Below are 57,135 nucleotides of genomic sequence, written 5' to 3'. Positions count from 1 at the left end.
CTGAAGGCCGGCATTCCTGCCGACAAACTGCTGCCGGGCACCGGCGTCGTCGCCATCCAGGAAACGGTCGACCTCACCAAGCATGCCCTGTCGCTGGGCGTCACCAAGGTGGTGATGCTGCCACCCTTCTATTACAAGGGCGTTTCCGACGACGGCCTGTTTACCGTCTATTCGCAGATCCTGGAGACGATCGCCGACAGCAAGCTGCAGGTCATCCTCTATCACATTCCACAGGTTTCCGGCGTGCCGCTGTCGGTTCCGCTGATTGGCCGGCTGATCGAAGCCTTCCCCGACACGGTCGTCGGAATCAAGGAATCAGCAGGCGATTTCAACAACATGCAGGCAATCATCGCCGCCTACCCGGGCTTCTCGGTTCTCGCCGGTGCCGATCCGCTGCTGCTGCCGCTGCTGAAGGCCGGCGGCGCCGGCTGCATCACCGCCACGTCCAACCTAGTCGCGGATTCGCTGCGCACCGTCTATGACAAGGTGCACGACGAAAGCGGCGCTGAGGCGGTCGAGACCGCGCAGGCGCGCATCAACGCTTACCGCACGCTTTCCAACTCTTATGTGCAGATCCCGACGATCAAGGCGATGGTAGGCCTGAAGACCGGCAATCCGGCCTGGAAGCGCACGCGCGCCCCGCTGATGCCGATCAGCGACGCCGATTACGCATCGCTTGCCGAAGCCTACAAGACACTGCCCTAAAGGAGGACGACCATGGCCTTCACGGGTTTACAACCGGACGCCGTTCCGGCTCTTATGACCGGCAAAATCATCGCCAATCCCAGCGAGAGCGGGCGTTTCGACGCCTATCTCCCCTCCCCCTGCATCCAGAACCACGCCGCCAACCTGGCCTTCTTGCCGGATGGCACGCTGACCTGCGTCTGGTTCGGCGGCACGATGGAGGGCATGGGCGACATCTCGGTTTACATGTCGCGCCTGGCGCCCGGCGCAACGCAATGGTCGCAGCCGGAAAAAATGTCGGATGACCCGGCGAAATCCGAGCAGAACCCGTTGATTTTCAACGCGCCTGGCGGAGATGTCTGGCTGCTTTACACGTCGCAGACATCCGGCAACCAGGATGGCTCGGTTGTCAAATGTCGGATCTCCACGGATGGCGGCCGCACCTTTGGCGAGGTCCGCGTACTGTGCGATATTCCCGGCACTTTCGTGCGCCAACCGATCGTCGTGAATGACGCGGGCACCTGGCTGCTGCCGGTTTTTCGCTGCATCGGACTGCCGGGTGAACGCTGGACCGGTGACGCCGATACCGCGGGCGTACTGATCTCGCGCGACATCGGAAAGAGCTGGGCGATGGCGGAGGTGCCCGACAGCATCGGCGCGGTGCATATGAACATCGCGCCCCTGCCAGACGGTGAATTCGTCGCCTTCTATCGCAACCGTTTCGCCGAATCCGTACTGTCCAGCCGCTCGAGCGACGGCGAGAGCTGGAGCGCACCGGAGCCGATCGACCTACCGAACAACAACTCGTCCATTCAGGCGGTGAAGCTGGAAAGCGGTTCGGTAGCAATGGTTTACAACCACTGTAACGCCTCGATGTCTAACGCCCGGCGCCTGTCGCTCTACGACGAAATCGAGGGGGACGAGGCGCCCGCCCCCGTCACCAGTGAGCCGAGCCAGAGGCGCAAGGCGATCTGGGGCGTGCCGCGCGCGCCGCTCAGCCTCGCCTTTTCGACGGATGGCGGCCGCAGCTTTCCGCGCCGGATCGACCTCGATACCGGCGATGGCTACTGCCTGAGCAACAACTCGAAAGACGCCGTTAACCGGGAATTCTCCTACCCGTCGATCACCCAAGGGGCCGACGGCACGGTGCATATCGCCTACACCTACTATCGACGCGCAATCAAATATGTGCGGCTATCACAGGATGCGCTCGGCTGACGCCGGAATTGCGTTTCGCTTGTCAACTCGGCGTGCCAACGGATTCGTTTGGCGCGCCGACCTGGTAGTTTGTTGCTTTGAATTTACAAATTCGTTGCTCATGCTAGAGCGCGTCGCTTGAGGCGCGTCCGCAGGCGACACAATTCACCGTTTGCAAGTTAAATATGTAATATCAATTAGATAAATCGTCATAGGAGCCGGTGTAATGGCCGATTTTCCGCAGCATATTGCATTTTTCCAGCCAAACTTAATGTCCAAGCTTGCCAAGGCGACGTAGCTGGTATAACAAATTTACATCTTGGCGGCACCGAAAGATGCCGCGATACCGCAGGGGGAGGAGTAATCCGGTGGTCAGCTTGGATTCGCCTATCACAATCATCAGACCCGAAATCATCGAGTTCGGCGTCGGGACGGCGGAGCGCCTGGGGAAATGGGCGAGCGACAAGGGCTATGCCCGTATCCTGGTCATTTCCGACGCATTCAATGCCACGCGTGTCGACACGCTCGGCCTCAAGGGTGAAATCACGGTCTTCGCCGATGTGACGCCGGAGCCCGATACCGCCAATCTCGACAAGGTGCTTGCTGCCGCCAATGCGGCGGATGCGCAGCTGGTCGTCGGCTTCGGCGGCGGCAGCGCCATGGATCTTGCAAAGCTGGCAGCCGTGCTCGCCGGCTCATCGCAGACGCTGCGCGAAGTCGTCGGTCCGAACAAGGTTCACGGACCCCGCCGCGTCGCGCTGGCGCAAGTGCCGACCACGGCTGGAACCGGGAGCGAGGCGGGCATTCGCGCGCTGGTCACCGATCCGGATACGATGGCCAAGCTCGCCGTCGAAAGCATTCACATGCTGGCCGACATCGCCGTCATCGATCCGGCGCTGACCTTTACCGTTCCGGCCCGTACGACCGCGGCCACCGGCGTCGATGCCATGGCGCATTGCGTCGAGGCCTTCACCAACCGCAAGGCGCATCCGATGATCGACCTCTACGCGATAGAGGGAACGCGGCTGGTCGGCAAATATCTCGCCCGCGCCGTCAAGGATGGCGCCGACGCGGAAGCCCGCGCCGGGCTCGCGCTCGCCTCGCTTTACGGCGGCTTCTGTCTCGGGCCGGTCAACACGGCTGGTGGCCATGCGCTGGCCTATCCGCTCGGCACGCGCTGGCATATCGCCCATGGTGCCGCGAACGCGCTGATCTTCCCGCACGTGCTGGCCTTCAACACGCCATCGGTTCCCGAGAAGACACGCGCGGTGATGGACGCGCTTGGCCGCAAGACATCGGACGACGTACAGTCGGTCTTCGACGCCGCCTATAGCTTCTGCGCCGATCTCGGCATCGAGATGAAGCTTTCTGCGCTTGGTGTACCGGATAGCGATCTCGACGCCATGGCGGACGACGCCTTCGCCATTCGCCGTCTCCTCGACAACAACCCGCGCGATCTCGCGCGCGCCGACATACGTTCGATATACGAAGCCGCCTACTAGGTGCGTTTGATCCAATAAGGAATGTGACTGATGGACAGAAATGCAAAAGTCGCGGTGACGCTGGGTGACCCCGCTGGTGTCGGCCCCGAGGTGATCGTCAAGGCGCTGGCAACGTTGCCTGAGATCGAGCGCCGCGATTTCGTCATCGTCGGCAACACCGAAGCGCTTGAACGCGCCAATCGCTCGGCCGAGACGGGCCTGCACTTCGCGCCCGCCGGTTCCGCTGGTGAAGGCACGATCGCTGTCGACGAGGTAGACCTTGGCGCTGCCCTGCCGGAAATCGGCAAGGTCAGCCCGGTCGCCGGCGACGCTTCGGTTCGCTATATCACCCGTGCCGTGGAGCTTGCGATGTCCGGCGCGGCCGATGTCATCGTGACCGCGCCGATCAACAAGGAGGCAATGAACCTCGCCGGCCATCACTTCGACGGCCATACCGGGCTTCTGGCGCATCTGACCGGCTCGAAGAGCTCGTTCATGCTGCTCGCCTCCGAGCGTCTCAACACCATTCACGTCTCCACGCACATCTCGCTGAAGGGCGCGATCGAGCGGGCGCGCACAGAGCGTGTGCTGGCGACCATCGAAGCCGGGCACAAGCATTTCCTGCGGCTCGGCAAGAAGGCCCGCATTGCCGTTGCCGGTCTCAACCCGCATTGCGGTGAAAACGGCCTGTTCGGCACAGAGGACACGGAATTCCTGGCGCCCGCCGTCGAACTGGCGCAGGCCAAGGGTATCGACGTGGTCGGGCCGATCTCGGCCGACACCGTCTTCGCCCGCGCCTATAACGGCGCCTTCGATCTGGTGATCGCGCAGTATCATGACCAGGGGCATATCCCGATCAAGCTCGTAGCGTTCGAGACGGCCGTCAACGTCTCGCTCGGCCTGCCGATCGACCGCGTTTCGGTGGATCACGGCACGGCCTTCGACATCGCCGGCACCGGCAAGGCCAATCACGTCAACATGCTATCGGCCATCGCCTATGCCCGACTGATGGCCCGCTCGCCGCGCCGTCAGGCGGCCTGATCCGAACGGAGATTTCAAGCGTTCTGGCGCCATCGCGCCGGGCCCTGCCATTCTCTCGGGAGGAGATGAGCAATGGACAAGACGGTTATCGTTCTCGGCGGCCAGTTGGCGCCGGAGGGATTTTCTTTGCTGGTCGAAGCCGGCGCTACGGTCGTGACGACCGAGCCCTATATCGACAGACAGGCCGTGATCGACATCATGAAGGCCCACCGGCCGGATGCGGTCATCATCCGCCTGCTCGCCGACAAGCTGGGGCCTGAGGAAATGAAGGCCGGCGGGCGGCTCAAGCATATCGCCAAGCATGGCGTCGGGACCAACGATATCGACGTCGCAGCCGCCACCGAGCTCGGCATTCCGGTATCGATGACAACAGGCAGCAACGGCCACTCGGTCGCCGAACACGCACTCGCGATGATCATGACGCTCGCAAAGGATCTGCCGCGACAGGACGCGTTGATCCGTGACGGCATCTGGGACAAGAACCAGTACCAGGGCCGCGAGCTGCGCGGCCAGACGCTCGGCATTACCGGCTTCGGCTTTATCGGCCAGACGCTCGCGAAAATGGCCGGCGCCATCGGCATGGAGGTTATCGCCTTCGATCCGCATACGCCCGAAAGCGCCTTTGTCTCGGGTATCCGCCGCGAGACCGATCTGGATACGCTGCTTGCCTCGTCGGATATCGTCAGCCTGCACTGTCCGCTGACGCCTGAGACGAACAAGCTGATCGATGCACGCCGGATCGGGTTGATGAAACGCGGTTCTCTGCTGATCAATACGGCGCGCGGCGAAGTCGTCGATGAAGCAGCCCTTATCCGCGCGCTGCAGGACGGCCATCTCGCCGGCGCTGGCCTCGATAGCTTTGAGCAGGAACCGCCCGGCGTCGACAATCCGCTGTTTAAGCTGCCCAACACGCTTGTCTCGCCGCATGTGGCGGGCGTGACTGTTGATGCCAAGCGGGCGGTCTCGGTGATGGCGGCAAGAAATGTTCTGGATGCGCTGGATGGAAAGACGCTCGAGCCGCGCTTTCTCGCGCGCTGAGCACATCGCAGCTTCAACAACGACGGAGAGACTGGTGAACGACACCAACGATATCCGCTACGCGCCGGACGCGCTGCGCAGCTTTGCCAAGGACATGTACGCGGCCGCTGGCCTTCAGGACGACAAAGCCGATGCCGTGGCCCGCTATCTGGTCGAGGCGGATCTGATGGGGCATACGACCCATGGCCTTGCGCTCGCCGGCTGGTATCTGCAGAGCATCGCCGATGGCGTGATGACGCGCGCGGGCAGCCCCGACGTCATATCGGATCGTGGACCTGCGGTCGCCTGGGCCGGAAATCGCCTGCCCGGCGCATGGCTGACGTCGGAGGCCGTCAAGCTCGCCTGCGACCGAGCCGAGACCTACGGCACGGCGACGATCACCATTGCAAACAGCCACCATATCGGCTGTCTCGCCGCCTACCTGTCGATCGCAACCGACCGGGGCTACATGGTGAGCATCGCAAGCTCGAGCCCTTCCGGCGCACAGGTCGCCCCATTCGGCGGCCGCAAGGGCGTCTATACGCCAAACCCTGTGGCGCATGGCATCCCCACATCGGGCGATCCGATCCTGATCGATATCAGCGCCTCGATCACGACGGTCAACATGGCGCAGCGCCTGATTCGCGAAGGCCGTCAGTACGAACACGAATGGCTGATGGACGCAGACGGCAACCCCAGCCGCGACCCTAAGGTCATCGAAAACGGCGGGACGCTGCTACCGACCGGCGGGTTGGATCACGGCCAGAAGGGATACGGCATGGCGCTGCATGTCGAAGCCTTCACGCAGGCGCTTTCAGGCTATGGTCGCGCCGATGCGCCGAAGGGGACGAATGCTGCCGTCACGGTGCAAGTGTTCGATCCGGCCGCATTCGGCGGTCGCGAAGCCTTCCTGCGCCAGACCGGATGGCTCGTCGATGCCTGTCACGACAATCTGCCACGCCCCGGCGTCGAACGCGTCCGCCTGCCCGGTGAAAACGGGCTGGCGCGCAAGCGCAGCGCGCTTGCCGATGGCGTCCGCCTGTTCCCTGGGATTATCGATGGGCTACGCGGCCATGTCGAGCGGCTGGGCGTTGCAATGCCACCTGTGTTGCCTTGACGCTCACCGCCTGCGGGCGATGAGCCAGACGAGATAGGGCGCGCCGGCGAGCGCCGCGAACAGACCCAGCGGTAGCTCGTAGGGGAAGGTCGCCGTGCGGGCGCCGAGGTCGGCAATGATCATCAACAGCGCCCCGATCGCCGACGACGCCAGAAGCTGATGCGCCGGCTTTATAAAGCCCGCGCGGTGCGCAATATGCGGTCCCATCAGCCCGACGAAGCTCAAGGGCCCAACCAACAGCGACGCCGCGCCAGTCGCGAGCCCGGCCACGAAGATCATCGCGGTGCGCGCCGAGCGTACCGGCACGCCGAGCGCAACCGGCACCGCGCTGCCGAGCGGCAGGATCGTCAGCCAGCGCGTGAAGAAAAGTACGATGCCGGTGCAGGCGATTGCCAGAACTGCAAGGACGATCGACGATGCCGGCGTTGCCGTATTGGACGAACCGCCGAGCCAGGACAGGATCTGCCATGAGCGCTGATCGCCGATCGCAAGCAGCGCCGACAGAATAGCCGACGTCAGCGAACTGACGGCGATGCCAGCGAGCAGCAGCCGTTCGGGCGAGAGCTGACGCCGGCTGGCAAAGGCGATGACGATGATCATCACGATCATGGAGCCGATACCCGCGCCGGCGAAAAGCTCGGCGACGCCGGCCGCCGGCACGATGGTGATCGCCGCCGCGAAGCCGACACCGGCGCCGCCGCTGACGCCCAGGACCTCCGGGCTTGCCATCGGATTACCGGTCAACCGTTGCAAGATTGTACCCGCGATTGCGAGCAGGCTGCCCGCAGCGGCCGAGGCCAGCAGCCTTGGCCAGCGCATGGGCAAAAGATCAGTGAAGTCCTGCGCCGAAAGCAGTGTGAACCCTGCGGGCGTCCGCGCCAGGAAAAGAACCAGCAGAGCGACCGCCGGCAGGAAGGCGAGAAGCAGGATAAGCCACGTGCGCGGCGCCCTCGCCTCGGCCACATGCGCGCGCTCCTCGTGCAACTCGACCGGCTTCACCTTTGGGAGCAGCCACAGCAGCAGCGGGCCACCGATCAGGGCCGTCATCGCGCCGGTCGGAAACGTCTCGCTGGTGGTGGAGCCGAGGAATTGTACCAGGCCATCGCACAGCCAGAGCAACAAGCCACCCGCGATGGGCGATGCGAGAATGATGGCATGCGGTTTTCGGACGCCCAGGCCACGCACCAGGGCGGGCCCGGCAAGGCCGACGAAGCTGACCAGACCTACGCTCGCCGCGACACCGGCCGCCAGGCCAACCGCGATCACTGCGACCGCCACGCGTATGCCGACGAGCCCGACGCCGAGCGACTTCGCGCCGCTATCGCCGAGGCCGAACAGCGCCAGCGGCCGCAGCAGCAGGATGCTGGCGGCAAGGCCCACGAGCAATTCGAGCGCCAGCGTCGAGGCGACCGACCAGTCCTGCTGGCCGAGCGCGCCGCCATTCCAGGTCACCAGCGACATGAGGTATTCGCCCTGCGAAAGCGTCATCGCGGCCGACAATGCGCCGCAGGTGATGCCGACGAGCAGCCCGGAGACGACCATGGTGACCGGATCGAAGCTGCGGCGCCAGCCGAGCAGAAAAACCAGCGCCGTTGCGCCGGCGGCACCAGCAAGCGCCACCAGCGCGCGGTAACCATCGAGGATCGCGGGATAAAAAAGCGTCGTCGCGACGATGGCGAGCTGGGCGCCGGCGGAGACGCCCAATGTCGAGGGATCGGCGATCGGGTTTCGGAGCAGCCGCTGCAGCAAGGCGCCTGCAAGACCGAGTGCGGCGCCGGCCAATATGGCGACGGCGGCTCTTGGAAAGACACCGTAAGCCAGGATGATCTGTTCGGTGGTCATCCCGTCAGGTGCGAGCGGCAGCGATGGCCAGGCGGCAAGCGGCAGGAAGGCGAGCGCCTGCTGCAGGAAGAGCAGGACCGCAAGCGCTGTCGCGGCGGCGAAGAAGATCCAGGTTGTGCGCGATGTCAAAGCGTCTCTCCGCCTTTGACGAGCGCTTCGCTCAAGAGCCGCGCGAAGCGAAGGCCGGCTGTGATGCCGCCATAGGGGTTGGCGTTGCCGATGTTGACGACACGGCCTTCTTTCACCGGCTTGAGCGACTTCCAGATCATGCTGTTGCGCAGGCTGCTACGCGCCTCGACGGGGATATCGGAGACGATGACGATACGCGCCTCGGGATTGGCGGCGAGGTTTTCCATTGGCACCGGTGCTGCGAAGGTGAAGCGCGATCGGTCCGTCCAGGCATTCGGCAGGCCGAGCCGCTGCAGGATGTCTCCGAACATGCTGTCGGCGCCGAAGGCGCGAAAGTGACGGGAATCGCCGATATTGATGATGTAGGTCGGCCGCGCCGCGAACGGAGCGAGCTGCTGGCGAAGGCCTGCCAGCAATGCGTCCTGATCGGCCAGCACTTTGACCGCGGCATCCGCGCGATCGAGCAGATCACCCAGTTGCGAGACCGCGTTGAGCGCCTTGGCATAGGGCGGTTCGCCCTGGACGTAGAAAGGCAGCGAGTAGACGGGGGCGATCGCCTCCAGCGCCGGCTGATGCCTGACATAAAAGGGCGAGATCAGGATGAGTTCAGGCCTCAGCAGGTGAAGCAGCTCGAAGTTGGGCGAGCCGCGCAAACCGAGATCGACGACCGAGGCCGGCATGTCCGGCTCGACGGAATCGATGCGAAACTGAAGAAGCTCGGTCGCCGCGATCGGGGTCACGCCGAGCGCCATCAGGGTTTCGAGCATCGCCCAGTCGATCGCCGCGATGCGGCTTGGCGTTATCGCCGCCTTCGCATCCCATGCAACGGCAAGGGCAGCGAGCAGGCCAAGAGCCTGCCGCCGCCCAATCAGAGCTGATTTATTGGAATTGTCTGAAATCATACGCCCACTTTATCTGCCGCCTACCAGGCAAAACTCAACCTGGCCATGACCGTGCGACCATCACCATAGGTGCAGCCGAACGAGGAGCAGCTTGAGACATAATTCTTGTCCGCAATGTTCTTGAGATTGAGCGACGCGGTAACACCATCCTTCTTGTAGCGGATCGCCGCATCGAGAAGCGCCACGCCACCGAGATCGAATGTATTGGCGGTATCGCCATAGCGCTGTCCCACATATCTCACGCCACCGCCGATGCCGAAGCCATCAAGATCGCTCCCCTCCTTGAAGGTGTAGTCGAGCCATAGGCTTGCCGCGTTTGCCGGAACGTTGTCCAGGCGCTTGCCATTGTCCGTTCGCCCCAGAATTTCCGTGTCCATGTACGTGTAGGCTGCGTGCAGGTCCAGCCCGTCGGTGAGACTTGCCACACCTTCGAGTTCGACGCCTCGCGCATGCACCTCACCGATCTGCGCGATCGTCGTTCCGCCGCCGGGAAGAGCGACCGTGTTGGACACATTATTCTGGCGGAGATCGAAGACGGCGGCGGAGAAGAAGCCGTTCCAGCCCTCGGGCTGATACTTGACGCCGATCTCCACCTGCTTGCCTGTCGTCGGGTCCAGCAGCTGGCCTGTCGTCGGCACCGGAACCGGCTCGAAGGAGGTGGCGTAGCTGACATAGGGCGCGATGCCGTTATCGAAAACGTAGCCCAGCCCGGCGCGGCCGGTCAGCTTTTGATCATCCTTGTCGAGCGACCGCTCGACATTAGTTCTTCCATTCAACGAAGTGCCACTTGTGCTCGCCCAATCCTGCCGGAGGCCAAGCGTCGCGCGCCAGTTGTTGTAGGACATCTCGTCCTGGATATAGATGCCGAGCTGCTGCAGGTCGGAGACGACATGCGCGTCCGTCGTCTTGGACGTCAGCCTGATCGGACCACCATAGACGGGATTGAACGCATCAAGCGGCGTCGCGCTCCAGAACTGTGTGCTGGCATCGTTCGAGAAGTACCGGTAGTCGAGGCCGACAAGCAGTTTGTGATCGACATCGCCGGTGTCGAATTCGGCCAGGAAGTTGTTGTCGATGTTGAAGGTGTTGAGGTTTTCGTCCTGGAAGGTCGCATTGCGATTGATGGTCCGGCCATCGGCTGCAAGACCTGAGGTGGCCATGCCGAGCGCCTGGTAATTCCAGTCGAAATTGGAATAGCGAACATTCTGGCGGAAGGTCCAGACGTCGTTCAGGCGATGTTCGAACTCGTAGCCGAGGTTTGTCAGCGTCCGCGACGAATGGTCGAAGCTCTCATCGCCGACGAAGAAGTCGCGAGAGAGGCGGTTGCCGGTTGCGTTGAGTGTCAGCTGGGCCGGCAGGCTGGATGGGGTGCTCGGATTGTCGTGCTGGACGCTGGTGAGGATCGTCAGCTTGGTGTCGTCATCGGGCTGCCATGTCAGCGCCGGCGCGATGAAGTAACGATCGTTATCGAGGTTATCCGTCTGGGCACCAGCGGCGCGCACGAGCCCCGTGACGCGATAGGCGAAGTCCGAGCCGTCGCTGAGCGGACCGCCCACATCGAAGAACGAGCCGTAGGTGTCATAGCTTCCGGCCTGCAGGCCAACTTCGCCGAAGCGCTCGAACACCGGCCGCTTGCTGATCAGATTGATCATGCCGCCGGGATTGCCCTGGCCGTACATGACCGATGCCGGTCCCCTCAGGACCTCGATGCGCTCCAGCTGGTAGGGATCGACCGCAGGCGCGCCGGCGGTGCGCATCATCTTCAGGCCATTCAGATATTGCGACTGGCGACCATCGAAACCCCGGATTCGCGGCGAATCGAAACGTGGGTCGGAGCCGTAGGGCGTGCCGGAAACGCCAGGTGTGTATTCGACCGCCTGCCCGACCGTTTCGGCGCCCTGTGCGCGGATCTGATCGGTGGTGACGACCGAAATGGATTGCTGGGTCTCAAGTAGCGGCGTCCCCGTCTTGGTCGCCGTCGAGCTGGTTTTCGCGACGAAACCCTTTACGGGGCCCTTTGGATCTTCCGCGCCCTTGGCTTGCACGGTGATCGGTGCAAGCGCTGTTGCGCTGTCGCCATCCTCGGCGCGCAACTGGCCCGGAGCCGATACCGATACGCCTACCACTGCCGTTGCTGCCAGCGCTTCCATGAAACTAAGGTGTCTTGCCACTCTGTCGCCCAATCCAGTCACGATCCGAAAACTGGACTTGTTTAGTCACCTTATCCTATTTCATCCAATAAATGACAGGGGGTATTTTCATCATTCTTGATTATGATATTTTTAGACACTCATAGTTTGTAATTATTCTGAAGCGGGCGTCACATGACCAACACGGACTCACGAAGGCCTGCCCGCTACCCTTCCTTTGAACTGCGGCACCTCAAATATTTCGTGGCGCTTGTCGAGGAGCGCAATTTCGAGCGCGCGGCCGCAAGGCTCGGCATCGCGCAGCCGGGCCTGAGCCAGCAGATCATGAGCCTCGAGGAGATCCTCGGAACATCGCTGCTCGATCGCACGAGACGATCCGTCCATCTCACCCAGTCCGGTCAGGTGCTCTACGACGAAGCGACCAAGATCCTTGCGCAGGCGGATGTGGCGATGGTGGCGGTCAACAGGGTCAGTCGCGGCGAGACGGGGCGGGTCTCCATCGGATATGTGGCCTCGGCCGCCTATTCCGGCGCGGTTGTGCAATCGATCAAGGCCTACAAGCGCGATCATTTCGGCGTGGAGATCGAACTGACGGAGATGGAGCTGCGCAAGCAGCTCGCCCGCATCGTCGAAGGACTGCTTGATTTCGCCTTCATCCGCGGCCCTGCCCCTATCCCGGATGGCCTTGCGACCCACATCATCCGCCGCGAGCCCATCGTCCTGATGGTGCCGGATGGACATCCGCTGACGCTGGAGCGAGGCGCCGCCAATCTAGCCGTTCTCGCTGGCGAAACTTTCCTGACGCCGCAGCAACCGCGCGACGTCGGCTTCCACGGCACGACCTTTGCTGCCTGCAAGGAAGAGGGCTTCGAGCCGAACATCAATTCCACGTCCTGGGACTTCACAGGTATCGGCAGCATGGTAGCGATCGGCGCGGGCGTGGCGATCGTGCCGAAATCGCTCGAATGCGTCAGGCTGCCGGGTATCCGGTATGTCCCGCTGCCGCATGCCAACGTAACGTCCGATCTCGTCGTCGCCTACAGAAAGACCGAAGCATCTCCGGCTGTGCGGGCGTTCATCGCCCACAGCAAACGCAACCTCTGACCCCAAAGATAGAGACCTCGCGCGAAACGCTCGGTTGATTTGAGCTTGAGGCCGGTCGAGGCCCGTGCTTTCATCATCTCAGGCGGAAACCTGCGGGGGAATTGCGACGTGACAGCTGATGCGGGAACGCTGCACCGCCCTCCCATTGGTAGCTTGCTGCAGCGGGAGTGGTTCCTTGCGATCAGCGCGCTCACCAGCCTTGCTTTCCTGTTTCACGGTCCGGCGCTGTTCGCGCTGCTTTCCAATCCCCTTTGGCTGACGCTCATCTTCATCTGGCTCTTCTCTGTCGTTCTCGGCTCGGCACTGGCAGTCGTGCGGCATGCAGATCACCTTGCCGAGCGCCTGGGGGAGCCTTACGGAACGCTGATACTGACGCTCGCGATCACCACGATCGAGGTCGTGGCGATCACCGCCGTGATGCAGCACGGCGAAAACAACCCGACGCTGGTGCGCGATACGCTCTTTGCTGTCGTCATGATCATCCTGAACGGAATGGTAGGGCTATCGCTGCTCCTCGGCGCCTGGCGGCGGCATGAGCAGCGGCATAATCTGCAGGGCGCGAACGCCTATCTCGGCGTGATCGTGCCTTTGGCGACGCTCAGCATGATCATGCCGAACTTTACCCATCCCAGCGGCGGACCGGGCTATTCGACCGTTCAGCAGACGGTGCTGGCGTTCATCTCGGTCGGGCTCTACGGCGTGTTCCTGATGCTACAGACAGGACGCCACCGGGGCTTTTTCATCGACGATGCCGAGGAAGCGATGCCGCAGAGCCATCACGCCGATCATCAGGGGCCGCTCTGGTGGCCGATTGTGATGCTCGCTCTCTATATGTCGCTGGTCGTGTTCCTGGTCGAGCAACTGGCGCCGCCGATCGATTACTTCATCGAAACGCTGCGAGCGCCGGCGGCCCTCGGCGGCGTAATCATGGCCGTTCTGGTGGCGACGCCCGAGGCGATCAGCGCGGTGCGCGCATCGGTCGCCAACCACCTGCAGCGATCGGTGAACATCTTTCTCGGCTCGGTGCTTTCGACCATCGGCCTCACCGTCCCCGCCATGCTTGTCATCAGCCATCTCACGGGAAACCCCGTCATTCTCGGCCTCGATCACAGCAGCCCAATCATGCTGGTGCTGACGCTCGCCTTGAGCATCATCACCTTTTCCAGCGGCCGCACGCATCTGATGCAGGGAGCAGTGCACCTCGTTCTCTTCGTCGCCTATGTCCTCTTGATCTTCGAGACGTAGAGCCGATCAGCTTGCGCGATCACCCTTCGCGTCGAAGACGTGAACATGCTGTGCGGGGAAGCTGATATTGACATCCGGCCCTGCCGCCAGCGCCGCCCGATCGAGCGTGAAGATCTTGAACGGCAGACCATGCAGCGAGAGATGAAGGATAATGCCGAAGCCCGTCGGCTCGATCAGCTCGACGCTGGCCTTCATGCCTGTTTCTTCCGACGTCATGACGACATGCTCGGGGCGAATGCCGAGCGTCACCTTGTCGCCGTCAGCAAGCTTGAGCGGATTGGAGAGCGCGACAACGGTGCCATCCTTCAGCTGCGCGCCGCCGTTTTTGTAGGTCGCGTCGAGGAAATTCATGCCCGGCGAACCGATGAAGCCGGCGACGAAGAGATTGGCGGGGCGATCATAGAGCTCGAGCGGGCTGCCAACCTGCTGCACCACCCCGCCATACATGGCGACAATCCGGTCCGCCAGCGTCATTGCCTCGATCTGGTCGTGGGTCACGTAGATCGAGGTCGCCTTCAGGTCGCCATGCAGTTTCTTGATTTCGGCACGCATCTGCTCGCGCAAGCGGGCATCGAGGTTGGACAGCGGCTCGTCGAACAGGAACGCCTTCGGTTGGCGCACGATGGCGCGGCCCATGGCGACGCGCTGGCGCTGGCCGCCGGATAGCGCTTTCGGTCGGCGTTCGAGCAGCGGATCGAGCCCAAGCTTGGAGGCGGCTGCGCCGACGACGCTTGCGATCTTGTCCTTTGCCGTTTTCCGGAGCTTCAGGCTGTAGCTCATGTTTCCGGCGACGTTCATGTGCGGATAGAGCGCGTAGGACTGGAACACCATGGCGATGTCGCGGTCCTTCGGATGCAGCTCGTTGACCCGGTTTCCGGCGATCCGGATCTCGCCCGAGGTCACGTCCTCAAGACCGGCGATCATCCTAAGCAATGTGGACTTGCCGCAGCCTGACGGCCCGACGAGCACGACGAACTCGCCATCCTCGATCTTCAGCTCGACGTCCTGCAGGACGTGCACATGGCCAAAGGATTTCTTGACGTTCTGGATATCGATCGATGCCATGTGATTAACCCTTGACCGCGCCGGCCGTCAGGCCCTGGACGAGGTAACGCTGGATGAGAAGGAAGAAGAGACCGGCCGGGATGAGCGCGAGAACACCCGCCGCCATCATCTGTCCGAAATCGACCGAGAATTTACCCACGAAGGTCAGCAGCCCGACCGGGAAGGTCGCGGCGTCGTTGCCGTTGATCAGCATCAGCGCGAAGAGCAACTCGCTCCACGCCGCGGTGAAGACGAAGCCGAGCGTGGCGGCGATGCCCGGCAATGTCAGCGGCAGGATGATCTGGCGAAACGCGGTGAATTGCGTCGCGCCGTCGATCATCGCGGCCTCCTCGAGATCCTTCGGAATGCCGTCGAAGAAGGACTGCATCAGGAACGTCGCGAAGGGGACGTTGAAGGCGGTGTAGACGACGACGAGGCCGGTGAGGCTGTTCGTGAGATGCAACGGCGTCAGGATCTTGAAGATCGGCGCGACCAGCATGACCAGCGGGAACATCTGGGTGAGCAGCATCAGCGCCACGATCCAGTATTTCGCCCGGAAATTGAACCGCGAGAGCGCGTAGCCCGAAAGCGAGGCACAGATGGTGACGACGACGGCGGTCGAGGCCGACACGATCAGGCTGTTCTTGAAGAATGTCGGAAACGCGCTGTGCTGGAGAACGAAGCTATAGTGCTCCCAGGTCGTGCGCGACGGCCACATCCGCACACCCTCGGAATAGAGAAGGTCGTTCGGCGTGACGGAAACCTTGAGCAGCCAGAACAGCGGAAACAGCGCGAAAACGATGTAACACAGGATGGCCAGACGGTGCGCGATGGTGGGGATGTGGGGTCGTCTCATGGCTCAATCCTTATTCAGCAGTGTCTGCCGCAGCAGGATGATCAGCATGGAATAGGCTAGCAGCAGGACCAAAAGCACAAGCGCGATCGCCGAGGCGTATCCGAAATCGAGCCGCTTGAACGCTTGGGTGAAGATATAGCTGGCAACGATCTGCGTCCTGTCGGCCGGGCCGCCACCGGTCATGACGACGATGAGATCGGCGAAGTTCGACACCCATACCGTGCGCAGGAGAACGGTGATCGCGATCGTTGGGGCGAGAAACGGCAGCGTGATCGAGCGGAACCGTTGAAACCACGTGGCGCCGTCGATAGAGGCTGCCTCGTAAAGGTCGCGCGGGATTGCTTGGAGCGCTGCAAGCAGCGTGATGGCGAAGAAGGGAATGCCCCACCAGACATTGGCGATGATCGGTCCCCACATGGCATATTGCGGGTCGGACAGGATGTTGCGCGGCTCGCTCATCAGGCCGAGCGCGTAGAGCCAGTGCGGGATTGGCCCGATGACCGGGTTGAACAGCCAGGCCCAGTTGAGGCCGGCGAGAAACGACGGGACCGCCCAGGGCAGGAACACCAGCGCCTGGACGAGGCCCCTGCCCCAGAACGGCTTGTCGAGCAAAAGCGCGAGGATGAGCCCGAAGATGAACTGCAGCACGACCGAGGCACCAGTCCACCAGAGCGTGTTCTTCAGCGCGCCATAGAAGGCGGCGTCCTTGGAGAGGTCGCGAAAATGCTCCAGCCCGACAAAGCCGCCGGAAAAGGGGTTCAGAAGCTGGATATCGCGGAACGCGTAGGACACGCCGATCACCAGCGGCACCAGCATCACGGCGATGATGAGGACGAGCGATGGGGCGCTGTAGAGATAGGGTTCCGAGGCATCGGCGACGCGCTTCAGCCACGACCTGCGGTCACGGCGACTGTCGAGCGTATCGGCGGTCATGGTCATCTTGGGCGGCTTTCATGGTTACGTTCGGTTTGCCCGCTGTAGTGCCCGCGGCCCCCTCATCCGGCCTTACCAGGCCACCTTCTCCCCGTTGGGGAGAAGGGAACGGAGAGGTTGCGACGGAACCCCTTCTCCCCAACGGGGAGAAGGTGCCGGCAGGCGGATGAGGGGGCTCCACTCTCTAAGCCCCACTCTGAGCCCGCTTACTTCTTCGCGAGGTACTTCTGCTGAGCCTTGGTCAGATAGTCCGCCCACTGGTCAGCCAGTTCCTTCGGCGTGATATCGCCCAGAAGCGCCTGCTGCGTCGTCTTGATGGCGAGCGAATCCTTGAAGAAGGCGAATTCCTCGAGGTAGGTCGGCATCACGGTCGGGACGATGTTCTTGTCGGCCAGCTCGTCGAACCAGCCCTTGAACTGCTCGCTCGCGTAGAAGGGGTCCTTCTCGGCCGAGGTGTGAACCGGCAGCGCGCCGGTGCGCTTGTTCCACTCGATATTGCCTTCGGGCGATTCAAGCGTTTCGATCAGCTTCCAGGACAGATCCTTGTTCTGGCTGGTGGTGAACATCGACCAGCCGGCGAAGCCGATCGTCGTAAAGCCCTTGCCGCTCGGACCGACCGGCATCTTGGTGACGCCGAAGTCTTCCGGCTTCATGCGCTGGGCAACCGCGATCAGGGCATCCGGATCCTGGTCGAGCATCGCGCAGGTGCCGGAATAGAAGCCGGCGACCGTCTCGTTGAAGCCCCAGTTGACGCTGTCCTTCGGCGCCAGGCCCTTCTTGTAGAGATCGACGACCCATTCGAGACCCTTCGTCCAGCCTTCGCTGTTCATGGTCGAGGTGCCGTCGTCGTTGAAGAACTTGTTGGAGCCGGCCATCGTCGCGCCGAACATCACCCAGCCGTTCAGGCCGCCCGGTCCGCCGCGCAGGCAGTAGCCGGACTTGCCGGGAAGCTTGGAGACTTTTTCGGAGGCGGCGACGAATTCGTCCATTGTCTTCGGCGGCTCGGAAACGCCGGCTTCCTTGAAGAGGTTCTTGTTGTAGAAGAGCGCGCGCAGGTAGAAGCCGTACGGTAGCATGTAGGCGGTGTTCTTGACGTCGCGGCCGAGTTCCAGCGCGCGCGGCGTCAGGCCCTTGGTGTATTCCCACTTTTCGAGGTAGGGCTCCAGGCTTTCCAGCATGCCGTTATTGGCGTAGAGCGAGAGCCAGGTATCCGGCATTTCCATGACGTCAGGGGTGTCGCCCGCCGATACCATCGTCGCGAACTTCTGGAACGCTTCGTTCCAGGGCAGCGAGATGATGTCGACCTTGGTGCCGGGATTGGCGGCTTCGAATTTGCCGACAAGCGATTTCAGGGTTTCGGTGCGCTCGGGGCTGGTGATCACCTCGACGAGCTTCAGCGTCGTGTCGGCCATCGCCGTACCCGCCATCATCGTGGCCAGCAGCGTTGCGGTTATCAGTCTTTTCATGCTCAGTTCCCCCTTCCAGGTTTTTCCTCTGTTTCTGGACTTTTACGAAGCGACGGAAAGCGCCTCCTCGATGTCTCTCCACAACGCCTCGGTTCCTTCGAGACCGACATGGAGGCGTACGGACCGCGCATGTATCCCGAAGGTATGCGCGGAATTGGGCTGTGCCTTCTGCTGAAGGACGACCTCGCCTGGTACGATCAGGCTTTCATGCCCACCCCAGCTCACTCCCAGTTTGAAGAGCTTGAGATGATCGGCGAAGGCGCGGATATCGACGCCTTTGCGGAATATGAACGAGAACAGCCCCGATGTGCCGTTGAGGCCTGCCGGCAGGCGGTTGGCCAGGCCCGGATGGCAGACCGTCTCGACAACATCGAGATCCTGCAGGCGCTTGGCGATCGTCATGCCGGCGGCCTCGTGCGCTTTCATGCGGATGGGCAAGGTGCGCATGCCGCGGATCAACAGCCAGGCATCGAAGGGCGACAGCTTGCCGCCGAGATAGGGATAGGATTCCGCCTTGACGCGGGCGACCATTTCCTTTGAGCCAGCCACGACGCCGGCGACCACATCGCTGTGGCCGCCGAGATATTTCGAAGCCGAGTGGATGACGAGATCGACGCCGAGCGTGATCGGCCGCTGGAACACCGGGCTCGCCCAGCTGTTGTCGATCATCGAGATCACACCATGCTGCTTCGCCAGAGCGGCGAGAGCGCCGACATCATGGGCTTCCATGACCCAGCTCGTCGGGCTTTCCATGTAGAACAGCTTGGCGCCGGGCAGCGCCTTGGCGACGGCTTCCTCGTCACGACCGTCGACATAGGTCACCTCGACCTTCATGCGCTTCAGCACCGTGCCGAACAGGCGGAAGGCATCGGGATAGACATGCTTGACGGCGACGATGCGGTCGCCCGGCTCAACAAAGGCCAGCACCGCCGACGAGATCGCCGCCATGCCGCTGGCAAACCCCAGCGCGTCTTCCGCACCTTCGAGCTTGGCCAGCATCTCCTCGAACATCCGCACCGTGGGGTTGAGGCCACGGGTGTAGATCGGGCGCACCTTTTCGCCGCGATAGGAGGCGATCATGTCGTCGTAGTCGGAGAAGGTGAACAACGACGTCTGGAAGATCGGCGGCACCACGGCTTCGGCGAAGTTTCCTTCGTCGTGCGCGGTGATGAGGGATGCGAATTCGAACGGGTCTGAACCGTTGCTCATTGGGACATTTCCTTGATGTCTTCCTCGACGACCGCGAGGATTTTCAGTGTCTCTTCGCGCGCCGCCTCGGGATCGCGCGCGGCGATCGCGTTGAAGAGCGTGCGGTGAAAGGGAAAGGAACGGCGGGCGAAATCCTGCCGTTCGAACGGGTGCTGCCAGAACTGCCAGAAGGTCTCGCGCATCTGCTCGAGAAGCTGGCGAAACAGCGGATTGTGGCTGGCATCGTAGATGGCGAGGTGGAAGGCCAGATCTTCCGGACCCGAGGTGCCCTTTTCCAGATGGACGCGCTCCATCTCGTTGAGCTTCTCTTCAATGACGACAAGATCCTGAGCGGTGCGCTTCTTCGCGGCCACCATGCCTGCCTCGCACTCGATGCCACGGCGCACTTCCAGCGTTTGCAGCAATGCGTTGCGCAGGTCCGTCGCATGCAGCGACAGCGGCATATGAATGGTCGCCTTGGTAATCGGCTTCAGCAGATAGGTCCCGCTGCCCTTGCGCGTCTCGATCACGCCGAGCGCCTGGAAATGCCGGATCGCCTCGCGAATGGTCGAGCGCCCGACCCTGAGGTCCGCCATCAGCTCGCGCTCGGCGGGCAGCCGGTCGCCGGCCTGCAGGCGCGCATCTTCCACATAGTCCGCAAGCGCATCCGTTACCTGACGCGCGCGATCCATCGCCGGAAGCGGCCGGATGACCGGCCTATCGCTGATTGGTGCCCTCATGGTTCCCCAATATTTTTATAGGCAGCCGACCTTTAAATTGGTCTGACATCTTAGCATTTCACATAGATTAGTGACTCGTCAAGATGCCGTAATCGGCGAAGCGCAAATGTTCTGATATCGAGCCGACCGACGCCCGGCCGGACATTGAAATTGGCTGCGCGAACCACGATCTACATGGCATCAGGAGGCTTCCAATGACGTCAATCATCATCGTGCTCTGCGCCGCCTTGTGCGCGTTTTCGGCCGCGCGATATTTCGCAGCGAGAACGCGCCTCGTTGAGAAGAAGATCGATGAGGCCATTGCCCGCAAGCTGCGCGCCTCTCCCGTCTTGGCCGAGATGCAGCAAATCCGGGAAACAAACGCCGTCATGCGCAATCTGCTGATCGATATGGTGGAGAACGAAGCATCCGCCGCGCCGACCGATATCCAAACAGCTGATCAGGAACGCGCCTACAAGCTTCGCCATCAAAGACGGCGTGAGATTTTCGGCGAGGCGGTCTTCGTTCTTCAGCGCACCGAAGGTGCTCGCGCTGGAAATTCTCAGAAAACAGTAGGCTGAGCGACTTGGCCGCCGACTGATCCATTCCGTACAACGAATAGTGAATTCGGTGGGATTGCAATTGTTAGCGCACCACCTAAATTGTGTCGGAAAGTGGACACATTTGGAGAAGCGCACATGTCACGATCCTACGGCAATATCGAGGATTCAAACGTTCCCACACCATTGACCATCGACCTTGGCGAAGCCGTGCGCTCAGCACGGACAGTGGCTGGCTACAGCATCGAACAAGTGGCCTTGACCTGCGGGCTGACCGAGATGGAAATCGCCAAGGTCGAAGCCGGGCATGAAGGAGATCGGCGGCTTGTGACGCGCATCGCCAAGGCGCTCGGAATAACCGCGACCGCACTGTTTCCGTCCGTCGCCGCCTAACTCAGCATATCGAATATCGGGCGAGACGCTGCCCGGCGGTTAGCCAACCAGTGCGGCCATCGGCACATTCAGCGTTTGGTTGACCTGTCGGCAGGTCGTGTCATTTGCCTCTATAACGCAAAACGCCCCTCAATGATCTGCATTGAGGGGCGTTTTTGTCAGGTCTAAACCTTAGTAGTGGACGGACCGGCTATCGATCGGCGTCGTCTTCGGCGGTGCGAACTTCGTCAGGTTGATACCTTCGACGGCGACGCGATATTCCTCGATACTCGGCGTACGGCCGAGGATCGCAGAGAGGACGACCAGCGGAGTCGAAGCGAGCAGCGACTCACCCTTCTTTTCCGCCGTGTCTTCAACGACGCGGCCCTGGAACAGGCGGGTCGAGGTGGCGAGGACGGTGTCGCCCTTCTCGGCCTTCTCCTGGTTGCCCATGCACAGGTTGCAGCCCGGGCGCTCGAGATAGAGGATGTTCTCGTACTCGGTGCGGTTGGAGGTCTTCGGCTTCACGTCGTCGAATTCGAAGCCCGAATACTTCTGGAGGATTTCCCAGTCGCCTTCGGCCTTCAGCTCGTCGATGATGTTGTAGGTCGGTGCGGCGACGACGAGCGGCGCCTTGAACTCGACCTTGCCTTCGTTCTTCTCGATGTTCTTCAGCATCTGAGCGACGATCTTCATGTCACCCTTGTGCACCATGCAGGAGCCGACGAAGCCGAGGTCCACCTTCTTGGTGCCGCCATAGTAGGAGACCGGGCGGATCGTGTCGTGGGTGTAGCGGCGCGAGACGTCGGCATTGTTGACGTCGGGGTCGGCGATCATCGGCTCGTCGATCAGGTCGAGATCGACGACGACTTCGGCGAAATACTTCGCGTTAGCGTCAGGCGTCAGCGCCGGCTTCTCGCCCGAGCGGATTTCTGCGATGCGGCGATCGGCCTTGGCGATCAGGCCCTTCAGGGTCTGCGCTTCGTTGTCCATGCCCTTGTCGATCATGATCTGCATGCGTGACTTGGCGATTTCCAAGCTCTCGATCAGCGTCTCGTCTTCGGAGATGCAGATGGAGGCCTTGGCCTTCATCTCGGCCGTCCAGTCGGTGAAGGTGAAGGCCTGGTCGGCGAGCAGCGTGCCGATATGGACTTCGATGATGCGGCCCTGGAAGACGTTGTCGCCATGCTGCTTGAGCATCTGCGCCTGGGTGGCGTGGACGACGTCGCGGAAGTCCATGTAGGGCTGCATCGTGCCCTTGAAGGTGACCTTGACCGACTGCGGGATCGGCATGGTGGCTTCGCCGGTGGCAAGCGCCAGCGCCACGGTGCCCGAGTCGGCGCCGAAGGCGACGCCCTTCGACATGCGGGTGTGGCTGTCGCCGCCGATGATGATGTCCCAGTCGTCGACGGTGATGTCGTTCAGCACCTTGTGGATGACGTCGGTCATCGCATGGTAGCTGCCCTTCGGATCGCGGGCGGTGATGACGCCGAAGTTGTTCATGAAGGACATGAGCTTCGGAATGTTGGCCTGGGCCTTTTTGTCCCAGACGGATGCCGTGTGGCAACCGGACTGGTAGGCGCCGTCGACCAACGGCGAAATGACGGTGGCCGCCATCGCTTCAAGTTCCTGCGCGGTCATCAGACCGGTGGTGTCCTGCGAGCCGACGATGTTGACCTTGACGCGAACGTCCGAGCCAGCATGCAGCACCTTGCCCGGCGTCACGCCAACAGCATTGCGGTTGAAGATTTTTTCGACCGCGGTCAGGCCCTGGCCGTCAATCGCGATTTCCTTGTTCGGTGCGAAGACCGGGGTCGCTTCGACGCCGAGTGTCTGGGCGGCGAAAGTCTGGAGCTTCTTGCCGAAGACGATGGCGTAGGACGAGCCGGCCTTCATGAACTCCATCTTCTGCGGCGTGAAGGAAGACGCGACATCGACCAACTCGTTGCCGGCCTCGTCGCGCAGCTTCTTGTTCTTCGCGTCGATCTTCAACACGGTGCCGGTTTCGACCGAGAACTTCTGCTCCAGGATCGGGTTGCCGTCGTTGTTGAGGATCGGCTTGCCGCTGTCGTCGAGCTTCTTGACCCAGTTCTTCAGGTTGAGACCGATGCCGCCGGTGACGTCGACCGTCGTCGCGAAGATCGGCGAGATGCCGTTGGTGCCGGCAACGACGGGGGCGAAGTTGACGAAGGGAACGTAGGGGCTGGCCTGCTTGCCGGTCCAGAGCGCCACGTTGTTGACGCCGGACATGCGCGAGGAGCCGACGCCCATCGTGCCCTTTTCGGCGATCATCATGACGCGCTTGTCAGGGTGCTGCTGCTGCAGGGCGATGATCTCGGCCTGTGCCTCAGGCGTGATCATGCACTGGCCGTGCAGCTGGCGGTCGGAGCGCGAGTGCGCCTGGTTGCCGGGCGACAGAAGGTCGGTCGAGATGTCGCCTTCCGCGGCGATGAAGGTCACAACCTTGATCTCGTCCTCGACATCGGGAAGCTTGGTGAAGAACTCAGCCTTGGCGTAGCTCTCGAGAACGTCCTTGGCGACGGCATTGCCGGCCTTGTAGGCATCGCGCAGGCGGAACATGTCGGCGTCGTAGAGGAAAACCTGGGTCTTCAGCACGTCGCCGGCCTGACAGGCAATTTCGGCATCATTGCCGAGTGCTACGTCGAGCAGCACTTCCACCGACGGGCCACCCTTCATGTGCGACAGCAGCTCAAGGGCGAATTTCGGAGTGATCTCGGGGACGATGGTCTCGCCGAGGATGATCTTCTTGAGGAAGGCGGCCTTGACGCCGGCGGCACTCGTCGTGCCCGGCAGCGTGTTGTAGATGAAGAATTTCAAAGCATCGGCGCGGTATTCGCTGCCGGCATCCTCGATGAGGGCAATGATTTCGCCGGTCAGCGCGCCGTCATCGATCGGCTTGGGGGCGAGCCCTTGAGTTTCTCTGCTTTTGATTTCGGCCAGGTATTCCAAGTACAGGTTCATCGCAATCCCAACGTCATGGTGTGTGGGGCGCTGACGCGCAGCGCCACCGAACGGCAGTGTTCATCAACCGAGGTCTTTACAGCTTTCATGCGCGTCAACCAAGGCCATCCGTGCAGATACCGCAATTCAGCAAAAAAAATATTACTTTAGATGGGCCAACACCGATTTTCGGCGACAGACGCGCTCGCGTTCCAGGCTGTGTTCCGTCACCGCATCGCAAGCCAATACGCGTTTGACCAACATCAAGAACTATAACTTTTCATAGGGTTGGAGCCCAGTCGTTAACCATCTTTTCAACACTGTGAACGATTGTGGCAGGGTAACTTCAACCGGGTGAACATGATGTCCACTATTCCATCACAGCATGGCCAGCCGCCCCTTATGGCGGAAAATGCGCTGTTGCCGCCACGGCTTCGTTCCGCCGGCTTCCACATTGGCTTCCAATCCATTCATCCGTCGCCCCGCGCGCGACTGCCCGCCGTATCGGGCTAGTCGTTCAATTTCGTGCTTAAACTCCGGGGACGGCGGACCGCGCGATATCGTGGACGACGCTTCCCGCCTATTTTATTGGGAAAATCATATGCAGGAAGACAATCAGAACCCGCAGAGCATTGCTGCTCTGGCGGAGCAGCTTGCGGTTCTCGGAAACGCCAACCGCCTCGCGATCCTGACCAACCTCGCCGAGGGCGAGATCCAGGTCAACGTGCTTGCCAAGAAACTCGGCCTCGGCCAATCGGCGCTCTCGCAGCACCTTGCCATCCTGCGGGCCTGCGAATTCGTCTCGACGCGGCGCGCCTCGCAATCCGTGTTCTACTCGCTACAGCCGCGCTCGATCGCAGCGACGCTGGCAAATGTTAGGGATCTGCTGGTTGGCTCCCGCGATGGCGAGGCGGAACGAGCGATCGGGTAGCTCCCGCCAGAGCTGAGTCGACGGGCGCGGGCGGTGGAAAGCTTCGGCGCGGGCAAAGCGAACGACCGTCGTTTCGCGAGCTATCCGGACGCAAGCCGATTTGAGGCGTGGCCAAGGCTGGCCTGAACATCATGCCTGGAAAGCGCCGCGTGCGTCACGAAATCGTCACGCGGCTCTGCCATGCGTGCTGGCCGTATTGCAGTTTCATTACCCGGGTTCCCAATGACATCCTCCCTCATCTCCTCGCGTCTTTCTCCGACCGCCTCCCCGCGCCTGATCACTCTCGCCTCGACGGTCGTGAAAGCCGGCGAAACGGCCCGTCGGTCGTTGCAGCGCCGGCGCATCAGCGATGTAGTGTCGAAGGGGCCGCGCGATTACCAGACAGAGATCGACGTTGCTGTCGAGCGGATCATCGTGACCGATATGATCGCGGCCTTCCCCTCCTACTCCATCAAGGGCGAGGAAGATGTCGGCAATCGGGTGGTGGGCGCGGATGCGCCGATCATCTACATCGATCCGATCGACGGAACGACCAATTTCGCCTGGGGCATTCCGCATTTCGGCATGACCATCGCGATCGCCGAAGGCGGACGGATCGTTGCCGGCGTGGTCTACGACCCGATGCTCGACGAACTGTTCAGCGCCGAACTCGGCGGCGGCGCCTATCTCAACGGCGAGCGCATTTCCTGCGTTGATAACGCCGATATCGAAAACGTCGTGGTCGGCGCCGGACTGCCCGTTCCCGGTCAGGTCAAGGCCGTTGCAACGGACGTCTATTTCGAGGCCTTGAAGAGATTGATGGGCAATACCGCCGGCGTGAGGCGGCTGGGCTCGGCGGCGCTGTCAATCGCCTATGTTGCAAGCGGCCGTCTGGACGGTTTCTTTGAGGATGGCTTATCGAAGCATGATTATGGCGCGGCGGCACTCTTGGTGACAGAAGCCGGTGGCACGGTTTCCGCCTTCAAGGGAGGCCCCGTGACGGCAAATGGCGATATTCTCGCCGCCAACACCGCCCTGCACCCCTGGCTCGTAGAAGGCTTCGAAGGCTAACAGCCCTAGCCGAGAAGCAATGCTTCCAGGCCGACCGGGTCATCGGTGGTGATCTGGTCGACCTTCAGCGCCAGAAGGCGGCGCACGACAGGCAATGCGGCCGGAATTGCCGAATTGATCGTGTAGGCGTCGATGCTGCGCCCGGCGCGATGGAAGGCCGCAACGAGGTCGTATCCGGCATCGTCGGCAAACAGCACAAGTTGATGGTGCAGGTAGATCATCCGCGCGCGCGGCGAGGCCGTTACGGCATCTGCGACGAAACCGTCGAAGTCACGGCTTTGCTTCAGGCGCTCGATCGCACCGTGATGGCACGGATCGTAGCCGATCGGCATGTCCGGCACGGCTTGGGACAGGCGTTCGACAGCCTCTGGATCTCCCGCCGAGAGAATGACCGATTTTGCGACCGGCGAGATCGCGGCGGCGAAAGCGGCGATATCCTCGTCGCGGATATCCGGGGAATCTTCCTTGAGATCGAGCTGCAGCACAGCGCCACCGTCGCGGCCGACGCGCTTCAGCAGCTGTCCAAGATCATCGATCAGCATGACCTTGTGAGCCGTCGGCTCACCAAAGGGGTCGCGCAGATGCAGATCGCGCAAGTCGCTCTCCGTCGCATCGATCACACGCCCCTCGCCCGTTGTCGCCTTGTTCAGCGTCTCGTCGTGCAGCACGGCGAAGCCGGCGCCATTGAAACGCACGAGATCGATCTCGATGCTGGCGCCCAGCGCCATCGCCTCGGCAATGCGTTGTCCCGTAAATGAGATATCGCCGGCATAGCGGTGCCCGCGATGCCATTTCAGCCAGGTCTTGTGGCCAGCCTGATCGATCGCGATGCCGTTGCGATCAAGCATTGCCGAGGATTCGATCATGATGTCGTTCGCCTGAGGTTGCCGATTGGTAGACCAGCTGGTTGTCGCGGAAGGCCCGGAATGCGGATGCCGTCGGCTCGATGCCCACGCCCTTCACCCAGTTGCTATCCGGTGCCGTCATCGCCTTCAAGCGCGTGCCATCGGCAAGGTCGATATCCACGATCTTGTGCGTGCCAAAATCGATGCTGCGATGGACGATGGCGGTCGAGAGCGTCTTCGATGGCTGCAGCGACAACGCCTCGGGACGGAACGCCAGCACGACGTCACCATCTTCGATCGGCACGGCAACGGGAAAGGCCGGATGCTGGCTGACGCCGCCACGAATGCTGGTCTTCACGAAATTCATCGAGCCGATGAAGCCTGCCACGAATTCCGTCTGCGGCTCACGGTAGACGATATCGGGTGGCGCGATCTGCTCGGTGCTGCCGTCGCGCATGACGACGATACGGTCGGCGAGCGCCAATGCCTCATCCTGGCCGTGGGTAACGAAGAGCGTGGTGATGCCGACGCGCTGCTGGATGTCGCGCACCTCCTCGCGCAGCCGTTCGCGCAGATGCTGGTCGAGGCTGGCGAACGGTTCGTCGAGCAACAGGATCTTCGGCTCCAGCACCAGCGAACGCGCAAGTGCCACGCGCTGCTGCTGGCCACCCGACAATTGCGTCGTCATGCGTCGACCGTAGTCCGCAAGCCCGACCAGCACCAGGGCGTTTTCGACGCGCTCGCGGATCTCGGCCTTCGGCAGGCGGCGAAGCTTGAGGCCGAAGGCGATGTTGTTGAAGACGTCCATATGGGTCCAGAGCGCGTGGCTCTGGAAGACCATGCCCGTCGGGCGCTTTTCCGGCGGAAGCGTCGTCACGTCCTTGGCGTCGATCAGGATCGAGCCGCCGCTCGGCTGCTCGAAGCCGCCGATCATGCGAAGCAGCGTCGACTTGCCGGATCCCGATGGACCAAGCAGGCAGACGAGCTCGCCGTCTTCCACATCGAGCGAGAAATCACGGACCGCGAACGAAGTGCCGAACGTCTTTGAGACGTTCTTGATCGTCAAGCGTGCCATATCAAGCCTTTCCTCGGGCAAAGCCCGATCCTAACGTCACGCGCCGAAGCCGCGAGCAAACGCACCCGTTCCGACGACACGGCGGGCAAACATCAGCGCGATGAACGACGGCACCCAGAGCATCACCGAGAGAACGGCGCCATATTGCACCACAATCTGGTTGTTGATGAAGGTAATCATCAACACCGGCATGGTGCGGATTTCAGGCGCGCCGATCAGCCATGCGCCTTCGGTTTCATAGAATGTGCCGACGAAGGTCAGCAGCAATGCGGCGAAGATCGTTGGCGCTGCCTGCGGCAGCGTGATCGACCAGAACACCCGCAACGGCCCGGCGCCTGCATCGCGTGCAGCCTCTTCCATCCGACGATCGATGTTCTGGAAGGCAGCCACCGGAATCCAGATCATCAACATCAACGTCCCGACGAGCTGGATCAGGACCACGCCCCAGAAGGTGCTGATCAACCCGAGCTTCAGGAAGATGCCGGCGATTGCCACCAGCAGGCCGAACTTCGGGAAGGCGTGCGATGCCAGGAAGGACAGGAAGAGCACGTTCTTTCCGGGAAACGACATGCGCGCGAAGGCGTAAGCCGCCGGCAGGCAGATGATGGCGGAGAGAAGCGTTACCGTCGTCGTCAGCCGCAGGCTCAGGAAGAGCGCGTCCCACACATCCGCGCGCGACAGCGTCTGTGACCAGAAGCGAAAGCCGAACTGCTGCGGAATGACCGATGGATAGCGCCACACTTCGGTGAATGCCCATGTGCCGACCACGATCAGCGGCACCGCGATGAAGAGCGTGAGCAGCACGGCAAACAGGATGCCTGCCCAATCGACGTTGGAACCGTTGACCTTGCTCATGATATTCATCGTGACGCCTCCCGATTTTTGGCGATCGAGCGCACATAGAAGATGCCGAAGACGAGGCAGAAGCCGAAGGAGATGACGGCCTGCGTCAGCGCATTCAGGGGATCATTCACATCGGAGAAGGTGCGCTGCATGAACGGCCCCATCATTTCCGGCGATGCCGGGCCGAGCACATAGGGCAAAGTGAAGGACGAGAAGATGCCAAGGATGGCAAAGGATGCTGTGACCAACAGCGAGTTGCCCATGCGCGGCAGGATGATCGAGATGAAAACGCGCAGCGGCGACGCGCCGACATCACGGGCAGCCTCGACCGAGCTCTTTGGAATATTGCCAAGCCCCGCCGTCAGCATCAGCACCGTCAAAGGAAGATTGTCCCAAACCAGCCCGATAACAGGGCCCCATGGGGTCAGATAGGGTGACGGGATTTTCGGCAGTCCGACAGCATTCAACAGCAGATCGACGGTACCATTGGGCCCGATCGTGCGGATTAGTGCGTAGGACAGGATGATCGATGGCACGAACATCGGGAAAATCGCCATACCCTGCACGTAGGCGGGAAGACGTCCCTGCGAAAAGCGCAGATAGAGCGCGATCGGCAAGCCGATCACCAGCAGCAGGACGCCACAGACGACAGTCGTCCACAACGTCACCCAGAGATTGGCGAGGCTGTAGGAATCGCTGAAGAAAAATGCGTACGAGGCCAGCGATACCGACCTTGTGCCGTCCGCCTGAGGGACAAACACGGTGGTGATCACGGCGGAAAAGATCGGGTAGACGATCAGCCACCCGAGCAGAAACACCGGCAGAGCGACCAGAAGAAGCCCCACCGGATTTTGCGCCTTGCCCGGCGCGGTTGCCCGCGCCGGCAGCGACAATGTCATGCCCTTACGCATCAGGTGCGGCTGATGCCCGGAGCAACGTTGCGGTACCAACCGTCGTTGATGTTGCTTTCCCAATCGCCGGCCGGGAAGGTCGGGATCGTTGTCGGGATGACATCGGCGTATTTCTGACGAAGTTCGTCGGAGATGTGATCCCAGGCAACGGCCGGGAAACCACCGAGTTCGGTGATGATCGCTTCCTGGATTTCCTTCGTCAGCATGAAGGCCGCGAGCTTGAGAGCGGCATCCTTGTTGGCGCCGTTCGTAAACACCGTCATGCGCGAGAAGTCGCCGCAAAGCGCCAGATCGGTGAGCTGGACAAGGCCGGTCGTCTCGGGCAACACGCCCTGCGACAGGGCCTGAAGCACCTGGTCGGACCAAACAGGCGTCATGGTGACGACGCCCTGGGCAAGCAGCTGGATCGACTGCGTGTTGCCGGAGGTGTAGGCACCCTTTTCGTAAAGCGAAGGCGCGATATCGTTGAGGATTGCCCAAGCCGGCGTCAGAGCCTGATTTGCGAAGTCGGCCGTGAAGTTGTCGATGGTGAACTTCTTCGGGTCACGACCATTGGCTTCGTGGATTGCGCGGCGAACGAAGTTGCCGCCGGAACCACCCTTGTCGGGGCGATTGTAGATGAACTGGCCGGGATTGGCCTTGATCCAGGCCGTCAGCTGTTCCCAGGTCTTCGGCGCGTCCTTGGGGTCGAGCTTGGTCTTGTCGTAGGCGAGCAGCACCTGCGAACCGCGGTAAGGCAGCGAATACTGGCTGTCGACGCTGAGCGGATTGACGGTCGCGAAGCCATCGATGTTCTCGGCCGAGAACTTGACCCAGAGGCCGGCATCGATACCACCCGTCGGCAGACGCGGGTTGAACGCTTCGAAGATATCCGACTGCGGATCCGTCTTCGACTTGAGCGCCGCAAGCGCACGGTCTGCAATCGCACGCAAGCCGGCGTTGTCGCCTGCATCGGTGACCTTTACGGCAGCTCCAGGGTTGGCCTTCTTGAAGGCCGGAAGCACGGTGTTGTTCCAGAAATCGATGATGTTGGCGTCGGAGCCACTATAGAGGTTGATCGTGCCATCTGCAGCCATTGCAAAGCGTGGCAGGGCCAGCAGACCGGCTGCCGCCGATGATGTGACAAGAAACTCGCGTCTGTTCATGACCGTCTCCATTCGGTTTTGGGGCACTGCCCTTAGGACTGTGGTTTTGCTATCGCCGACGCGTAACAGTGACATGACAAGATAGGGCCGGAATTCATTTTTTGCACACCCGTGCAATTTAATTTGCCGAATACGCCGGGGGCGCCGCGAAAGATCGCGGATGCGGCCGAGCGCAACGTCTCAATTCTTGAAAACCAGGCAGATCTGGTTGGTCTTGCGGATCTGCTTGCAGACATCATTGGCCTCCCCCCTCGTCTGCCGCGCAATGCGGGTCACATAGCGCGGCCGGAAGCCGAAGCTGCGGTCGCGCTGGCGCAGGATCAGCGGCTGCTCCTGATCAAGCGGCGCCGGAAACTGCGCGACGGCCTCGAAGAAGAGGCGACGGGCGACATCGGGATTGGCGCTCGCCGCGATCTGCACGCCCCATGGCGCCCAGTTTCCTTCTGGCCGCCAGACCGGCTCGACCATCTTGCGGCGATCGGCAAGCGCTACACAGCTCTCGATGAACGGCTGATCCTCGGCCAAGGGGCCAGCCGCCTTGTCGGGTGCCGAGGATTTCCACTCCTCGACGCTATGGGCGGTAATCGCCATCACGTAACTGCGGGTTTCCGTCGGCAGGCCGCCACCATTGAGGAAGTTGGACAGCCCGTTTTCACCGGCATTATACGCTGCCGCCGCGAGACCGAGATTGCCGAAGCGATCCCTGAGCTCGTCGAGATATTCGGCCGACTTCTGCAAGGCTTCCAGAACATCATAACTGTCCTGCAGTCCGCGCAGCTTGGCGGTGCCCGGCATGAACTGCGCGATACCCTGCGCACCCTTGTAGCTCAGCGCATCCGGCCTGAACCGGCTCTCGCGCCAGATCAGCCGGGCGAAGAAATCCGGCGGCAGGTCGTGCTCGGTCGCGGTCCGTTCGATCGCGCCGCAGAGATCGCGGTTGAAACTGTCCTTGCGAATGCAAAGCGTCTCCGCCGAGCCCGTCATCGAGCGCGTGTAAAGGCAGGCTGCCTCCGGCTGGGCCTCGGTGGGCTCGGCAGCATTGGCGGAGCCAATCAGCGTCATGCAAAGAGAGAGGCGGAAAGCCCACGACACGAATAGACCGATGCTGCGCCGCCTGATCGCGATCATTTGCTCTCGGCGCCACGCTGGCGACGCCGCCATTGGATGATGTCACGCGTGCATACCATTTGGTTTGGAGCCCGTAGTCAAGGTGCCGCCAAAACAGCGGCCTCTCCGCGCAGTGCCGACGGGCATGGCATCGGAGCGCGCCAATGGCTCCAGTTGCAAGTACCCGGCAATTCGGCCAATTTGATCTTGCCGGACGGGACACCACTTTATCCTGGACACCAGAAAGACGCTGACCCGATCAGTGCCGGCGGCCGTGCCGGTACCTTGTCAAAACAGGATGAATGCGATGCAGCTGAAAGACCCCTCCCTTTTTCGCCAGGCCGCTCTTGTTGGCGGAAAATGGATCGACGCCGATCCCGCCAATGCGATCGAGGTGAATAATCCGGCCACCGGCGAGATCATTGGCCGCGTGCCCAAGCTCGGCGGCGCCGAGACGAAGACGGCGATCGAGGCCGCGCGCGTCGCGCAGAAGGGCTGGGCCGCCCGCACCGCCAAGGAGCGCGCCGGCATCCTGCGCAAGTGGTTCGATCTGATGATCGAGAACAAGGACGACCTCGGGCGCATCCTGACGCTCGAGCAAGGCAAGCCGCTTGCCGAAGCCACCGGCGAGATCGTCTATGGCGCAAGCTTCATCGAATGGTTCGCGGAGGAAGCGCGGCGCATCTATGGCGACTTGATCCCCGGCCACCAGCCGGACAAGCGCATCATGGTGATGAAGCAGCCGATCGGTGTGGTCGCGGCGATCACGCCCTGGAATTTCCCGAACGCGATGATCACCCGCAAGGCCGGCCCGGCGCTTGCGGCAGGCTGCGCCATGGTGCTGAAGCCGGCGTCGCAGACGCCGTTCTCAGCGATCGCAATTGCGGTGCTTGCCGAGCGCGCCGGCCTGCCGGCCGGGCTTTTCTCGGTGCTGACGGGCTCTGCCGCCGCGATCGGCGCGGAGATGACGTCGAACCCGACCGTGCGCAAACTCACCTTTACCGGATCGACAGAAATCGGCGCCGAGCTCTACAAGCAGAGCGCACCCACGATCAAGAAGCTCGGGCTCGAGCTCGGCGGCAATGCGCCGTTCATCGTCTTCGACGACGCCGATCTCGACGCGGCTGTCGAGGGAGCCCTGATCGCCAAATTCCGCAACAACGGTCAGACCTGTGTGTGCGCCAACAGGCTGTACGTGCAGGACGGCGTCTATGACGCCTTCTCGAAGAAGCTGGCGGAAGCCGTCGGCAAGTTGAAGACCGGCAATGGTTTCGACGAGGGCGTCATTCTCGGTCCCTTGATCGACAAGCCGGCGCTTGAGAAGGTTGAGGAGCATGTCGCCGACGCGCTGGCGAAGGGCGCCAACATCATCCAGGGCGGCAAGCCGCATGCGCTGGGCGGCACCTTCTATGAGGCGACTGTTCTCGCCAACGTCACCAAGGACATGGCGGTCGCGCGTGAGGAGACGTTCGGCCCGCTTGCTCCCCTCTTCCGCTTCAAGGACGAGGCTGATGTGATCGAACAGGCCAACGACACCGAATTCGGCCTCGCCTCCTATTTCTACGCCAAGGACCTCGCGCGCGTGTTCCGCGTGGCCGAGGCGCTGGAATACGGAATGGTCGGCGTGAATACGGGCCTGATCTCGACGGCGGAAGCGCCGTTCGGTGGTGTGAAGCTCTCAGGTCTCGGCCGCGAAGGCTCGCGATACGGTATCGAGGAGTTCACCGAGATCAAATATGTCTGCCTCGGCGGCATCAGCTGACGCAAGAGCACCAAAGGCGCGCAAGCCGAATGGTTTGCGCGCTGACGCTACCGTTGATCCGGAAAATTGAAAGCTGAAGAACGCGTGCGCCAGAATCGAAAAAGCCTGCCGCGGGAGGAGGTGCGACAGGCTTTTCGAAAATAACCGAATGACAGCTGGGAGGAGGAGTGCTGTCATTTCCACAGGCGCCCTTGGGAGGAGGATAAGGCCACCTGCAACTCGAAGCTCTGCGGGAGGAGGTGCATCGCTTCGATGATTTGTTTATACAGCAAGCGCGCTCAAATCATAGGCACAATTTTGCAGAACAGCTATGCGTTATGCGCTTGACGCGTAGCTTCTGTCGCAGATCTGCGACATGCCGCCCTTGCCGTGCAGATCGCCGGCCCCCTTGGAATTTCTACGGTTTCTGTTACCACGCGCCAAAAGCCATGAGGAAACGCCGATGAGCGCCGCATCTTATCGTGACTATGTTGTCGACCTGAAGGCACGTATCGACGATCTGCATACCGACCCCAGCGCCTATCAGACCTACGATCTGACGATGGAGCTGCTCGCCCAGAAAAACTTGATCAGCTACGCCATGAGCCGTAAGCAGGGTCAGGTGGACAGCCTCTTCTATCGCCGCGACACGGCAAGCGGACAGGGTACGCAGATGTCGCAGGAGACGGCGTACCGGGTGTTTTCCGGCTTCTTCGGACTGGGCCAGTTCCTGGCGTCGACGGGCCGGGCGAACGGGCTCGGCGAGGAAGCGTTCGCGGAGACGCTGACGGCGGGATGGGAATATCCCACCTGCGCGGTCCAGTTCGCCTATCGGAAGAAGGGCCAGCCGCGCGGCGCTTCGATGAAGATGCTCTTTGTCGGGCTGAATGGAGACGCTGATGCCGCGACCTTCGAGGCCAAGCTGACGGAACCCGAGCTCTTGATCGGCGCACGGCCGTTCTCGACCAAGCTCCTGTGGGAATGGAAGTAACGTCGCCTTAGGCGGTCGGCTACCGTCGGATGTCGGCAAGCAGCTCCTGGGCAACGTCGCGCAGGAGACCGGCGATAGTTTCCAGAAAAGCGCCCATCGCTGAACCTGTGCGCCAGCACATGCCGATCCGCCGGTTCGGCGAGATGCCTTCGAAACGCAGCAGCCTTATATCGCCCGACGCCGGATGCAGCGCGGCGAGCTCGGGCAGAAGCGTGATCCCGACATTGGCGCCGACCATCTGGCGCAGCGTCTCCAGGCTGGTGGCGCGAAACGAGGTGCGCTCGCTCGCACCCGACAAGCGGCACACATCGAGCGCCTGGTCGCGCAGGCAATGCCCCTCTTCGAGCAGCATAAGGTCATAGCGATTGAGATCTCCGAGCACCAGAGACTGCCGCCTTGCCAGCGGATGCGCGGCGGGAACGGCGAGCAGAAAGTCTTCCTCGAAGAGAAACTCGGCCTTCAGGTGATCGTCGTTGACGGGAAGAGCGAGGATCGCGGCATCGAGATTGCCGCTTCTGAGCCGCGCCAGCAGCGCATCGCTCTTTTCCTCGATTAGCAGCGTCTCCAGCCGCGGGAACTGCCTGTGGATGCGTGGTACCGCATGCGGCAAAAAATAGGGAGCGAGCGTTGGGAAAATGCCGAGCCGCAGGGTGCCGACCTCGGGATTGAGGCTGCGCAAGGCCGACGACCTGATCTCGGCGACCTCCCGCATGATACGCCGCGCCCGCTCGACGGTATCCTCGCCGAATGGTGTCAGCATGACCGTGCGCGGCGTGCGCTCGATCAGCGGAGCGCCAAGCGTCTCCTCCAGTTTCCGGATTTGCGTCGACAGCGTCGGCTGGCTCACCAGGCACGCCTCGGCGGCCCGGCCAAAATGCCGGTGGTCCGCCAAGGCAATCAGGTATTCCAGCTCGCGAAGCGTCATTCCAGAACCGTGTCGATCAGCCTCAGGCCGCCTTCACCGCATCCTCGTCCGGGCTGGACGTGCGGATCAGGTGATCGAAGGCCGCAAGCGATGCCTTCGCGCCCTCACCGAGCGCAATCACGATCTGCTTGTAAGGCACCGTCGTGCAATCGCCGGCGGCAAAGACGCCGGGCACCGACGTCTGGCCGTGATGATCGACAATGATTTCGCCGCGCGGCGACAGATCAATGGCGCCCTTCAGCCATTCGGTGTTCGGAAGCAGGCCGATCTGTACGAAGATCCCTTCCAGATCAAGTGTGTGGCGCTGACCGGCAACGCGATTTTCGTAGACGAGCCCGGTCACCTTCTGGCCGTCGCCCAGCACTTCCGTCGTCTTGGCGGAAAGCAGGATATCGACGTTGGGAAGGCTGCGCAGCTTGCGCTGCAGGACATCGTCGGCACGCAGCTTGTTGTCGAACTCGATCAGCGTCACGTGGCTGACGATGTTGGCAAGATCGATCGCCGCCTCGACGCCGGAATTGCCACCGCCGATGACGGCAACGCGCTTGCCCTTGAAGAGCGGGCCATCGCAATGCGGGCAATAGGCAACACCCTTGTTGCGATAGTGATCCTCGCCGGGAACACCCATCTGCCGCCAGCGGGCGCCGGTCGACAGGATCACGGTCTTCGAGCGCAGCGTCGCGCCATTGGCGAGTTCGACCGCGATCATGTCTTTCCCCGGAACGAGCTTTTCGGCACGCTGCAGGTTCATGATGTCAACGTCGTATTGCTTCACATGCGCTTCCAGCGAAGCCGCGAACTGCGGGCCCTCGGTGTGCTGTACGGAGATAAAGTTTTCGATCGCCATCGTATCAAGAACCTGACCGCCGAAGCGCTCGGCGGCAACGCCGGTGCGGATGCCCTTGCGCGCGGCGTAGATGGCCGCCGCAGCGCCAGCCGGACCGCCACCGATGACGAGGACGTCATAGGCTTCGCGGCTATTGAGTTTCTCAGCGGCACGCGCCGCGGAATTGGTGTCGAGCTTGGAGACGATCTCCTCGACTTCCATTCGGCCCTGACCGAACAGCTGGCCGTTGAGATAGACTGTCGGCACCGACATGACCTGGCGGCTTTGAACTTCGGCCGGGAACACGCCGCCATCGATCGCCACATGCTTCACGCGCGGGTTCAAGACGGCCATCAGGTTCAGGGCCTGCACGACGTCGGGGCAATTCTGGCAGGTCAGCGAGAAATAGGTTTCGAAGAGGAAATCGCCATCGAGATCCTTGATCTGATCGATGATAGCCTGTTCCGTGCGCGGCGGGTGGCCGCCGACCTGCAGCAGAGCCAGCACCAGCGAGGTAAACTCATGGCCCATCGGAATGCCGGCGAAACGCAGGTTGATGTCGTGGCCCGGGCTGGTCAGCGCGAACGAGGGTGCACGCTCGCCGTCATCGCGCGTTTCCACGACCGAGATCTTGTCGGAAAGTGCGACCAGTTCGGCGAGGAGCTCCGACATCTCTTTCGACTTGGCGCTGTCATTGACCGAAGCGGTGATCGCGATCGGGCGAACGACCCGCTCCAGATAGCCCTTCAACTGGGATTTCAGATTGTCGTCGAGCATGGGACACTCCGCTAAAAATGGATGGCCGCGCCGCGTTTAAGGCGCTGAATATGGTATTGGGTGCCGCCCTCCAGTCTGGACCGGAAGGCGGCTCGTCATTTGAAGGTCAGATCTTGCCGACGAGGTGCAGCGACGGAGCGAGCGTCTTTTCGCCCTCTTCCCACTTGGCCGGGCAAACTTCACCCGGATGCGCGCGCACATACTGCGCTGCCTTGATGCGGCGCAGCAGGTCGACGGCGTTGCGACCGATGCCTTCGGCGGTGACTTCCATCGCCTGGATGACGCCATCGGGATCGACGACGAAGGTGCCGCGGTCGGCAAGGCCTTCGGATTCGCGCATGACTTCGAAGTTACGGCTGATCGTGCCCGTCGGGTCGCCGATCATCGTGTACTGGATCTTGCCGATCGTCTCGGAGCTGTCGTGCCAGGCCTTGTGGGTGAAGTGCGTGTCGGTCGAGACGGAATAGACCTCGACATCAAGGCGCTGCAGCTCGGCGTAGTGATCGGCGACATCGCCGAGTTCCGTCGGGCAAACGAAGGTAAAGTCAGCCGGATAGAAGAAGAATACCGCCCACTTGCCCTTGGTGTCGGCATCGGTCACTTCAATGAATTTGCCCTGCTTGAAGGCCTGCGCCTTGAAGGGCTTAATGGATGTGTTGATAAGGGACATGAAGGCTCCTGTGAAATTGCTGCGAAGCGAAAACCCGCTTTCGCGCCGCAACATAAGCAGGGGCCGGCGATAAATGAAATAGATAAAGAAAATTATTTCGATAGATAATCTCTATCGCTTGGCTTCTACGTGACGTTTATCAAGCGGCCGCGAAATAGCCGCTTGATTTGGGACGCATTGGCTTCTGCGATCACACCGATCGGCCAAGCCCGCCGTCCACCTTGATATTCTGCCCGGTGATATACCCCGCACCTTCCGACGCCAGAAACGCGACAGTCGCCGCGATCTCCTCGCTCGTGCCATAGCGCTTCATCGGCACCGATTCGCGACGCTCCTCGGTTGCCGGCAAGCTGTCGATCCAGCCCGGCAGGACGTTGTTCATGCGGATATTGTCCGCCGCATAAGTGTCGGCGAAGATCTTGGTGAAGGAGGCGAGACCGGCGCGGAAGACCGCAGAGGTCGGGAACATCGCCGACGGCTCGAAGGCCCAGGCGGTGGAGATATTGACGATCGCGCCAGATTTCTGCGCCTGCATGATCGGCGTCACGATCCGGGTCGGGCGGATGACGTTCATCAGGTAGACGTCCATGCCCTTGTGCCAATCCTCGTCGGTGATATCGAGGATCGGCGCGCGCGGGCCGTGTCCGGCGCTGTTGACGAGCACATCGATGCGGCCCCAGGCCTGCATGGCGAGATCGACAAGGCGCTTGATGTCGTCATTCGACTGGTTCGAGCCAGTGACGCCGACGCCACCGAGTTCCTTGGCCAGCGCCTCACCCTTTCCCGAGGACGAGAGGATGGCGAGCTTGAAGCCATCGGCCGCTAGACGCTTGGCGGCATCTGCCCCCATGCCGCTACCGCCTGCCGTCACTAGTGCCACTTTTTCTACTGTCATGACATCCACCCTTTCGTCGTTTCTCTTGCGCATCGCGCATGTTTTCAGCTTTGATGCAGGATGATACCATCGGCAAGACGTCGCTTCGAGCCAATTCGATTGGCGTAAATCAGTAGAAAAACTATCGCATGAACGACCCGCTTTTCCGCCTTCCGCCGCTGAATGGCCTGCGCGCCTTCGAAGTCGCCGCCCGCCATCTCAACTTTCGCGCCGCAGCCGAGGAACTGGGCGTTACCCAGGCGGCCGTGGCCCAGCAGGTCCGTGGATTGGAGAAGGAACTGAACCTCGCCTTGTTCGAGCGCCTGCCACGCAAGCTTGCTTTGACAGAGGCCGGACGTGGCTACGCCGAGAGCATCCGGCGTGCTTTCGAACTGATCTCCGATGCGACGGCTACTTTGAGACCGGAGCCCTTGCGGTTGACGATCAGCGTCACGCCGACTTTCGCATCAAGATGGCTGATTCCGAGGCTACCGGACTTCCTGGCCGCGCACCCGGATCTCGATATGCGCATTCTCGCCAGCGAGCGCGTCGCGAACTTCCAATCGGATGACGTTGATATCGCCGTCCGGTTGGCGCGACCGCCCTTTCCGGCGTCGCTGGAAGCGAATCTGCTTTTCGAGCAGGAGCTTGTCCCGGTTTGCAGCCCGGCGCTGATGCCAGCAACCGGGGCGCTCGACCCCGCCGATCTCGCGCGTTTCGTGTTGCTTCACGATACCCACAATCAGTGGCCTGAATTCATCGCCACGATCGCGGGCGCAAGGCCCGTCGCCACCTCGAAGGGCGTTCGCTTCAACCAGACATCCCACGCCATCGAGGCCGCGCTTGCCGGCCAGGGCATTGCGCTGGCAAGCGCGGTCTTCGTCAACGAGGATATCGCCGCCGGCCGGTTGATGCCGGCGTTCACGGAAACGATGCGTGCGCAATCGGACTTTTACGTCGTCTCGCTCCGTAAACCGAGGCACGCCCAATCCGTCGCCAAGGTCAGGGCGTGGTTGCTTCACCCATGCTAGCCTGAAAGGCACCCGCCTCTCGTGACCCAGGCCGGCATGCCTGGGCCGGTTCAGTGATAGTCGGGGATACCAGGCATCGTCAGGAAGCCCTTCACCGTGCGGACACGTCGGATCCAGCGGCGGAGCGCCGGATACTCGTCGTGATCGATCCCGTAGTCGCGGCTGAGCGCGAAAGACGGGAACAGAGCAAGATCGGCAAGGGTCGCGTCCTCGCCCACGAACCATTCCTTCCCGTCGAAATGGCGGATCGTCATGTGATCATCCATGATGCGGAAGGCGGCGCGCGCCGATTGGCGAAGCGCATCTGTGTCTCCCGGCAGGTCGAACAGCGCCTGCAACCGCGCCTCGGCGGCGGCTGCCAGCGACGTCTCGCAGAAGCTGAGCCAATGGCTGAGCGCGCCGAAAGTGGCGGCGTCATCAGGCAGCCAGCGCTTTGGCGGATCGTAGGCCTTGGCGAGATAGAGCATGATCGCGGTCGTGCCGGAGAGGACGAAATCCCCATCGCGCATCACCGGTAGCGTGCCCTGCGGATTGAGCGCCAGCATCGGCGGCTTCTGGTGCTCACCGCCCGGAAACATGTCGATCGCGACCGTCGACCACTCCAGTCCCAACGCGGACAGCGTCAGGCGCGCGCGGTAGCTCTGTTCGTCCAGTTCGTAATTGTAGAGCGTGATTGCGGACATCAGGCGACCTCTGCCGTGCGCGATTGCTCGAGCGCATAGCGAAGGCGTTCGGCCCATTGCGCATAATGCTTCTGCTTGTCGCCGCCATAGATTGCGGGAGCCCCGAGGATGACGATATGCGCGGCAGTCTTCGTATCATGCATCTCTTGAAGACCGATCAGCAAGACATCGTCTCCCAGGGCGAGCCTGCCCGGTTCCGCCGCCAACGCCGTCATTCCCGCACGCACAAAAGCATCCCGGACGTCTTCAACGGAGCGATCGACGTAGAGACTGCGAACGGGCGTGACCTCCGGGGCGTCCATATTCGGCATCACGCTCGCTTCATCGGTCGTCGCCCAGACAATCCCGTATTTCTCCTGGGCGAGATAGGTCGGGACCTTGATCGTCTGCGGCACGTCCAGCGTCGGGTGCGCGGGAATATAGCGACATTGACCGGCGGTGTCGTATTGCCACCCGTGGTACAGGCAGGCGATGTGATCGCCTCGTACGAAGCCAAAGCTCATGCGCATGCCGCGATGCGGACAGCGATCCTCCCAGACGTGGGCCTTGCCGCTGCTGTCGCGCCAAACGACGATCTCGCTGCCTTGGGCAATCGCGCCCGCCGACGTGCCCGCCTCGATAGACGACGACAGCGCAACCGGCACCCATCCTTCACTCAATTTCATATTTCACTCCTGTTGGCGCCGCCGCGCTCGATATCGAGTATGAGGCAATCATAGGGGCCAAGACTGCAGGCCATTTCGAAGGCATCCACGAGATCCTCCTGGCCTTTCACCAAAAGCGTCGCGGAGGCTGCGTCGCAAGTATCGACACTAATCGCGAGATCCAGGCGACGGGCGCGGTGAAGCGCGAATTCGATGAAGCTCTCGCGAACGAGCCGCCCTCGAAATATGAAGCGTGCGCATTCGATCACCCCCGACATTCTTCGCCTATCGCCCGCAACAGCCGCACCCTATGTTTAAAAATTAGCCGAAATGCACAATAAAATATCATGCCCTAGTTTTGTGCATTCTAGCCATTATCGCGCACGAAATTCAAGTCGGCTCAACTCTGTTCCTTGTTATTGAACTTTGCCGCCATTGAAAAAGCACGCCGAGAAATCGCCGGTTGGCCGCGCGATGCGCACACCACCACAGGGCGGCAGATTGGCATGTTTGTTGCGTCGAGAGAGTTCGGGCCAAGACAATTGCAGACAACGAGCGCGATCATTCGCGCCAAACAAATGAGGGGACCAAATGATCGACCTGCGCACACTCTCCCGCCGCGGATTTCTGAACATGGCAGCCGCCGGCGCCGCCGCGACCATACTGCCATCAGGCTTCGCACGCCAGGCACTTGCCGCTTCGGCGTTTCCCGCGATCAATGAAGAGGACGCGGTCGTTGGCTTCGGCCATGTTGGTCCGATCTCCGATGAGGGCTGGACCTGGGCGCACCATCAGGGCCTGCTGGCCATCAAGGAAGCCTATCCCAAGCTGAAGAAGGTCCTGGAAGTCGAAAACGTCCCCTATTCCGCCGACGCGACGCGCACCTACCGCCAGTTCGTCTCGGAAGGCGCGAACATGATCTTCGACACCTCGTCCAGCGGCGACTTCCTGCATGAGGTCGTCAAACGCGCGCCGGAGGTGGCGTTCCTGGAGTGCAACGGCCACGTCTCCATGGACAATCTCGGCTGGTACTACCTTGCGCACTGGTATCCGACCTATGTGCTCGGTGTTGCCGCCGGTCATCTCTCGAAAACCGGAAAGCTCGGCTACATCGCCTCCTTCCCCGTCGCCTCCGTCTATGCCTCGACGAACGCGTTCGTCATGGGCGCCCGCACCGTAAACCCGAACGCGACGGTGCAGACGATCGTCATCAATTCCTGGTTCGATCCGCAAGCGGCCACGCAGGCTGGCACGGCGCTGATCGATAATGGATGCGATTTCCTGTTCGGCATCATGGATGAGGCCGGATACCTGCAGGTCGCGGAAAAGCGTGGCGTGTGGGCGGCGATGTGGAACACCGATATCCGTCGCTACGGCCCGAACTCCTACGTCTCATCGATCCTGATCGACTTCGCGAAATTCTATGTCGATCAGGTCGGCAAGCGTCTCGCAGGCACATGGGCACCGAGCGAACAGTTGTTTGCCATGGGCGCCGGCGTCGATCGCGACAAGTGGGGCGAGAAGGTCCCGGCCGAGGCGGCAGCAGCGGCAGACGCGGTACGCGACAAGATCATGGGCGGCTGGTCGCCGTTCACCGGCGAGCTGAAGGATGCGACCGGCAAGGTGCGCGTCGCCGCCGGCCAGAGGATGACCGAAGTCGAACTCTACAACTGGGATTGGTCCGTTGAAGGGGTCACCGGCCTGTCCGCCTGATCCAAGAACGCCCAAGAAAATGAGCCCGGCCGCCAAGTGCAGGCCGGGCCAATAACCATCCATCTCGGTGCCATTGATGACTGAACACGCCACCCGCCATACCCCGGCCGCAGGCACGCCGCCTCTTGTGCAGCTAAAGGGTATCGCCAAGTATTTTCCCGGCGTGATCGCCAACGAGAATGTCGACCTGGAAGTGATGCCTGGCGAAATCCACGCACTCCTTGGCGAAAACGGGGCCGGCAAATCGACGCTAATGAATATTCTGACTGGCATCTACCGGCCGGATGCGGGCGAGATCATCATCGACGGCTACGCCCAGGAATTCAGCACGCCGGCACAGGCGATTGCATCAGGCATCGGCATGGTGCACCAGCATTTCAAGCTTGTTCAGGCATTCACCGTCGCCGAGAACATTCATCTCGGCTGGGCCGAGACGCCACGCCGCGCATCCGCCCAGGTGCTCGAACAGCGTACCGCCGCGCTGGCGTCCAAATTCAACCTGCAGACCCGCCCCGGCGCGCGCGTGAGCGACCTATCCACCGGCGAACAGCAGCGTGTCGAGATCCTGCGTGTTCTGGCGCGGCAAGCCCGCGTCCTGATCCTCGACGAACCGACCGCCGTCTTGACGCCCGTCGAAGCGCGCGAACTCTTCAAGGCGCTGCGCGAGTTCGTGGCCGCCGGCAACGCCGTCATCTTCATCAGCCACAAGCTCGACGAAGTGTTGGGAATTTCCGATCGCATCTCGATCCTGCGCGGCGGCAGAAAGATCGCCACCGAGGTCGCGGCCGAGTGCAATCCGCGCATGCTGGCCAAGCTGATGGTCGGCCGCGACATCGTGCTAGCCGACATGCGTGCACGCTCCGGCGATGCGGCGCCGATCTCCGATCGACCGGTACTGGCGCTCGAAAACGTCTCGGCGCTTGACGACAACGGCAACAAAGCCCTGCACGACGTATCGATCAGCGTCCGCGCCGGCGAGATCGTCGGTATTGCGGGTGTTGCCGGCAACGGCCAACGCGAACTCAGCCAGGTGCTGACCGGTATGCGTCCGGTCGCTAGCGGCCGGATTCTGATCGAGGGACAGCCGGCCGACAGAAGCGATGCCGCGGCCTTTGCCGAGAACGGCATCGGGCACATTCCCGAGGACCGGTTGCACAGCGGCCTTGCGCCGGCGCTCAGCATCTCCATCAATGCCGTGATGCGCGAATATGCAAAGCCGCCGGTCTCTTCGCACGGAAGCTACAAACCCGCTGCCGCAACCGCTCTCGCCAAGGAGATCGCGGCCGCCGCCGACGTCGCCATTCCCGACTTCGCAATGCCCATCCGCAACCTGTCCGGCGGCAATCAACAGCGCCTCGTCGCCCGTCGCGAAATGCGCATCGCCAAAAAAACGCTGATCGCCGCCTACCCAAGCCGAGGCCTCGATGTCGGCGCGATCAACACCATGCTGCGCTACATCGTCGAACTCAGGGACGCCGGCGCCGGCATTATCCTGATTTCCGAAGAGCTCGAGGAACTGCTCAATCTCTCCGATCGAATTGCCGTTCTTTATGAAGGCAAGATCGTTGGTATCGTTGAAAACGACAAGGCTGATCTGGATGAGATCGGCCTGTTGATGGGCGGCCGCGCCCCGGTTGGCGAGGTCGCTTGATATGACAGCCTTTCGTCTCCAGCGCCTCCCCTCGGCCTCTCCCGGCATCGCCTTCGCGGCGCGCGCCACTGCCATCATCCTCGCGCTTGTCTTTGCCGGCATCATTCTCGCATTGACGGGTGCCAACCCGCTCGACCTCGCCGCTCAGGTCATCGATGCGAGCTTCGGTTCGAGCTTCGGCATGGAAGATCTCGGCGTCCTCGTCACGCCACTCATCCTCACGGGCCTTTCGGTGGCCGTCGCGCAGCAGATCGGTGCCTGGAATATCGGCGCGGAGGGGCAATTCTACGCAGGCGCCTTCGCGTCAGCGGCCGTCGGCCTCTTCGTTCCCGGACCGCCGACATTGATCCTTGTGCTCATGTTCATCGCCGGCATTTTCGGCGGTGCCATCTGGATACTCGTCCCGACGCTTGCGCGCGCCTATGCCAACGTCAATGAGCTGATCACCACGCTGCTTCTGAATTTTGTGGCCATCCTGCTCGTCTATTACGTCTCGACCAACGCCTGGCGCGACCGCATGGCGAATTCGGCGACGCCGCGGCTTTCCGCCGAAATCCCGGAACTATGGGGCTCGATCCATTGTGGCCTGCCGATCGCGATCCTCATCGCGCTTCTGGTCGCCGGTCTGCTTGCCTATTCCCGCTGGGGCTATGAGGTTCGCCTCGTGGGCTCCAATCCAGCGGCGGCGAAATATGCCGGCATGCCGGTCCGCAGGCATCTGATCACCGTCATGCTTCTATCGGGCGCCATTGCCGGGCTCGCCGGCATGCTCGAGATCGCCGGCACCGTTCACCGGCTGCAAGGCGGGATTTCCAACAATTACGGCTATCTCGGCATCATGGTCGCGGTTCTCGCGCGCAGTTCGGCCGTCGGCGTGATCTTTTCCGCCGCGCTGATGGCGTTCATCCTGAACTCCGGCATCATTCTGCAAACGCAGGGGCTCACCACCTCCACCGTGTTGGCGATCACCGGCCTTATCCTCTTTCTCACTGCTATCGGCGACGAACTCGCCCATTACCGCATCGCCCGCGACAAGGCCTGAAGGAGAACGACATGGATCTTTTGACCGGCCTTTTCACCACAGCTTTCCTGGCAGGCGGTGTACTGTCGCTCGCCGCTCTCGGCGAAGTGCTCGCCGAACGTGTCGGCGTCGTCAATCTCGGCGTCGAGGGTTTGATGGCGCTCGGCGCATTGACGGCGATCGCAACCGTTGCCTCGATCCCCTCCCCGGCAATTGGCTTCATCTGCGCGCTGGCGGTCGGCGCCCTGTTCGGAGCAGTCTTCGCCTTCGCAACGGTCATACTGCGCGCCAACCAGGTTCTCTGCGGCCTGGCGCTGACGCTGATGGGTACCGGCATCGCATCGACCGTCGGCCGCGCCTATTCCGGAATGCCGGCGCGCGCGACCTTTGCACCGATCGAAGTGCCGCTGTTGAGCAAGATACCGGTCCTCGGACCGGCCTTCTTCTCGCAGAACATTCTGGTCTACCTGATCTTCATCATCCTGCCGGTTGGGCTGAGCTATCTGATGTTCCGCACCCGCCACGGCCTGAACTTGCGCGCCGTCGGCGAAAACCCGGCGGCAGCCGACGCGGCCGGTATCCCCGTCAATCTCATCCGCTTCGCCTACGTGACGGCAGGCTCCGCGCTCGCAGCCGGCGCAGGCGCCTATCTCACGCTCACCTTCGTGCCGTCCTGGTCGGACGGCGTGGTCGCCGGGCGCGGCTGGATCGCCGTGGCGCTGGTGATCTTTGCGGGATACCGCCCCATTCCAGCGGTTCTATCCGGTCTGCTCTTCGGCTTCATCACAGCGCTCGGCTTCGTTGGCCAGGCGCGCGGCTGGCCGGTTGCACCTGCATTTCTGTCCATGCTGCCTTATCTCGGCACCATGGCCTTTATCATCGTGCCGGTTCTTGCCTGGCAGCGCATGCGCCGCATCATGGCGGCACCCGCCGCCATCGGCCTGCCTTATTATCGAGACGTCAGATGACTTTGGTCGGCGACTTGCCAGCGCAAGATTGCCGACAGGCCACCGAACTGCAAAGAATTCGATCCATGAGTAATGAAAGCGAGCGCGTCATGAGATGTTCCGACAAAGCGGCCCTCGATCAGTGGTATCCGCTTGGCACAGAAAAAGAGATCGCCTTCGGCCGCACGAACACCCGCCTATTGGGAACAGCGTTGACGATCGATCGCGCCGTGGATGGCGCGCTTGTGGTCATGGCCGATGACAGCGATCAACCGCTGCCGATCATCAACCGCTTCGGCCTGGTCTGGACCACGCTTGGGGAGCCAGCCGGCGGGCTTTTCGCACTTCCCGAAGCAGACGAAGAGGACCGCCGCGTCGTCAATTGCGGTTCGGTCATGGTGCGGTCGTCGGGGTTGCGGATCGTCGAGAATTTTCTCGACATGGCGCACTTTCCGTTCGTCCACACGGACATTCTGGGCGCTGAGCCGCATACAGAGGTGATGCACTACAACGCTGAAATCCGTCGCGATGTCGATGAGGTCTGGGCCACCAATTGCCAGTTCTTCCAGCCCCAGGCGGCGCTATCGGCGACCGACGGGATCATGACCGACTATATTTACCGAGTGATGACGCCGTTCACGACGCTTCTTTACAAGACCTGTCCGAATTCGGCCAATCGCTGGGATGTCATCTGCCTCTTCGTCCAGCCGCTCGATCCCAACCGCTGCATTGCGCATCCCGTGATGTTCCTGATCGACGACGTCTCGACGACAACGGAGCTCGTCCACTTCCAACAGCTGATTTTCCTGCAGGACCGCATCATTCTGGAAAACCAGCGCCCGCTGCTTCTGCCCATGGAACCGCGCGCGGAAATTCCGACCCGCGCCGACGCGAGCTCGATCGCCTATCGCCGCTGGCTGAAGGAAAAGGGCATCACCTACGGCACGACGGCCATGGCCGCCTAAGGGCGGGCGATTTTCGCTCGCATTGCGAGCGTCCCATCATTGCAGGGCAGCCACCGTAAAAACGCAAGGCTCCGGCGATGGACGCGCTGACTATTCGCTATAGATTTAAATTCGCGCATATGTGTGCGCGGGTACTGACGCATTGATTGAATTGGAATACAGCATTGGACTTGCGGAATAAAACGCTCTGCGCCTCCGGATTTCACGCTCCGGAGCGCGGAAAGATCGATATTTTGGACGAAGTGCTGATCGATATAGGCGCGGATGGTGCGATTGCCGCCATGCATCGCCCGAGCGATCCGAACTACCGGACCATTCGCGAGGCCCGCGAGGAAGGCGGCGAGTTGGTCACGTTGCCTGTAGGCTCTTATCTCCTTCCGGGTTTCGTCGATCTTCACGTCCATGCGCCGCAATATCCCCAGCTTGGCAGCGCGCTCGATGTGCCGCTCGAGGTATGGCTGCAGAAATATACCTTCCCACTGGAAGCCCGCTACGAAGATCTTGCCTTCGCAAAGCGCAGCTACGGCCTGCTTGTCGACGACCTGCTCGCAAACGGCACGACCACGGCGCTCTATTTCGCCACCGTGCACCAGGATGCGACGCGATCGCTTGCGGACATATGTCTGGAGAAGGGCCAGCGCGCGCTGATCGGCAAAGTGGCGATGGACAACGCCGACGAGTGCCCGGATTACTACCGTGATGCCTCGCCGGACGAAGCCATTGAAGGCACGCGCGCACTGATTGATTACATCACCAATCATCCTGATAACGTTGAAAAGAAAGTACTTCCTGTCATCACGCCACGCTTCGTGCCATCCTGCACCGACGCGACGCTTGAGGGGCTGGGTGCTCTGGCCAAGGAATGCGGTTGCCACGTGCAGACCCACTGTTCGGAGAGCGACTGGGCGCATGGCTATGTGTTGTCCCGCTACGGCGTGACCGATACCGAGGCGCTCGATCGCTTCGGCCTGCTCGGCCGCCGCACGGTTCTGGCACACGCCAACTTCCTGACGGATGGTGACATGGACAAGGTGCGGGAGCGCGAAGCTGCTGTCGCCCACTGCCCGCTCTCCAACGTCTATTTCGCCAACGCCGTCTTCCCGCTCAAGGCTGCCCTCGACAAGGGCATGCACATCGGTCTCGGCACGGATATCTCCGGCGGACCGAGCGCCTCGATGCTCGAGAACTGCCGCGGCGCGATCCTTATGTCGCGCGCCCTTGAGAGCGGTGTCGATCCCAAGCGCGATGCCGAAGCGCGTGCCAGCTACGGACCGGCACAGATCGATTTTCGCGATGCCTTCTATATCGCGACGGCAGGCGGAGGCGTGGCGCTCGATCTGCCGATCGGCCAGTTCAAGCCAGGCTATTTCTTCGATGCGATCGTCATCGACACCAAGGCGCCGAAGGGCTCGGTGCGCCTGTTCGACGAATTCGATAGCGGCGAGCAGATCCTGCAGAAGATCATCAACACCGCCTCGAAACCCAATATCGCGACCGCCTGGGTCGGCGGCACGAACCTGCGCCTGCCGTAAGAAAGGCGTCAGCCGCGCAACATCTCGATGATCGCCGAGAAATCGCGGCCGCCATTGCCCTGCTTTTCGAAGAGCGCGAACAATTGCGCGGCTTCGGCGCCGAGCGGCGTCGAGGCGCCTGTTGCGAGCGCCGCCTCCTGCGAGAGGCGGAGGTCCTTGAGCATCAAGGCGGCTGCGAAGCCCGGTTTGTATTCGTTGTTGGCCGGCGATGTCGGCACCGGGCCGGGAACCGGGCAGTAGGTGTTGATCGACCAGCATTGGCCGGATGACGTCGAGGCGACATCGAACAAGGCTTGGTTCGAGAGGCCAAGCTTCTCGCCCAGCGCGAACGCCTCGCAGACGCCGATCATCGATATGCCGAGGATCATGTTGTTGCAGATCTTCGCCGCCTGCCCCGCGCCGGCCTCTCCGCAATGCACGATCTTCCGGCCCATTGCCTCGAGTATGGGTTTGGCCCTGTCGAAGCTCTCCGGCGTTCCTCCCGCCATGAAGGTCAGCGTCCCGGCCGCTGCCCCGCTCGTTCCGCCGGAGACCGGTGCATCGAGCGACGGGCAATCGGCGGCCTTCGCCATCTCATGCGCCTTGCGCGCGCTGGCGACGTCGATCGTCGAGCAATCAATGACAAGCGTTCCCGAGGGAATGGCGCCAATAATATCCGTCCACGCTGTCAGGACATGCCTGCCTTGAGGAAGCATGGTCACGACAACGTCCGCACCGCTCACAGCTTGGGAGATGTCGCTCGCCGGCTGCACCCCCGTTGCCACGGCAGCCTCAAGCAACGCCGGCACCAGATCAAAGCCGCTGACCGCGTGGCCAGCCTTGACCAGATTTGCCGCCATCGGCCCGCCCATATTGCCGAGGCCGATAAACGCGATTTTTGTCATGTCTTGCTCCCATCGTCAGACATTCCCATTCGGGCCCATTGAGGAATAGCTATGTCATGATCGCGCGCAGTCGAGAGCGACAGAGGCGGCGGCGTGTTGACGCTCCCTCGCCCCGGCAGTATCCCAATAGGGCCCGCGACACGCCGATGGATCGAGGAGGATGAACCATGCAGTACACCCGCGAGAGTTTCGACTGGTCCGATCCGTTCCGGCTTGTCGAGCAGTTGACGGACGAGGAGCGCATGGTGCTCGACACCGCGCACTCCTACGCGCAGGAAAAGCTTGCGCCGCGCGTACTCGAAGCCTTCCGCCATGAGAAGACCGATCCAAGCATCTTTCGCGAAATGGGTGAACTCGGCCTCCTCGGCCCGACGATATCGCCCGAATATGGCGGCGCGGGCCTCGGATACGTAGCCTACGGCTTGATCGCCCGCGAGGTCGAGCGAGTCGACAGCGGCTATCGCTCCATGATGAGCGTCCAGTCCTCGCTGGTGATGGTGCCGATCGATGCCTTCGGGTCGGAAGCGCAAAAGCAGAAATATCTGCCGAAACTCGCCACTGGCGAATGGATCGGCTGCTTCGGCCTTACCGAGCCGAACCATGGCTCCGATCCGGGATCGATGGCGACGCGTGCAAAAAAGGTCGATGGCGGCTACAGTCTTTCCGGTGCCAAGACGTGGATATCGAATGCGCCGATCGCCGATGTCTTCGTGGTCTGGGCGAAGACCGAGGATGGCGTGATCCGGGGCTTCATCCTTGAAAAGGGATGGAATGGCCTGACGGCGCCCGCCATTCACGGCAAGATCGGCTTGCGCGCCTCGATCACAGGCGAAGTGGTGATGGATAGCGTCTTCGTGCCGGAAGAGAACCTGTTGCTTAACGTCTCCGGCCTCAAGGGCCCTTTCACCTGCCTCAACTCGGCCCGTTTCGGAATCGCATGGGGCGCGCTCGGCGCCGCCGAGGATTGCTATGCGCGGGCGCGGCAATACACGCTCGACCGAAAGCAGTTCGACCGGCCGCTCGCCGCCAATCAGTTGATCCAGAGGAAGCTCGCCGACATGGCGACCGAAATCACGCTCGGGCTGCAGGGCTGCCTGCGCCTCGGCCGCATGAAGGAAGACGGCCACCCGCCGGTCGAGCTCACCTCCATCCTCAAGCGCAATTCCTGCGGCAAGGCGCTCGATATCGCCCGAATGGCGCGCGACATGCTTGGCGGCAACGGCATATCCGATGAGTTCGGCGTCGCCCGCCATCTCGTCAACCTCGAAGTGGTCAACACCTATGAGGGAACGCACGACATTCACGCGCTGATCCTCGGCCGCGCCATAACGGGAATAGCGGCGTTCTCGAACTGACCGAATTTCTTCGCCGCCAAATTGCAACGGACCCGACAATGTGCCAGCTTTCACTCGTCGCGGGGATGGCCTGCGTTGCGATGGGGGATTGCGCATGCTTCTGTTTTTCGCATTTCTGATTGGTATCATCGCCGGGTTGCGCGCGCTAACAGCGCCGGCAGCCGTTGCCTGGGGAGCGGCGCTCGGCTGGTTCGATGTGACTCAGACGCCGTTCGCCTTCATGGGCTATCGCTGGACCCCGTGGATTTTCACGCTGCTGGCGCTGGTCGAACTGGTGACGGATCAATTGCCATCCACGCCTTCAAGAAAAGTGCCGATGCAGTTCGGTGCGCGACTGATCATGGGCGCGCTGTCAGGCGCCACGATCGGCGCCGCCAGCGGTTCGCTGATCGGCGGCCTCATCGCCGGCATTCTCGGCGCGGCTGCGGGCACACTCGGCGGCGCTGCGGCACGCGCTAAGCTGGCGAGCGTGTTTCATCGAGATCCGCCGGCCGCCATTCTCGAGGACGCGGTCGCCATTGTCGGCGCGATCCTGATCGTGGCGTCGGTCTGATGCGTAGTTTCGACGCCATCGTTGTCGGCGCCGGCCAATCTGGCCCCTTCCTCGCCGCCCGGATGGCGGAGAAGGGCATGAAGGTCGCGCTGATCGAGCGCAAATATCTCGGCGGCACATGCGTCAACGCCGGCTGCATGCCAACCAAGACCCTCGTCGCCAGCGCCCGCGCCGCCTATGTGGCCCGCAACGCCGTCAGCTACGGCGTGACAATCCCGGGCGCGATCGGGATCGACATGACGATCGTGCGCAAGCGAGCCGAGACAGTGACCATGGACGCCCGCAACGGCCTGATCAGCTGGTTCGCGGGCATGGACGGCGTGACCGTGATCTACGGCCATGCGCGCTTCGAAAGCGAACGGACGATCAGTGTCAACGGCGAGCTGCTCACCGCGCCACGCATCTACCTCAACGTCGGCGCGCGACCGGCCATTCCCGACATGCCGGGTATCGACGACATCGATTACTTGACAAGCACATCGATCATCGCGCTGGACACGCTGCCCCGGCATCTGGTGGTCATTGGCGGAAGCTATATCGGCCTTGAGTTCGCCCAGATGTATCGGCGTTTCGGTGCGGAGGTAACGGTCGTGGAACGTGGCCCCAAGCTCGCCTCACGGGAGGATGAGGATATTTCGGACGCGATCGCCGATATTCTGCGCGCCGAGGGAATTACGGTCCGCACCGGCGCGGACCGCATCGCGTTCAAGAACGGAGCGGATGGGATAGAGGTCACGGTCGCCGATGGCATCGCCGAGATCAAAGCGAGCCACGTCCTTATCGCAACCGGCCGCGTGCCCAATACCGACGATCTCGGCCTCGATCGTGCTGGTGTGGCCACCGACAAGCGTGGCTACATCACCGTTGACGACAAGCTCGCGACCAACGTCGAGGGCATATGGGCGCTTGGCGACTGCAACGGCCACGGCGCCTTTACCCATACGTCCTACAACGACTTCGAGATCGCGGCCGCCAACCTGCTCGACGGCGAGGATCGCAAGCTCAGCGACCGCATCCTCGCCTATGCGCTTTATATCGACCCGCCGCTCGGCCGCGTCGGCATGTCGGAAAGACAGGCGCGTGCATCGGGCCGCGAGATCATGATCTCCACCCGGCCGATGGCCAAAGTCGGCCGCGCCAAGGAGCGGGGCGAGACGAAGGGCTTCATGAAGGTGATCGCCGACGCGCAAACCAAGCAGATCCTCGGCGCCGCTATCCTCGGCATAGAGGGCGACGAGGCGATCCATGGCTTCATCGACGCGATGAACGCCGGGACAACCTATCCCGAGCTGAAATGGGCCGTGCCGATCCATCCGACAGTGTCCGAATTGATCCCAACATTGCTTGGCGACCTGAAGAGCGTGTAGCCTGCACGGCGACAGGCCAAAACGCTGAGGGATCAATCGTGTCCATAGAACATCTTATCGAACACTATGGGATTGTCGCGATCTTCCTGGGCACCGCATTCGAGGGAGAGACCGCGGCCTTCCTCGGCGGCATCATCTCCCATCGCGGGCTGCTCACCTACTGGTCGGCCTCGCTGATGGCGTCGGCGGGCTCCTTCGCCGGAGACCAGATGTGGTTCTTCGCCGGTCGCTATGCATCACGCTGGCATGTCGTTCGCCGGTTGATGGAAACGCCGACGCTGGCGCAGGTGACGTCGCTTCTTGAGCGCTATCCGACAGGCTTCATCCTTGCATTCCGCTTTCTCGTCGGCTTAAGGACGATCAGTCCGATCGTGATCGGCACGACGCGAATCTCGACCGGAAAGTTCGTGATGTTGAATGCGATCGCGGCGCTTGTATGGGGACAGCTGTTTACGGCGCTCGGCTATCTCTTCGGGCACGGCATCGAACAGATCCTCGGTCGTCTTCCGCTGCACCATCACCTCTTCGTCGGGCTCGGGGCCGCGGCCATCGTGGCGGGCGCGGCCCTTGTCTTCAGAAGAGCTTTCAGAAAAGTGTCGGCTAGCGCGAGCTAGCCGACAGGCACCTAGTCCATCACGATCTGGAGCTTCACGTCGCTCGGGCGCGCTTCGACCGCGCGGTCAAAAGCCTTGACCGATTCTTCGAAGCCGAAGGTCTCGGAAATCAGAGGCTTCAGGTCGACGCGACCGGAACCGAGCAGCGCAATCGACCGCTCATACTGATGCGCGTAGCGGAACACCGTTTCGATGCGGATTTCCTTGGTCGAGGCAGTCGAGACGTCGAAGCCGATCGGGTTGACCGGCAGGCCGACAGCAACGATGACGCCGCCGGGACGCGCCAGATCCATGATCGTTTCCCAGGCCTTCGGTGAACCGGAGCATTCGAAGATCACATCGGCACCCCATCCGTCCGTCAGCCGCGAGACTTCCTCGACAAGGTTTGTTTCGCGGATATTGACCGGGATCACGCCCTGATATTGAGCGGCGATATCGAGCTTTGGCTGCGCGAGATCGGCAACGATCGCGCGGGCACAACCGCCGGCGAGTGCGGCGATGGCGACCATGGTGCCGATAGGACCGGCGCCAAGCACGACGGCGGTATCACCTGGCGCGATCTTCGCCTTGGTGGCCGCCTGCATGCCGACGGCGAAGGGCTCAACCATGGCGCCTTCGGCAAAGCTTACATTATCAGGCAGCTTGAACGTGTAGTTGGCGGGATGAACGACTTCGGGCGTGAGCACGCCGTGAACTGGCGGTGTCGCCCAGAAGGAAACGGCGGGATCGACATTGTACATGCCGAGCCGGCTTGCCTTGGAATTCGGATCGGGAATGCCCGGCTCCATGCAGACACGATCGCCGACCTTCAGATGTGTGACGCCGGCGCCAACCTCGACGACGGTACCAGCCGCCTCGTGCCCGAGCACCATCGGCTCGTTGACGACGAAGGGGCCGATCTTGCCGTGCGTGTAATAGTGAACGTCGGAGCCGCAGACGCCGACCGTGTGTATCTTGATCTTGACCTCGCCCGGCCCGGTTTCCATAGGCAGATCGATTTCGCGGATAGCGAGCTCATGCTGGCGTTCCAGCACCAGTGCGCGGACTTTGGTCATTGCATGTTCCTTCCCTTGTCTCCCCGCGCGAGTCGAGCGCGGCGTCGGCGGACTATAATCGCCGAACACGGCGGATTTCAATTCTGTCGCCGAGGCTTTTGCTCATGGCGCGATGGAATGCCCGCGTCTGCTCGCAGGTTGTTCTAAAAACGCGGCCATTCCTAAAGTGCGCGAGTCAAATCGCAGCCACCTGTCGCTCAGGTTCGACAGCACAATCATTTCAAAACAGCACACGAAATGGCACGCCATTCCGGAACCGCCGCATGGAACAGAAACAATCTTCGTTTCATTATACGACCAACTTGGTAGAGTTTGGATCACAAACGAAGGAGGTTCCCCATGCACGCACAACGGATTACCCGGCTTCTCGCAGCCGCGGTTTTGGCAGGCAGTTTCGCCATCGGCACTGTCGCACCAGCTTTTGCCGATCAGACGCTTCTCAACGTATCCTACGATCCGACACGGGAACTCTATAAGGATTTCAACGCCGCCTTCGCACAGAAGTGGCAGAAGGACACCGGCGAGACGGTAACGGTCCAGGCTTCGCATGGCGGTTCCGGCGCCCAGGCGCGCTCGGTCATCGACGGTCTCGACGCCGATGTTGTGACGCTCGCTCTCGAAGGCGACATCGACGCGATCGCCCAGAAGACCGGCAAGATCCCGGCGGACTGGAAGAGCAAGCTTCCCAACAACTCGACGCCCTACACTTCCACCATCGTGTTCCTGGTCCGCAAGGGCAATCCCAAGGGCATCAAGGACTGGGCCGACCTCGTGAAGGACGACGTCCAGGTGATCACGCCGAACCCGAAGACCTCGGGCGGTGCGCGCTGGAACTTCCTGGCTGCCTGGGCTTGGGCCAAGCAGGCAAACGGCGGCGATGAGGCGAAGGCGCAGGCCTATGTGACGAGCCTGCTGCAGCACGTTCCCGTTCTCGACACCGGCGCACGTGGCGCGACCACCACCTTCGTCCAGCGCGGACTGGGTGACGTGCTTCTTGCCTGGGAAAACGAAGCCTATCTCTCGCTCGAAGAACTCGGCCCCGATCAGTTCGAGATCGTAACGCCGAGCTTCTCGATCCGCGCCGACCCGCCGGTCGCCGTGGTCGACGGCAATGTCGACAAGAAGGGCACGCGCAAGGTCGCCGAGGCCTATCTGAACTACCTCTATTCCGACGAGGGCCAGAAGATCGCGGCCAAGCACTATTACCGCCCGATCAAGCCCGAAGCAGCCGACCCTGCCGATATCGCCCGCTTCCCGAAGCTGACGCTTGCAACGATCGACGATTTCGGCGGCTGGAAGGAAGCGCAGCCGAAGTTCTTCGGAGATGGCGGCGTGTTTGACCAAATCTACAAGCCGGCACAATAATACATCGCATGAGAGCACATAGCCCCACGCGGTGGCGGTTCAGGCGGCCGAGTGTCATTCCAGGATTTGGAATGGCACTCGGCTTTACCTTGATCTGGCTCACCCTTCTTATCCTCATCCCCCTCTCGGGCCTCGCATGGCGTTCGAGCGAACTTGGCTGGGAGAAATTCTGGTCGATCGCGATTGATGCCCGCACGGTGAACGCGCTGCGGATCAGCTTCGGCACCGCCTTCGCGGCTGCCTGCGTCAACGTCGTCTTCGGCATCGTGCTTGCCTGGGTGCTGGTGCGCTACCGCTTTCCCGGCAAACGCATCATCGACGCCATGGTCGACCTGCCCTTCGCGCTGCCGACCGCCGTCGCCGGCATTGCGCTTGCGACGCTCTATGCGCCCAACGGTTGGCTTGGCCAGTTCCTGACGCCGCTCGGCATCAAGATCGCCTTCACGCCTGTTGGCATCGTCGTGGCGCTGGTCTTCGTCGGCCTGCCTTTTGTCGTGCGCACAGTGCAGCCAGTCATGGAGGAGATCGACAAGGAGGTCGAGGAGGCCGCCGCCACGCTCGGCGCAAACCGTCTGCAGACGATCACCCGCGTTCTTTTGCCTGGCCTGGCGCCTGCGGTTCTCACGGGTTTCGCGCTGGCCTTTGCACGAGGCGTCGGCGAGTACGGATCGGTCATCTTCATCGCCGGCAACCTGCCGTTCAAATCGGAGATCGCCCCGCTGCTGATCGTCATCAAGCTCGAAGAGTATAACTACGCGGCCGCCACCGGTATCGCCGCCGTCATGCTGGTGCTGTCCTTCGCCATGCTTCTCGTCATCAACCTTATCCAGAGCTGGAGCAGACGGAGGTATGGCAATGGCGCATGAGACGCACGCTTCGCCCGTCACGAAAGTCCGCTCCGTCGTCACCGAGCACCGATGGGCGCGGCGGACGCTGATCGTCGCCTCGCTGGTGTTCCTGACACTGATCCTGATCCTGCCGCTCACAGCCGTGTTCGTCGAAGCATTCCGAAAAGGGCCGACAGCCTTCTTCACGG

53 protein-coding genes (2 of these 53 running past the window's edge) are annotated in these 57,135 nt (G+C 61.9%); 28 read left to right on the top strand and 25 right to left on the bottom strand.

Features of this window, described 5'->3' with window-relative positions:
- From D460_RS0124665 to D460_RS0124640, 6 genes are all read left to right on the top strand, one after another.
- Positions 1 to 705: the 3' portion of a dihydrodipicolinate synthase family protein gene (locus D460_RS0124665; RefSeq protein WP_026283500.1), read on the top strand. It extends 201 nt beyond the left edge of the window; the window shows 705 of its 906 coding nt (coding positions 202-906); its start codon lies beyond the left edge, outside the window; it ends in the stop codon at positions 703 to 705.
- Between the two features lie 12 nt (positions 706 to 717).
- Positions 718 to 1,902 (top strand): exo-alpha-sialidase, encoded by a 1,185-nt coding sequence (locus D460_RS0124660; RefSeq protein ID WP_018901275.1) that lies wholly within the window; start codon positions 718 to 720, stop codon positions 1,900 to 1,902.
- 347 nt (positions 1,903 to 2,249) lie between these two features.
- Positions 2,250 to 3,383 carry an iron-containing alcohol dehydrogenase gene (locus D460_RS0124655; protein ID WP_018901274.1) on the top strand — a complete coding sequence of 378 codons (1,134 nt, stop codon included), beginning with the start codon at positions 2,250 to 2,252 and terminating at the stop codon, positions 3,381 to 3,383.
- A 30-nt stretch (positions 3,384 to 3,413) separates the two neighbouring features.
- On the top strand, positions 3,414 to 4,403 hold the full coding sequence (gene pdxA / locus D460_RS0124650) for a 4-hydroxythreonine-4-phosphate dehydrogenase PdxA (protein WP_018901273.1): 990 nt from the start codon (positions 3,414 to 3,416) through the stop codon (positions 4,401 to 4,403).
- A gap of 72 nt (positions 4,404 to 4,475) precedes the next feature.
- The gene (locus D460_RS0124645) at positions 4,476 to 5,441 is read left to right on the top strand and encodes a hydroxyacid dehydrogenase (RefSeq protein WP_018901272.1); all 966 of its coding nucleotides are present in this window, start codon (positions 4,476 to 4,478) and stop codon (positions 5,439 to 5,441) included.
- Between the two features lie 34 nt (positions 5,442 to 5,475).
- Entirely contained in the window at positions 5,476 to 6,537 is a 1,062-nt protein-coding gene (locus D460_RS0124640) for an Ldh family oxidoreductase (RefSeq protein ID WP_018901271.1), read from the top strand.
- 3 nt (positions 6,538 to 6,540) lie between these two features.
- Here D460_RS0124640 and fhuB read toward each other — a convergent pair whose 3' ends face one another.
- The 3 genes from fhuB to D460_RS0124625 are packed head-to-tail and all read right to left on the bottom strand — an operon-like array spanning position 6,541 to position 11,560.
- Positions 6,541 to 8,508, bottom strand: a complete 1,968-nt coding sequence (gene fhuB, locus D460_RS0124635; RefSeq protein WP_018901270.1) for a Fe(3+)-hydroxamate ABC transporter permease FhuB — start codon at positions 8,506 to 8,508, stop codon at positions 6,541 to 6,543.
- Entirely contained in the window at positions 8,505 to 9,410 is a 906-nt protein-coding gene (locus D460_RS0124630) for an iron-siderophore ABC transporter substrate-binding protein (RefSeq protein ID WP_018901269.1), read from the bottom strand. The genes fhuB and D460_RS0124630 overlap by 4 nt, the downstream gene beginning before the upstream one ends.
- Before the next feature lie 20 nt (positions 9,411 to 9,430).
- Complete coding sequence (locus D460_RS0124625) at positions 9,431 to 11,560, bottom strand: TonB-dependent siderophore receptor (RefSeq protein WP_018901268.1); 2,130 nt, start codon at positions 11,558 to 11,560, stop codon at positions 9,431 to 9,433.
- A 174-nt stretch (positions 11,561 to 11,734) separates the two neighbouring features.
- Here D460_RS0124625 and D460_RS0124620 point away from each other — a divergent pair, with 174 nt between their 5' ends.
- Positions 11,735 to 12,664 (top strand): LysR substrate-binding domain-containing protein, encoded by a 930-nt coding sequence (locus D460_RS0124620; RefSeq protein WP_018901267.1) that lies wholly within the window; start codon positions 11,735 to 11,737, stop codon positions 12,662 to 12,664.
- Between the two features lie 108 nt (positions 12,665 to 12,772).
- The gene (locus D460_RS0124615) at positions 12,773 to 13,909 is read left to right on the top strand and encodes a calcium:proton antiporter (protein WP_245267793.1); all 1,137 of its coding nucleotides are present in this window, start codon (positions 12,773 to 12,775) and stop codon (positions 13,907 to 13,909) included.
- 6 nt (positions 13,910 to 13,915) lie between these two features.
- On the opposite strand, the gene ugpC is transcribed toward D460_RS0124615, so the two are convergent.
- From ugpC to D460_RS0124585, 6 genes are all read right to left on the bottom strand, one after another.
- A complete protein-coding gene (gene ugpC / locus D460_RS0124610; RefSeq protein WP_018901265.1) occupies positions 13,916 to 14,974 on the bottom strand; it encodes a sn-glycerol-3-phosphate ABC transporter ATP-binding protein UgpC in 1,059 nt (352 codons plus the stop codon).
- Between the two features lie 4 nt (positions 14,975 to 14,978).
- Positions 14,979 to 15,809, bottom strand: a complete 831-nt coding sequence (locus tag D460_RS0124605) for a carbohydrate ABC transporter permease (RefSeq protein WP_018901264.1) — start codon at positions 15,807 to 15,809, stop codon at positions 14,979 to 14,981.
- Positions 15,810 to 15,812: 3 nt separating this feature from the next.
- A complete protein-coding gene (locus D460_RS0124600) occupies positions 15,813 to 16,748 on the bottom strand; it encodes a sugar ABC transporter permease (RefSeq protein ID WP_018901263.1) in 936 nt (311 codons plus the stop codon).
- A 200-nt stretch (positions 16,749 to 16,948) separates the two neighbouring features.
- Positions 16,949 to 18,208 (bottom strand): sugar ABC transporter substrate-binding protein, encoded by a 1,260-nt coding sequence (locus D460_RS0124595; RefSeq protein WP_018901262.1) that lies wholly within the window; start codon positions 18,206 to 18,208, stop codon positions 16,949 to 16,951.
- 42 nt (positions 18,209 to 18,250) lie between these two features.
- Positions 18,251 to 19,417 carry a PLP-dependent transferase gene (locus D460_RS0124590; protein ID WP_018901261.1) on the bottom strand — a complete coding sequence of 389 codons (1,167 nt, stop codon included), beginning with the start codon at positions 19,415 to 19,417 and terminating at the stop codon, positions 18,251 to 18,253.
- A complete protein-coding gene (locus D460_RS0124585; protein WP_018901260.1) occupies positions 19,414 to 20,136 on the bottom strand; it encodes a FadR/GntR family transcriptional regulator in 723 nt (240 codons plus the stop codon). The genes D460_RS0124590 and D460_RS0124585 overlap by 4 nt, the downstream gene beginning before the upstream one ends.
- 194 nt (positions 20,137 to 20,330) lie before the next feature.
- Between D460_RS0124585 and D460_RS0124580 the strand changes: the two genes are divergently transcribed.
- On the top strand, positions 20,331 to 20,696 hold the full coding sequence (locus tag D460_RS0124580) for a hypothetical protein (protein WP_018901259.1): 366 nt from the start codon (positions 20,331 to 20,333) through the stop codon (positions 20,694 to 20,696).
- Positions 20,697 to 20,813: 117 nt separating this feature from the next.
- Positions 20,814 to 21,068 (top strand): helix-turn-helix transcriptional regulator, encoded by a 255-nt coding sequence (locus D460_RS0124575; RefSeq protein ID WP_018901258.1) that lies wholly within the window; start codon positions 20,814 to 20,816, stop codon positions 21,066 to 21,068.
- Positions 21,069 to 21,239: 171 nt separating this feature from the next.
- On the opposite strand, the gene D460_RS0124570 is transcribed toward D460_RS0124575, so the two are convergent.
- Positions 21,240 to 24,029, bottom strand: a complete 2,790-nt coding sequence (locus tag D460_RS0124570; protein ID WP_026283497.1) for a bifunctional aconitate hydratase 2/2-methylisocitrate dehydratase — start codon at positions 24,027 to 24,029, stop codon at positions 21,240 to 21,242.
- Between the two features lie 580 nt (positions 24,030 to 24,609).
- Here D460_RS0124570 and D460_RS0124565 point away from each other — a divergent pair.
- Both D460_RS0124565 and D460_RS0124560 read left to right on the top strand, forming a co-directional pair.
- A complete protein-coding gene (locus D460_RS0124565; protein ID WP_018901256.1) occupies positions 24,610 to 24,939 on the top strand; it encodes a metalloregulator ArsR/SmtB family transcription factor in 330 nt (109 codons plus the stop codon).
- A 222-nt stretch (positions 24,940 to 25,161) separates the two neighbouring features.
- Complete coding sequence (locus tag D460_RS0124560; RefSeq protein WP_018901255.1) at positions 25,162 to 25,989, top strand: inositol monophosphatase family protein; 828 nt, start codon at positions 25,162 to 25,164, stop codon at positions 25,987 to 25,989.
- A 5-nt stretch (positions 25,990 to 25,994) separates the two neighbouring features.
- Here D460_RS0124560 and D460_RS0124555 read toward each other — a convergent pair whose 3' ends face one another.
- The 6 genes from D460_RS0124555 to D460_RS0124530 form a co-directional block, all read right to left on the bottom strand.
- On the bottom strand, positions 25,995 to 26,837 hold the full coding sequence (locus D460_RS0124555; protein WP_026283496.1) for a glycerophosphodiester phosphodiesterase family protein: 843 nt from the start codon (positions 26,835 to 26,837) through the stop codon (positions 25,995 to 25,997).
- The gene (locus D460_RS0124550) at positions 26,830 to 27,909 is read right to left on the bottom strand and encodes an ABC transporter ATP-binding protein (RefSeq protein WP_018901253.1); all 1,080 of its coding nucleotides are present in this window, start codon (positions 27,907 to 27,909) and stop codon (positions 26,830 to 26,832) included. The genes D460_RS0124555 and D460_RS0124550 overlap by 8 nt, the downstream gene beginning before the upstream one ends.
- 36 nt (positions 27,910 to 27,945) lie before the next feature.
- Positions 27,946 to 28,764 carry an ABC transporter permease subunit gene (locus tag D460_RS0124545; protein ID WP_026283495.1) on the bottom strand — a complete coding sequence of 273 codons (819 nt, stop codon included), beginning with the start codon at positions 28,762 to 28,764 and terminating at the stop codon, positions 27,946 to 27,948.
- Between the two features lie 5 nt (positions 28,765 to 28,769).
- Positions 28,770 to 29,651 (bottom strand): ABC transporter permease subunit, encoded by an 882-nt coding sequence (locus D460_RS0124540; protein ID WP_245267792.1) that lies wholly within the window; start codon positions 29,649 to 29,651, stop codon positions 28,770 to 28,772.
- 11 nt (positions 29,652 to 29,662) lie between these two features.
- Positions 29,663 to 30,808 carry an extracellular solute-binding protein gene (locus D460_RS0124535; RefSeq protein ID WP_018901250.1) on the bottom strand — a complete coding sequence of 382 codons (1,146 nt, stop codon included), beginning with the start codon at positions 30,806 to 30,808 and terminating at the stop codon, positions 29,663 to 29,665.
- Positions 30,809 to 30,988: 180 nt separating this feature from the next.
- On the bottom strand, positions 30,989 to 31,870 hold the full coding sequence (locus D460_RS0124530) for a lytic transglycosylase domain-containing protein (RefSeq protein WP_245267798.1): 882 nt from the start codon (positions 31,868 to 31,870) through the stop codon (positions 30,989 to 30,991).
- Positions 31,871 to 32,222: 352 nt separating this feature from the next.
- On the opposite strand from D460_RS0124530, the gene gabD reads away from it, so the two are divergent.
- Together gabD and D460_RS0124520 are read left to right on the top strand one after the other, a co-directional pair.
- Positions 32,223 to 33,677 (top strand): NADP-dependent succinate-semialdehyde dehydrogenase, encoded by a 1,455-nt coding sequence (gene gabD, locus D460_RS0124525; protein WP_018901248.1) that lies wholly within the window; start codon positions 32,223 to 32,225, stop codon positions 33,675 to 33,677.
- Positions 33,678 to 34,119: 442 nt separating this feature from the next.
- Positions 34,120 to 34,647 carry a hypothetical protein gene (locus tag D460_RS0124520; protein WP_018901247.1) on the top strand — a complete coding sequence of 176 codons (528 nt, stop codon included), beginning with the start codon at positions 34,120 to 34,122 and terminating at the stop codon, positions 34,645 to 34,647.
- Positions 34,648 to 34,666: 19 nt separating this feature from the next.
- On the opposite strand, the gene D460_RS0124515 is transcribed toward D460_RS0124520, so the two are convergent.
- The 4 genes from D460_RS0124515 to D460_RS0124500 all read right to left on the bottom strand — a co-directional run bounded on the left by D460_RS0124515 (position 34,667) and on the right by D460_RS0124500 (position 38,740).
- Entirely contained in the window at positions 34,667 to 35,572 is a 906-nt protein-coding gene (locus tag D460_RS0124515; RefSeq protein ID WP_018901246.1) for a LysR substrate-binding domain-containing protein, read from the bottom strand.
- 22 nt (positions 35,573 to 35,594) lie between these two features.
- Positions 35,595 to 37,175 (bottom strand): alkyl hydroperoxide reductase subunit F, encoded by a 1,581-nt coding sequence (ahpF, locus tag D460_RS0124510; protein ID WP_018901245.1) that lies wholly within the window; start codon positions 37,173 to 37,175, stop codon positions 35,595 to 35,597.
- Between the two features lie 106 nt (positions 37,176 to 37,281).
- Complete coding sequence (gene ahpC / locus D460_RS0124505) at positions 37,282 to 37,845, bottom strand: alkyl hydroperoxide reductase subunit C (protein ID WP_018901244.1); 564 nt, start codon at positions 37,843 to 37,845, stop codon at positions 37,282 to 37,284.
- Between the two features lie 190 nt (positions 37,846 to 38,035).
- Complete coding sequence (locus D460_RS0124500; protein WP_026283494.1) at positions 38,036 to 38,740, bottom strand: SDR family oxidoreductase; 705 nt, start codon at positions 38,738 to 38,740, stop codon at positions 38,036 to 38,038.
- Between the two features lie 128 nt (positions 38,741 to 38,868).
- Between D460_RS0124500 and gcvA the strand changes: the two genes are divergently transcribed.
- A complete protein-coding gene (gene gcvA, locus D460_RS0124495; RefSeq protein WP_018901242.1) occupies positions 38,869 to 39,750 on the top strand; it encodes a transcriptional regulator GcvA in 882 nt (293 codons plus the stop codon).
- A 50-nt stretch (positions 39,751 to 39,800) separates the two neighbouring features.
- On the opposite strand, the gene D460_RS0124490 is transcribed toward gcvA, so the two are convergent.
- The 3 genes from D460_RS0124490 to D460_RS0124480 are packed head-to-tail and all read right to left on the bottom strand — an operon-like array spanning position 39,801 to position 41,355.
- Complete coding sequence (locus D460_RS0124490; RefSeq protein ID WP_018901241.1) at positions 39,801 to 40,433, bottom strand: glutathione S-transferase family protein; 633 nt, start codon at positions 40,431 to 40,433, stop codon at positions 39,801 to 39,803.
- The gene (locus D460_RS0124485; RefSeq protein ID WP_018901240.1) at positions 40,433 to 41,098 is read right to left on the bottom strand and encodes a Rieske 2Fe-2S domain-containing protein; all 666 of its coding nucleotides are present in this window, start codon (positions 41,096 to 41,098) and stop codon (positions 40,433 to 40,435) included. The genes D460_RS0124490 and D460_RS0124485 overlap by 1 nt, the downstream gene beginning before the upstream one ends.
- The gene (locus D460_RS0124480) at positions 41,095 to 41,355 is read right to left on the bottom strand and encodes a hypothetical protein (RefSeq protein WP_018901239.1); all 261 of its coding nucleotides are present in this window, start codon (positions 41,353 to 41,355) and stop codon (positions 41,095 to 41,097) included. The genes D460_RS0124485 and D460_RS0124480 overlap by 4 nt, the downstream gene beginning before the upstream one ends.
- Before the next feature lie 313 nt (positions 41,356 to 41,668).
- On the opposite strand from D460_RS0124480, the gene D460_RS0124475 reads away from it, so the two are divergent.
- The 6 genes from D460_RS0124475 (at position 41,669) to guaD (ending at position 48,906) form a co-directional block, all read left to right on the top strand.
- Positions 41,669 to 42,790: a BMP family ABC transporter substrate-binding protein gene (locus tag D460_RS0124475; protein WP_018901238.1), complete on the top strand. Its 1,122-nt coding sequence runs from the start codon at positions 41,669 to 41,671 to the stop codon at positions 42,788 to 42,790.
- Between the two features lie 76 nt (positions 42,791 to 42,866).
- Entirely contained in the window at positions 42,867 to 44,441 is a 1,575-nt protein-coding gene (locus tag D460_RS0124470; RefSeq protein WP_026283493.1) for an ABC transporter ATP-binding protein, read from the top strand.
- Between the two features lies 1 nt (position 44,442).
- A complete protein-coding gene (locus D460_RS0124465; protein ID WP_037112069.1) occupies positions 44,443 to 45,483 on the top strand; it encodes an ABC transporter permease in 1,041 nt (346 codons plus the stop codon).
- Between the two features lie 11 nt (positions 45,484 to 45,494).
- Positions 45,495 to 46,430 (top strand): ABC transporter permease, encoded by a 936-nt coding sequence (locus tag D460_RS0124460; RefSeq protein ID WP_018901235.1) that lies wholly within the window; start codon positions 45,495 to 45,497, stop codon positions 46,428 to 46,430.
- Between the two features lie 89 nt (positions 46,431 to 46,519).
- Positions 46,520 to 47,374 (top strand): aromatic ring-hydroxylating dioxygenase subunit alpha, encoded by an 855-nt coding sequence (locus D460_RS0124455; RefSeq protein WP_018901234.1) that lies wholly within the window; start codon positions 46,520 to 46,522, stop codon positions 47,372 to 47,374.
- Positions 47,375 to 47,538: 164 nt separating this feature from the next.
- A complete protein-coding gene (gene guaD / locus D460_RS0124450; protein ID WP_026283491.1) occupies positions 47,539 to 48,906 on the top strand; it encodes a guanine deaminase in 1,368 nt (455 codons plus the stop codon).
- Positions 48,907 to 48,914: 8 nt separating this feature from the next.
- On the opposite strand, the gene mmsB is transcribed toward guaD, so the two are convergent.
- Entirely contained in the window at positions 48,915 to 49,790 is an 876-nt protein-coding gene (gene mmsB, locus D460_RS0124445; protein ID WP_018901232.1) for a 3-hydroxyisobutyrate dehydrogenase, read from the bottom strand.
- A 167-nt stretch (positions 49,791 to 49,957) separates the two neighbouring features.
- Here mmsB and D460_RS0124440 point away from each other — a divergent pair, with 167 nt between their 5' ends.
- From D460_RS0124440 to D460_RS0124425, 4 genes are all read left to right on the top strand, one after another.
- Positions 49,958 to 51,145, top strand: coding sequence for an acyl-CoA dehydrogenase (locus D460_RS0124440; protein ID WP_018901231.1), 1,188 nt, complete (start codon positions 49,958 to 49,960; stop codon positions 51,143 to 51,145).
- Between the two features lie 94 nt (positions 51,146 to 51,239).
- On the top strand, positions 51,240 to 51,698 hold the full coding sequence (locus D460_RS0124435; protein WP_018901230.1) for a membrane protein: 459 nt from the start codon (positions 51,240 to 51,242) through the stop codon (positions 51,696 to 51,698).
- A complete protein-coding gene (locus tag D460_RS0124430; RefSeq protein WP_018901229.1) occupies positions 51,698 to 53,065 on the top strand; it encodes an FAD-containing oxidoreductase in 1,368 nt (455 codons plus the stop codon). The genes D460_RS0124435 and D460_RS0124430 overlap by 1 nt, the downstream gene beginning before the upstream one ends.
- Before the next feature lie 38 nt (positions 53,066 to 53,103).
- Entirely contained in the window at positions 53,104 to 53,679 is a 576-nt protein-coding gene (locus D460_RS0124425) for a DedA family protein (RefSeq protein WP_018901228.1), read from the top strand.
- An 11-nt stretch (positions 53,680 to 53,690) separates the two neighbouring features.
- Here D460_RS0124425 and D460_RS0124420 read toward each other — a convergent pair whose 3' ends face one another.
- Positions 53,691 to 54,734, bottom strand: a complete 1,044-nt coding sequence (locus D460_RS0124420) for an NAD(P)-dependent alcohol dehydrogenase (RefSeq protein WP_018901227.1) — start codon at positions 54,732 to 54,734, stop codon at positions 53,691 to 53,693.
- 339 nt (positions 54,735 to 55,073) lie between these two features.
- Between D460_RS0124420 and D460_RS0124415 the strand changes: the two genes are divergently transcribed.
- The 3 genes in view from D460_RS0124415 to cysW are tightly spaced (at most 8 nt apart) and all read left to right on the top strand, a layout consistent with a single transcriptional unit that may run on beyond the window.
- Entirely contained in the window at positions 55,074 to 56,099 is a 1,026-nt protein-coding gene (locus tag D460_RS0124415; RefSeq protein ID WP_018901226.1) for a sulfate ABC transporter substrate-binding protein, read from the top strand.
- 8 nt (positions 56,100 to 56,107) lie between these two features.
- Positions 56,108 to 56,965: a sulfate ABC transporter permease subunit CysT gene (gene cysT, locus D460_RS0124410; protein WP_026283490.1), complete on the top strand. Its 858-nt coding sequence runs from the start codon at positions 56,108 to 56,110 to the stop codon at positions 56,963 to 56,965.
- Positions 56,955 to 57,135 carry the start of a sulfate ABC transporter permease subunit CysW gene (gene cysW / locus D460_RS0124405; protein ID WP_018901224.1) on the top strand. The gene runs 695 nt beyond the window's last position, so the window shows 181 of its 876 coding nt (coding positions 1-181); it begins with the start codon at positions 56,955 to 56,957; the stop codon falls past the right edge of the window. The genes cysT and cysW overlap by 11 nt, the downstream gene beginning before the upstream one ends.

Origin of the sequence: Rhizobium sp. 2MFCol3.1 (genome assembly GCF_000377565.1) — a bacterium.
GTDB lineage: Bacteria > Pseudomonadota > Alphaproteobacteria > Rhizobiales > Rhizobiaceae > Rhizobium.
The sequence above is the reverse complement of the archived record's forward strand: the minus strand, read 5'-3'. Positions and strand labels throughout refer to the sequence as shown.

Bases quoted from the DNA above. Each gene is read 5' to 3' on its own strand.
- D460_RS0124515 (WP_018901246.1), bottom strand. From the start codon at position 35,572: ATGACGCTTCGCGAGCTGGAATACCTGATTGCCTTGGCGGACCACCGG.
- D460_RS0124645 (WP_018901272.1), top strand. From the start codon at position 4,476: ATGGACAAGACGGTTATCGTTCTCGGCGGCCAGTTGGCGCCGGAGGGA.
- D460_RS0124485 (WP_018901240.1), bottom strand. From the start codon at position 41,098: ATGAAATTGAGTGAAGGATGGGTGCCGGTTGCGCTGTCGTCGTCTATC.
- D460_RS0124570 (WP_026283497.1), bottom strand. From the start codon at position 24,029: ATGAACCTGTACTTGGAATACCTGGCCGAAATCAAAAGCAGAGAAACT.
- D460_RS0124500 (WP_026283494.1), bottom strand. From the start codon at position 38,740: ATGACAGTAGAAAAAGTGGCACTAGTGACGGCAGGCGGTAGCGGCATG.
- D460_RS0124540 (WP_245267792.1), bottom strand. From the start codon at position 29,651: ATGACATTGTCGCTGCCGGCGCGGGCAACCGCGCCGGGCAAGGCGCAA.
- D460_RS0124585 (WP_018901260.1), bottom strand. From the start codon at position 20,136: ATGAGGGCACCAATCAGCGATAGGCCGGTCATCCGGCCGCTTCCGGCG.
- D460_RS0124550 (WP_018901253.1), bottom strand. From the start codon at position 27,909: ATGGCACGCTTGACGATCAAGAACGTCTCAAAGACGTTCGGCACTTCG.
- cysT (WP_026283490.1), top strand. From the start codon at position 56,108: ATGAGAGCACATAGCCCCACGCGGTGGCGGTTCAGGCGGCCGAGTGTC.
- D460_RS0124465 (WP_037112069.1), top strand. From the start codon at position 44,443: ATGACAGCCTTTCGTCTCCAGCGCCTCCCCTCGGCCTCTCCCGGCATC.
- ugpC (WP_018901265.1), bottom strand. From the start codon at position 14,974: ATGGCATCGATCGATATCCAGAACGTCAAGAAATCCTTTGGCCATGTG.
- ahpF (WP_018901245.1), bottom strand. From the start codon at position 37,175: ATGCTCGACGACAATCTGAAATCCCAGTTGAAGGGCTATCTGGAGCGG.
- D460_RS0124470 (WP_026283493.1), top strand. From the start codon at position 42,867: ATGACTGAACACGCCACCCGCCATACCCCGGCCGCAGGCACGCCGCCT.
- D460_RS0124455 (WP_018901234.1), top strand. From the start codon at position 46,520: ATGAGATGTTCCGACAAAGCGGCCCTCGATCAGTGGTATCCGCTTGGC.
- D460_RS0124430 (WP_018901229.1), top strand. From the start codon at position 51,698: ATGCGTAGTTTCGACGCCATCGTTGTCGGCGCCGGCCAATCTGGCCCC.
- D460_RS0124480 (WP_018901239.1), bottom strand. From the start codon at position 41,355: ATGTCGGGGGTGATCGAATGCGCACGCTTCATATTTCGAGGGCGGCTC.
- D460_RS0124460 (WP_018901235.1), top strand. From the start codon at position 45,495: ATGGATCTTTTGACCGGCCTTTTCACCACAGCTTTCCTGGCAGGCGGT.
- gcvA (WP_018901242.1), top strand. From the start codon at position 38,869: ATGAACGACCCGCTTTTCCGCCTTCCGCCGCTGAATGGCCTGCGCGCC.
- D460_RS0124545 (WP_026283495.1), bottom strand. From the start codon at position 28,764: ATGAGCAAGGTCAACGGTTCCAACGTCGATTGGGCAGGCATCCTGTTT.
- D460_RS0124530 (WP_245267798.1), bottom strand. From the start codon at position 31,870: ATGACGCTGATTGGCTCCGCCAATGCTGCCGAGCCCACCGAGGCCCAG.
- ahpC (WP_018901244.1), bottom strand. From the start codon at position 37,845: ATGTCCCTTATCAACACATCCATTAAGCCCTTCAAGGCGCAGGCCTTC.
- D460_RS0124475 (WP_018901238.1), top strand. From the start codon at position 41,669: ATGATCGACCTGCGCACACTCTCCCGCCGCGGATTTCTGAACATGGCA.
- mmsB (WP_018901232.1), bottom strand. From the start codon at position 49,790: ATGACAAAAATCGCGTTTATCGGCCTCGGCAATATGGGCGGGCCGATG.
- pdxA (WP_018901273.1), top strand. From the start codon at position 3,414: ATGGACAGAAATGCAAAAGTCGCGGTGACGCTGGGTGACCCCGCTGGT.
- D460_RS0124490 (WP_018901241.1), bottom strand. From the start codon at position 40,433: ATGTCCGCAATCACGCTCTACAATTACGAACTGGACGAACAGAGCTAC.
- D460_RS0124415 (WP_018901226.1), top strand. From the start codon at position 55,074: ATGCACGCACAACGGATTACCCGGCTTCTCGCAGCCGCGGTTTTGGCA.
- D460_RS0124660 (WP_018901275.1), top strand. From the start codon at position 718: ATGGCCTTCACGGGTTTACAACCGGACGCCGTTCCGGCTCTTATGACC.
- D460_RS0124555 (WP_026283496.1), bottom strand. From the start codon at position 26,837: ATGCTTGATCGCAACGGCATCGCGATCGATCAGGCTGGCCACAAGACC.
- D460_RS0124535 (WP_018901250.1), bottom strand. From the start codon at position 30,808: ATGAACAGACGCGAGTTTCTTGTCACATCATCGGCGGCAGCCGGTCTG.
- D460_RS0124595 (WP_018901262.1), bottom strand. From the start codon at position 18,208: ATGAAAAGACTGATAACCGCAACGCTGCTGGCCACGATGATGGCGGGT.
- D460_RS0124440 (WP_018901231.1), top strand. From the start codon at position 49,958: ATGCAGTACACCCGCGAGAGTTTCGACTGGTCCGATCCGTTCCGGCTT.
- D460_RS0124420 (WP_018901227.1), bottom strand. From the start codon at position 54,734: ATGACCAAAGTCCGCGCACTGGTGCTGGAACGCCAGCATGAGCTCGCT.
- D460_RS0124630 (WP_018901269.1), bottom strand. From the start codon at position 9,410: ATGATTTCAGACAATTCCAATAAATCAGCTCTGATTGGGCGGCGGCAG.
- D460_RS0124625 (WP_018901268.1), bottom strand. From the start codon at position 11,560: ATGGAAGCGCTGGCAGCAACGGCAGTGGTAGGCGTATCGGTATCGGCT.
- D460_RS0124620 (WP_018901267.1), top strand. From the start codon at position 11,735: ATGACCAACACGGACTCACGAAGGCCTGCCCGCTACCCTTCCTTTGAA.
- D460_RS0124590 (WP_018901261.1), bottom strand. From the start codon at position 19,417: ATGAGCAACGGTTCAGACCCGTTCGAATTCGCATCCCTCATCACCGCG.
- D460_RS0124435 (WP_018901230.1), top strand. From the start codon at position 51,240: ATGCTTCTGTTTTTCGCATTTCTGATTGGTATCATCGCCGGGTTGCGC.
- D460_RS0124605 (WP_018901264.1), bottom strand. From the start codon at position 15,809: ATGAGACGACCCCACATCCCCACCATCGCGCACCGTCTGGCCATCCTG.
- D460_RS0124575 (WP_018901258.1), top strand. From the start codon at position 20,814: ATGTCACGATCCTACGGCAATATCGAGGATTCAAACGTTCCCACACCA.
- D460_RS0124600 (WP_018901263.1), bottom strand. From the start codon at position 16,748: ATGACCATGACCGCCGATACGCTCGACAGTCGCCGTGACCGCAGGTCG.
- D460_RS0124580 (WP_018901259.1), top strand. From the start codon at position 20,331: ATGACGTCAATCATCATCGTGCTCTGCGCCGCCTTGTGCGCGTTTTCG.
- D460_RS0124520 (WP_018901247.1), top strand. From the start codon at position 34,120: ATGAGCGCCGCATCTTATCGTGACTATGTTGTCGACCTGAAGGCACGT.
- gabD (WP_018901248.1), top strand. From the start codon at position 32,223: ATGCAGCTGAAAGACCCCTCCCTTTTTCGCCAGGCCGCTCTTGTTGGC.
- D460_RS0124565 (WP_018901256.1), top strand. From the start codon at position 24,610: ATGCAGGAAGACAATCAGAACCCGCAGAGCATTGCTGCTCTGGCGGAG.
- D460_RS0124560 (WP_018901255.1), top strand. From the start codon at position 25,162: ATGACATCCTCCCTCATCTCCTCGCGTCTTTCTCCGACCGCCTCCCCG.